The following is a 56,860-nucleotide window of genomic DNA, read 5'->3' on the forward strand; positions in this document are numbered from 1 at the left end:
CCGGGCACGCGGCGAGGTCGGCCGCGGCACGGGCCGCGGCCAGGTCCACCGGGGCGGCGGGGGCGCTGCCCGACGACGGGGCGGCGGCGCTGCCGGACGCGGCCGTGGGTGCGGTGGCGCCGCGCGGCCACAGGGCCACGGCGAGCAGCACCACCACGAGGACCCCGAGCACGTTCCAGCGCAGCGCACGGCCGGGACGCGGCCCGGCGGGAGGGGTGACGCTCACCCGGCCGGCTCCGCGGTGACGTCCGGGGCGGTGGCGTCCGGGGCGTGTGCGTCCGGCTCGGCCAGGGCCAGCAGGTGAGCCGTCTCTGGGCCCCGGACCAGCGCCGCGGCGGCGTCGTGCTCCGTCGGGCCGGTGCCGTACGACGGGCAGTCGCCGGCGAGCACGCACACCCCGCAGGCGGGCTTCTTGGCGTGGCAGACGCGACGGCCGTGGAAGATCACCCGGTGGCTCAGCGTGGTCCACTCCGCGCGGGGCACCAGCTCCCCCACGGCGTGCTCGACCTTGACCGGGTCCTCCTCGGCGGTCCACCCGAAGCGCCTCGACAGCCGGCCGAAGTGGGTGTCCACCGTGATGCCGGGGACGCCGAAGGCGTTGCCCAGCACCACGTTCGCCGTCTTGCGGCCGAACCCGGGCAGGCTCACCAGCTCGGCCAGGGTGCCCGGCACCTCCCCGTCGAACCGCTCGACGAGCTCACGGCCGAGCTTGACCAGCGTCTGCGACTTCGCCCGGTAGAACCCCGTCTGGCGGACGTACTCCTCGAGCTCGGGCAGGGCAGCGCCGGCGTAGGCGGCCGCGTCGGGGTAGGCGCTAAACAGCGCCGGGGTGACCTCGTTGACCTTCTTGTCCGTGCACTGGGCCGAGAGCACGGTGGCCACCGAGAGCTCCAGCGGCGTGGTGAAGTCGAGCTCGCAGTAGACGTGGGGGAACGCGACGCCCAGGTCGCGGTGCATCCGCCGGGCCCGGCGCACGAGGCCCGTCCGCGACTCCCCGGCCAGGGCGCGCGCCCGCGCCCTCGACTGCTGCCCCGCTGCACCCACACCCCCGACAGTACGGGGGGTCACCGACACCCGGCGCGGGCTCGGACCGGCGGCGACCGGGGCGGTGCCCGGGGTGCCATGATGGCGACGTGGAGAGCCTGCTGGTGGTCGTCTTCCCCGTGCTGCTCATGCTCTTCGCCCTGTCCATGGAGCGCGTCGAGTCCCGGCTCAAGCGGCTCTCGGTGGAGGAGGACGAGGTCGAGGAGTTCCTCGACTCGGCCAACCCGGCGGAGGTCAACACCTTCGTCCGCGAGGGCCTGCCCCGGGCGCTGACCATGTTCCGGCTGCGCCGACGCACCGGCCGCCGCCCCGCCCGCAAGCGCCCCGGGCGCCCCTGAGCAGCACCGATCGACGACGCGGGTGCTCCCCGCGGCCCACGGTCCGCGATCGGGCGGGGTTTCGCTCTACACTGCGTGACGGTCAGAGGCGTGTGACGGGCTAGACACCGGTGAGAGTGGGCACAGTGCCCGACGAGCGAGGAGCGGGCGTGGACGAGGTCCTGGCACGGGCAGGCATCTTCCAGGGCGTGGAGCCGGCGGCGATGGAGGCACTGGCGGCGCAGCTGCAGCCGGTGGACTTCCCGCGCGGCCACGTCATCTTCAACGAGGGCGAGCCCGGCGACCGGCTGTACATCATCACGTCCGGCAAGGTGAAGATCGGCCGCAAGTCGGTCGACGGGCGCGAGAACCTGCTGACGATCATGGGGCCGTCGGACATGTTCGGCGAGCTGTCCATCTTCGACCCGGGCCCCCGCACCTCCAGCGCGACGACGGTCACCGAGGTGCGCGCGGTGAGCATGGACCGCGGCGCGCTCAAGGAGTGGATCGGCCGCCGGCCCGAGATCGCCGAGCAGCTGCTGCGCGTGCTGGCCCGCCGGCTGCGCCGCACCAACAACAACCTGGCCGACCTCATCTTCACCGACGTGCCCGGCCGCGTGGCCAAGGAGCTGCTGCGCCTGGCCCAGCGGTTCGGCACGCAGGAGTCCGGTGCGCTGCGGGTCACCCACGACCTGACGCAGGAGGAGATCGCCCAGCTGGTCGGCGCCTCCCGCGAGACCGTGAACAAGGCGCTCGCCGACTTCGCGCACCGCGGCTGGCTGCGCCTCGAGGGCAAGAGCGTGCTCATCTCCGACCCCGAGCGCCTGGCCCGCCGCGCCCGCTGACCCGCCCCGACGCGTTCCGCCCACTTCTCGCGGTCCACGGGCTGCCTGGCGCGCGTTCTGCCCACTTCTCGCACTCCATCGGCTCCCTGGCGCGCGCTTCGCCCACTTCTCGCGCTCCAACGGCTCCTCGACGCGCGATTCGCCCACTTTGCGCGGTCCACGGGCGGCCTGACGCGAGCTGCGCCCACGTGGCGGGGGCACCGACTGGTACGGGCGTCACACTCGTGACACACTGGTACGCGTGTCCCAGTCTGCTCGCCTCGACGACTACCGCCGTGCGCTGACCGCGCCCGGCGCGCGCGGTCCCGTCCTGTTCTCCCTGCTCGCCCGCATGCCGATCGCCATGGTCGGCCTGGCGATGCTGTTCTACGTCCGCGAGACCACCGCGTCGTTCGCCGTCGCGGGCGTCGTCTCCGCGTCCGTCCTCGTCGGGGTCGCGCTCGGCTCCGTCTACCAGGGCCGCGCCATCGACCGCTTCGGGCCGACCCGCCCGCTGCTCGTCGTCACCGCCGCGTTCGCCGTCGCGGTCACCGCGTCCGTCGTGGCCGTCGAGCTGCGGGCACCGGTCGTCGTGCTCGTCGTCCTGGGAGCGCTCACCGGTGTCAGCGAGCCCGCCGTCGGACCGGCGTCGCGGTCGCTGTGGAGCCGGCTGGTGCCCGACGGGCCCGTGCGGCAGGCCGCGCTCGCCTACGAGGCCATCAGCATGGAGGTCTTCTTCATCCTGGGGCCCGCACTGGCCGGGGTCCTGCTCTACGCCCCGTGGTCGGGCACCGGGGTCGTCGTCGGCGGGGTGCTCATGGTCGCCGGCGGGGTCGGCTTCGCGCTCACCGACACGGTGCGGGGCTGGGGCTCGGCCGAGGTCGTCGGCGCCGGCGGGTTCGGCGTGCTGCGCCACCCCGGCATGCAGACCCTCGCCGTCGCCGCGCTCGGCTTCGGGCTGGTCATCGGGTTCGTCGAGGTCGGCGTGCCCGCAGCGGCGACCGAGGTGGGCCGGCCCGCGGTCGGCGGCCTGCTGCTCAGCCTGTGGTCGGTCAGCTCCGTCGTCTTCGGCGTCCTCTACTCGCTGAGCCCCTGGCCGCGGTCGCTGCACCTGCGGCTCCCGGCCCTGCTCGCCGGGTTCGCGCTGCTCGTGCCCGTGCTCGCCGTGCCCACCGGCCTCGCCGGGCTCGCGGTGGCCATGCTGCTGGTCGGCACGCTCATCACCCCGCAGTCGACGGCGCACTCCTCGGCCATCGACATCGCCGTGCCGCGGGCGGGGCACACCGAGGCCTTCGGCTGGATCATCACCGCGGTCACCCTCGGCCTCGCGGCCGGGCAGTCGGTGTCGGGGGTGCTCGTCGAGCAGGTCGGGCACGGGGCGTCGTTCATCGTCGCCGGGGTGGCCGGGCTCGCGGTCGCGGCCGTGGTCGCGGCCCGCCGGTCGACGCTGCTCGAGACGGTGCCCGACGACGTCGCGCCGGCCCTCACCCACGCCTGACCCGGAGGGCGGAAAGCCCGCTATCCGCCCCCGAGGAGGGGTCCCGAAGGGCGACAAGCCCGCGATCTGCCTCGGGGGAGGGGTCCCGGAGGGCGGAAAGCGTGCTACCCGCCCCCCGGGGACGGGTCGGTCAGCCCCAGACCTCGGCGGCCGTCTCCACGATGAGCGCCAGCTTGGCCTTCTCCTCGTCGATGGTGAGCTCGTTGCCCTCGACGGTGGAGGAGAAGCCGCACTGCGGCGAGAGGCAGAGCTGCTCGAGCGGGACGTACTGCGCGGCCTCGTCGATGCGGCGCTTGAGCGCGTCCTTGTCCTCCAGCAGCCCCGTCTTGGTCGTCACCAGGCCGAGCACCACCTGCTTGCCCGGCGGGACGAAGCGCAGCGGGGAGAAGTCGCCGGAGCGGGCGTCGTCGAACTCGAGGAAGAAGCCGTCGACCTCGAGCTGGCCGAAGAGCGCCTCGGCGACGAACTCGTAGCCGCCCTCCGCGGTCCACGAGCTGCGGTAGTTGCCCCGGCACAGGTGCGTCGTCACCCGCAGCCCCTCGGGCCGCTCGGCCAGCGCCGCGTTCATCGTCGCGATGTTGCGCAGGTGCTGGTGCTCGGCGTCATCGCCCTGCGCGGCCAGCTGGGCGCGCTGCGCGGGGTCGTTGAGGTAGGCCAGCGAGGTGTCGTCGAGCTGCAGGTAGGTGCAGCCCAGGTCGGCGACGGCCGCGACCTCGGCCCGGTAGGCGGCGGCCAGGTCGGCCCAGAACTCCTCGACGTCGGGGTAGACGTCGGCCGAGATCGCCGCCCGGCCGCCGCGGTAGTGGACCATGCTCGGCGACGGGATCGTCAGCTTCGGCGTCTGCCCCGGCAGCGCCCGCTCGCGCAGCGCGGTGAACGCCTCGGCGAAGATCGGCTCCTTGAGGCCCACCTTGCCGTCGATGGCCAGGGCGGCGGAGGTGAAGTCGAGGTCGCCGGCGGCGTTGCGGAAGTGGACCTTCATCGTCTCGGCCGCCCGGTGCACGCCCTCGAGCTGGTAGATGAAGTCCATGTGCCAGGACGTGCGGCGGAACTCCCCGTCGGTGACGGTCTGCAGGCCCGCCTCCTGCTGCAGCGCCACCACGCCGTCGACGGCGGTGTCCTCGGCCTCCCGCAGCCCGGCGTCGTCCAGCGACCCCTCGGCGTGCCGGGCGCGGGCGTCGAGCAGCTCCGGCGGGCGCAGCAGGCTGCCGACGTGGTCGGCGCGGAACGGGGGGAGGGTGTTCGCAGGCATGGGACGACGCTACGACGGGGGACGTCGCGGTGCGGGACGGCGGCCCGGGTGACAGGCTCGGGCCATGGCTGAGACCGAGAACCCCGTTCAGAACGTCACCTTCCCGAGCAACGGCGGGACCGCCCACGGCTACCTCGCCGTGCCCGAGTCCGGCAGCGGCCCCGGTGTCATCGTCATCCAGGAGTGGTGGGGCCTGACCACCCACATCAAGGACGTCGCGGACCGCCTGGCCAAGGCCGGCTACGTGGCGCTGGCCCCCGACCTCTACGGCGGCCCGACGACGCACGACTCCGACGAGGCCGGCGAGCTGATGCAGAAGCTGCCCGTCGAGCAGGCGGCCAAGGACCTCTCCGGCGCGGTCGACTACCTGCTGGGCCTGGACTCCACCACCGGCGACAAGGTCGGCAGCCTCGGGTTCTGCATGGGCGGCGGGTTCGTCATCACGATGGCCGCGCAGCTCGGCGACAAGATCGCGGTGGCCGTGCCGTTCTACGGCATCGTCCAGGGCGACCCGGACTACACGAACCTCACCGCGCGGCTGGTCGGCCACTTCGGCTCGCAGGACGAGATGATCCCCGTGGACAACCTCAACCAGCTCGAGCGCAAGATCTCCGAGCAGGCCCCGTCCGGCGACAAGTCGACGTTCTACACCTACGACGCCGGGCACGCGTTCTTCAACGACGAGAACCTGCTGGGCACCTACGACCCCGAGGCCGCGAAGCTCGCGTGGCAGCGGACGATGGACGTGCTCGGCGAGGAGCTCCAGCCCGCCTGAGCCGCAGCTGCCGACGGCCCCCGCCCCCACCCGGGGCGGGGGCCGTCGTGCTGTGTGAGCGGGACCTCGCGTCCTGGGTGCAGTGATCACACACAGGTAACCGGGACCGCGGCCGCCCGTAACACGGGACCGCGACGCTTCTCCCCGACCCGGGCACCGCGCCCGGGGCGTGCCTAGGGTTCCGCGTCGCGAGACGGTCTGGTCCGAGAGGTGCAGGTGCGGCCCACCCAGCGGGGTCGCGCTCCACGGCGGGACAAAAGCCCGGGAGACACGTCGGTAGGCGCACGTGCGCCCGCCCGTCCTCCCGGAGGCACCCCCCGTGGCCGCACCCACCCTGCCCGCACCCGCGGGCGCCGACACCGACGACCTCGCGACGATGGGCTACCCGCAGGAGCTGCACCGGCGGCTCGGCTGGTTCGCCTCCTTCGCCGCCGGCTTCTCCTTCGTCTCCATCCTCACCACCGTCTTCCAGCTGTTCCCGTTCGGCTTCGGCTTCGCCGGGCCCGCCTTCTTCTGGACGTGGCCGGTCGTGTTCGGCGGCCAGCTGTGCGTGGCCCTGGTCTTCGCCGAGCTCTCGGCGCGGTTCCCGATCGCGGGCTGCATCTACCAGTGGTCGCGGCGCACCGGCGGCACCCTGGTGGGCTGGTTCGCCGGGTGGTTCATGGTCATCGGCTACGTCATCAGCGTCGCCGCCATCTCGCTGGCCCTGCAGGCGGTGCTGCCGTCCATCTGGGACGGCTTCCAGGTCGTCGGGGGCGACCCGTCTGTGACCACGCTCAGCGGCGCCACCAACGCGATCATCCTGGGCACCGTCCTCATCGCGGTGTGCACCGTCATCAGCATCGTGGGCGTGCACGTCATGTCGACCATCAACATCGTCGGCGTCACCTGCGAGCTGGTCGGGGTCGTGCTGCTGCTGGCCCTGCTCTTCTCCCACACCGAGCGCGGCCCGCAGGTGGTGCTCGACACCGGCGGCACCGGCTCAGGGCTGGGTTACGTCGGCCCGCTGCTGGTCTCCGCCCTCATGGCCGCCTACGTCATGTACGGCTTCGACTCCGCCGCCGAGCTGTCCGAGGAGACCAAGGACCCGCGAGCCACCGCCCCCAAGGCGATCCTGCGGGCGCTCTGGGTCTCCGCCATCGGCGGTGGGCTCATGCTGCTGGCCGTGCTCATGGCCGCGCCCTCGGTGTCCGACGGCGAGCTGGCCTCCGGCGGCATCCCCTACGTGGTCGAGTCGCAGCTGGGCACCGGGCTGGGCAAGGCGCTGCTCGTCGACGTCGCCGTCGCCATCGTCTCGGCCACGCTGGCCATCCAGAACTCGGCGTCCCGGGTGATGTTCTCCATGGCCCGCGACGGCCGGCTCCCCTTCTCCCACGGCCTGTCCCGGGTCAACCCCCGCACCGGCACCCCCGTCGTCACCGGCGTCGCGGTCAGCGCGCTCGCCGCCGCCGTGCTGCTGGTCAACCTGGGCAACGCGCAGCTGTTCACCGCCGTCACCGGCGTCGCCGTGGTGATCGTCTACCTGGCCTACCTGTTCGTCACCGTGCCCGCGCTCGTCGAGCGGCTGCGCGGCCGGCTGCCCGCGGTCGAGCCGGGCCGGTTCACCCTGGGGCGCTGGGGGATCCCGCTCAACGTCGTCGCCGTCCTCTACGGCGCCTTCATGACGGTGAACCTGGCCTGGCCGCGGGCCGAGGTCTACGACCCCGAGGGCGGGCACTGGTACCTGCAGTGGTTCGCGGTGCTCTTCCTCGTCGTCGCCGGGGTGCTCGGCGCGGTGGCCCACGCCCGGCTGCGCCACGCCGACGCGCCCGCCGTGCGCCGCGCCGCGCTCGCCGACGCCGCGTGAGCGCGGGCGTCCGCCGCGTCGTCCCGCTCACCCTCGGCTGGGAGGACCTGCCGCTGGCGGTGTCCCTGGAGGGGGCGGACCCGGCCGCCCGCGTCGTCGAGCCGGTGCCCGGGGTGCTGCTGGAGTGCGACGGGGGGTGGCTGCTGCTCGACACCGGGTTCAACACCGCCTGGCTGCGCGACCCCTGGCTGGCCGCGCGCTACCACGGCGCCCCGGACCACCGCGCGATCCTGCCCGGACCGGGCGAGCCGGTCGAGGAGGGGCTCGCGACGGTCGGCCTGGCGCTCGACGACGTCGTCGCCGTGGGGCTCTCGCACCTGCACCTCGACCACGCGGGCGGCCTCAAGCTGTTCGCCGGACGGGTGCCGGTGCACGTGCAGCGCGACGAGCTCGCCTTCGTGCTCGACGAGCCGGTGCAGGCCGAGCAGCACGGGCTCTACCGGGCCGACGTCGACGACCCGCGGGTGGACTGGCGCCTCGCCGACGGTGACGTCGAGATCGCGCCCGGCGTCACCGCGCTGGCCACCCCGGGGCACACCCCCGGGCACCAGAGCTTCCTGGTCGACCTCGACGCGTCGGTGGGCGGCGGCGGGCTGGTGCTGGCGTTCGACGCGGCGGACCTGACGGCCAACGTCACCGACGAGGTGTCCGTCGGCGGGCGCGTGCGGGCCACCCCGCAGGACTGCGTCGAGCAGGTGCGCCGGCTGAAGGCGATCGCCGCGGAGCGGGGCTACCCGGTGGTGCCGGGGCACGACCCGCACGCGTGGCCGGCCCTGACCGAGGCGCTCGACGTCCGGTTCGGCACGGTGCGCTCGGCCTGGCCGAGCTGAGCCGGGGGCCGCGGCGGGGGGCCGCCGCGAGGCCCGGCAGCGGTGGACGGGACCTCGCCTCCTGGGTGTCGTGGTCACACACGGCTGATGGTCGGGGCGGGCCTGCCCCAGAAGTAGCCCTGGCCGTGGTCGAAGCCCAGCTCCGCCGCGGTCTCCGCCTCGGTCGCGGTCTCCACGCCCTCGGCCACCGTCTCCACCCCCTGCCGCGCGGCCGTCGCGGCGATCGCCCGCAGCACGGCCCGCCCCGCCGGGCTGGCCATCCGCGCGGTCAACGAGCGGTCGATCTTGATGCCGTCGTGGGGCATCGCGAGCAGCGACTCCACCGTCGACCACCCGGTGCCGAAGTCGTCGAGCAGCACCCGGAACCCGCGCTCGCGCAGGTCGGCCAGGGTGGAGCGGCCGTCGTCGTCGGCGGCCAGCCGGGTCGTCTCGGTGACCTCCACGTCGACGGCGTCCGCCGGGACCCCGGCCGCGGAGGCCAGGTCGGACAGCCGCGCCGGGCAGCGCGCCACCTGGGTGTGGCGGGCGGAGAAGTTCAGGCTCAGCCGCAGGCCCGGGTCGGTGCGCCGGGCCACGGCCAGCGCGGCCAGGGCCTGCCGCCAGATCTCCAGGTCCAGGTCGACGACGAGGTCGCTGCGCTCCGCCACGGCGACGAACTCGAACGGGGTGACCGTCCCCCGCTGCGGGTGGTCCCACCGGGCCAGCGCCTCCACCCCCACCCGTCGGCCCGTGCCCAGGTCGACGATCGGCTGGTACCAGGGCACGAACTGCCCCGCGGCGAGGCCGTCGGCCACCTCGCGGGGGACGACGACGCGCGGGGACCCCACCCGCGGGGTGCGCTGGTCGTCGCGCAGCAGCAGCAGCTCGAGCCGGTCAGCGACCGCGGCGGCCAGGCCCTGCCAGCGCCCCAGCTCCGCCGAGGACACCGGGGCCCCCACCGCGCCCAGCCCGCAGAGCGTGCCCACGGTGCTGCCGTCGGCGCCCAGCACGGGCACGCCGACGTAGGAGTACCCGCGCGGCTCCAGGCCGGGGTGGTCGGCGACGTCGCCCACCACCACCGGCTGGTCGTGGGCCAGGACCAGCTCGCAGGGCGTGCTGCCCCGGGGCAGCCGGGCGGGGACGTCCTCGGCCGGGCCGGAGTGGGCGACGACGTGCTGGGCGTCGCGGGTGAACAGCGACACCCGCACCTCGGTGGCGGCCGTGACCTGGTCGGCCAGGGCGAGCAGCGGGCCGAGCGCCTCGGCCAGGGTGATCTCGCCGAGGGCCAGGTGGTGCTCGGCGCCGGAGTCGAGCCGCTCGCCGCGTGCGCGCACCATCGTCGTCGACCTCCGGCCGGGCAGTCACTGACCGCGACACGGTGACGCGTGCTCGCATGGTCCCCGCTCCCGGCCGTCACCGCGGGATGGACGGGTCACCTGTTCGGGTGACTACGCGCGCAGGTGGGCCAGCTGGGCCTGCACCGAGAACTCCGCGGCGGGCCACAGCGACTCGTCGACGTCGGCGTAGACGTGCTCGACGACCTGCCGCGGCGTGGCGTCCGGGCCCAGCTCGGCCAGCGCCGCGCGCACCTGGTCGAGCCGGGCCTCCCGGTGGGCCAGGTACTCCCGGGCGACCCGGGCGGCGTCGGCCAGCTCGGGGCCGTGCCCGGGCAGGACGGCGGCACGGGGGGCGAGGTCGGCGAGGCGCTCCAGCGAGGCCAGGTAGTCCCCCAGCCGGCCGTCCGGGTGGTCGATGACGGTGGTGCCGCGGCCCAGCACGGTGTCCCCGGTGAGCAGGCTGCCTGCCTCCCCGTCGCCGTGGACCAGCAGGCACACCGAGTCCGAGGTGTGCCCCGGGGTGGCCACCACGCGCAGCTCCAGCCCGGCCACGGCGAGGACGTCGCCGTCGGCCAGGCCCTCGTCGCCCAGCCGCAGCGCCGGGTCGACCGCGCGGACCGGGGCCCCGGTGAGCTCGGCGAAGCGCCGCGCCCCGCCGGAGTGGTCGAGGTGGCGGTGGGTGAGCACGGTGGCCAGCACCGGGCCGCACCCCGCGACGCGGGCCAGGTGGGCCTCGTCGTCGGGCCCGGGGTCGACAACCACGCAGCCCTCCTCGCCCGGGGCGCGTAGCACCCAGGTGTTGGTGCCGTCGAGCGTCATCACCCCGGGGTTCCCGCACAGCAGCACCGAGGCGTGCGGGGTGACCGGGCGCAGCGTCGCGTAGGCGGGGTGGGCGGTCACGCGGGCGCGACGTCGTCGGGGTGCACGGCCGGGTAGTCGTCGTCGCCGGGCATGGCCACCGCGACCTGCCCGTCGCGGCGGACGACCCGGGGGCGCACCGGCACCAGCGGGCGCTCGGCGGCGAGGACGGCCGCGACGTCGGCGTGCGCGGCCACCTCGTCCAGGGTGGTCCAGGTGGGGGTCATGAGCGCCCGGCGACCCTCCCGGGCGTCGGCCTGGGCTTGGGCGGGGGTCTGCCACCCGGCGCCGGTCGCCTCGCTGGTGGCCCCGTCGGCCTGCTGCCCGGCCGGCATCGCGGCGACGAAGAACTTGGTGTCGTAGCGGCGGGGCTCCTCGGGCGGGGTGACCCACGTCGACCAGGGCCGCAGCAGGTCGGCGCGCAGCACCAGGCCCTCCTCGGCGAGGAAGCCCGTCAGCGACACCTCGCGGTCGACCAGGGCGCGGCGCACGGCGTGGTAACGGCTGGAGTCGGGCACCACCGTGTCCGCGGTCGGCCCGGCCAGCAGCACCCCGCACTCCTCGAAGGTCTCCCGCACCGCCGCGCACACCAGGGAGCGGGCCAGCGGCACGTCGCAGCCGAAGCGACCCGCCCACCACGCCGCGTCCGGCCCGGCCCACGCCGGGCCCTCCTCGCCGTCGCGGGCGTCGACCCCGCCGCCGGGGAACACCGTCATCCCGCCCGCGAAGGCCATGCCCCGCACGCGGTGCAGCAGGAAGACCTCGATCCCGCCACCGCCGTCCGCCCCGGCGCCACCGTCGCGCAGCAGGGCCACCGTGGCGGCGTGGCGGGGGGTGGCGGGGGGCTCGCCCTCGTCGGCGAGGACGACGCCCGGCAGTCCGGTCATGCGTCGGACCCTACGACGCGGGAGCGCCGCCGCGGCCCCGGCCGACGGTCACCGCGGGCCACCGCGCCCCGGCCGCGGTGCCACCGCCCACTAGGGTGCACGGCTGTGCGCTTCGGACTCGTCGGCGCGGGTCCCTGGGCCGCGACCACCCACGCGGCGGCGCTGCGCGCCCACCCCGGGGTGGAGCTGGCCGGGGTGTGGGCCCGCCGTCCCGAGCAGGCCGCGTCCCTCGGCGTCCGGGTGCACACCGACCTCGACGCGCTGCTGCGCGACGTCGACGCCGTCGCCCTGGCCGTGCCGCCCGCGGTGCAGGCCGAGCTGGCCCCCCGGGCCGCGGCCGCCGGGTGCCACCTGGTGCTGGAGAAGCCGCTGGCCGACACGGTCGCCGGCGCCCGGGCGGTGGCCGCGGCCGTCGACGCCGCGGGCGTCTCCTCGGTGGTGGTGCTGACCCGGCGCTTCGCCCCCGAGACGCGGGCGTTCCTGGCCGCGGCCCGCGCCGGGTCGTGGTCGGGCGGCTCGGCGTGCTGGCTCTCCGGCGCCCTGCTCGGCGGGCCCTTCGCGGCCTCGCCGTGGCGGCAGGCCGGGGGCGCGCTGGTCGACGTCGGGCCGCACGTGCTGGACCTGCTCGACGCGGCGCTGGGCCCGGTCACCGGGGTGTCCTGGGCGCACCGGGACACCCCCAGCGACACCTGGGCGGTGGCCGTGGCCCACGAGGGCGGGCTGCGCAGCACCGTCGAGCTGTCGCTGCGCACCGCCGCGCGGCCCAGCCGGCTGCGGGTGGAGGTGCACGGCGCGAGCGGGGTGGCCGAGCTGACCAGCCGGGAGACCCCGGCGACCGACTGCTACGCGACGATGCTCGACGAGCTCCTCGAGTGCGTGCGCACGGGCACCCGCCACCCGCTGGACGTCCACCGGGGGCTGCACCTGCAGGAGGTCACCGCGCAGGTGCTCGACGCGCTGACGCCGGTGCCGCAGCTGCGCTGACTCAGGCCACCTCGACGACGAGCTCGACCTCGACGGGCGCGCCCAGGGGCAGCTCGGCCACGCCCACGGCGGAGCGGGCGTGCACCCCGGCCTCGCCGAACACCTCGCCGAGCAGCTCCGAGGCGCCGTTGACCACGCCGGGCTGGCCGGTGAAGCCGGGCGCCGAGGCGACGAAGCCGACGACCTTGACCACCCGCACCACGGCGTCGATGCCGACGAGCGCGTGCACGGCCGCCAGCGCGTTCAGCGCGCACGTCCGGGCCAGCGCCGTCCCCGCCTCGGCGTCGACCTCGGCGCCGAGCTTGCCCGTGGCCGCCAGCGCCCCGTCGACGAAGGGCAGCTGGCCGGAGGTGAGCACCTGCGAGCCCGAGCGGACCGCGGGCACGTACGCGGCGACCGGGGCGGCCACGCCGGGCAGCTCGATCCCGAGCTCGGCCAGCCGCGCGCTCCAGGACGGGCCCGACGACGGTGACGCAGCCACTCCCGCTCAGCCCTTCGGGCGCTTGAGGTAGGCGACGTGCTGCTCGCCTGTCGGCCCGGGCAGCACGGCGACCAGCTCCCAGCCGTCGGACCCCCACTGGTCGAGGATCTGCTTCGTCGCGTGGGTGAGCAGGGGGACGGTCGCGTACTCCCAGGTCGTCATGGTCCCCAGGCTAGCGGTGAGCCGCCCCACGCCGGACCCACCTGCAGCAGCGGCACCCCCTGGCCCCGCCTAGGGTCGACCGGGTGTCCTCCCCCACCACCGACGCCACCACCGTGGCCCCCGGCCACTGGCCGGCCGCCGCCGCGCAGGCACGCCTGCACTGGGTCTCCGGCAAGGGCGGGACGGGCAAGTCGACCGTCGCCGCGTCGCTCGCGCTGGCCCTGGCCGCGGAGGGCAAGCGAGTGCTGCTGGTCGAGGTCGAGGGCCGCCAGGGCATCGCCCAGCTCTTCGACACCCCGCCGCTGCCGCACGAGGAGAAGCGCATCGCGGTGGCCGCGGGCAACGGCGAGCTCCGCGCGCTGGCCATCGACGTCGAGACCGCGCTCATGGAGTACCTGGCCATGTTCTACAACCTCGGCTTCGCGGGCCGGGCGATGCGCCGGGTCGGGGCCGTCGAGTTCGCCACGACCCTCGCGCCGGGCCTGCGTGACGTGCTGCTCACCGGCAAGATCAAGGAGTGCGTGGTGCGCACCGAGGCCGACGGTCGCCACACCTACGACGCCGTCGTCGTCGACGCGCCCCCCACCGGCCGGGTGGTCAGCTTCCTCGACGTGACCCGCGCGATGGCCGACCTGGCCAAGAGCGGGCCCATCCGCTCGCAGAGCGAGTCCGTCATCGACCTGCTGCACTCCCCCGCCTCCGTCGTGCACCTGGTCTGCCTGCTCGAGGAGCTGCCGGTGCAGGAGACGATCGACGCGCTCGACGAGCTGCGGGCCGCGGACCTGAGGGTGGGAGCGGTGGTGGTCAACATGGCCCGGCCGGACCAGCTGCCGCCCGACGCGGTGGACTCGGCCGCCGTCGGTGAGATCGACGCCGCGGCGCTGCGCGCGGGCCTGGCCGCGGCCCACCTGGACGTGGACGACGACGCGCTGGCCGGGCTCGTGGTCGAGTCCGTCGAGCACGCCGCCCGCGTGGCGACGCAGCGCGCGAGCCGGGAGCGGCTGGCGCGCACCGGGGCCGACGTCGTCGAGCTGCCGCTGCTGGCCGACGGGGTGGACCTGGGCGCGCTCTACGAGCTGGCCGAGCGGCTCACCGCGGCGGGCGCGTGATGGCCGGGCGCGGCACCGCCCGGGGCACGACCGACGTCCCCACGACCGACGCGACGGCGACCGCCCGGGCGCCCCGGGCGACCGAGACCGAGGCCGCCGCGCCGACCGTGGACGCCCGCACCCGGGGGCTCAACGTCGGTGCGCTGCTGGGGGACCCGCAGACGCGGGTGGTGGTGTGCTGCGGCTCCGGCGGGGTCGGCAAGACCACGACCGCGGCGGCGCTGGCGCTGCGGTCGGCCGAGCTCGGCCGGCGCACCGTGGTCCTCACCATCGACCCGGCGCGGCGCCTGGCCCAGGCCCTCGGGGTGGCGGAGCTGACCAACACCCCGCAGCGGGTCGAGCTGGCCGACCGGCCGGACGCGGGCGAGCTGTTCGCGATGATGCTCGACATGCGCCGCACCTTCGACGACATGGTGCTGGAGAACTCGAGCCCCGACCGGGCCGAGGTGATCTTCGCGAACCCCTTCTACCAAACCATCGCGACCTCGTTCTCCGGGACGCAGGAGTACATGGCCATGGAGAAGCTGGGCCAGCTCGCGGCGTCCGGTGACTGGGACCTCGTCGTGGTCGACACCCCGCCGTCCCGCTCGGCCCTGGACTTCCTCGACGCCCCGCAGCGGCTGGCCGCGTTCCTCGACGGCCGCATGATCCGGCTGCTCTCCGGGCCCGCCCGCGCCGGTGGCAAGGGGCTGCGCAAGGTGGTCGGCGGCGCGATGGGCCTGGCCGCCCGGGGCGTCTCCGCGATCATCGGCGGGCAGATGCTCAACGACGCGTCCGCGTTCGTGCAGGCCTTCGACACCATGTTCGGCGGCTTCCGGGAGCGGGCGCGGGCCACGTACTCGCTGCTGCGCGACCCGGGCACGGCGTTCCTCGTGGTCGCCTCCCCCGAGCCCGACGCGCTGCGCGAGGCCGCCTACTTCGTCGACCGGCTCTCGGCCGAGGACATGCCGCTGGCGGGCCTGGTGCTCAACCGCACCCACCCGGTGGTCGCGGACGTGCCCGAGAACACCGCAGCCGCCGCGGCCCTCGCCCTGCGCGAGTCCGGGCAGCACGCCCTGGCCGCCGGGGTGCTCGAGGTGCACGCCGAGCGGGCGGGCACGGCCGCGCGGGAGCGGCGGCTGCTGGGCCGCTTCACCTCCGCGCACCCGGACGTGCCGCTGGTGGGCGTGCCCGCGCTGCCGTTCGAGGTGGCCGACCTCGACGCGCTGCGCGCGGTGGGCGACCAGCTCACCGGCGAGGCCTGAGCCTCTCCGGACGGGGCTGTGCCGGGCCGTGCTCGGCTCAGCCGGCGACGGCGGCGGCCCGCTCGTCGCGCACCGCGACCAGGTGCGCCCGCCAGGAGGTGACGTCGGGTCGCTCGCGGAGCAGCGCCCGGCGCTCCCGCTCGGTCAGCCCGCCCCACACGCCGAACTCCACGCCGTGGTCCAGCGCGTCGGCCAGGCACTCCAGCTGCACCGGGCAGCCGCGGCAGATCGCCGTCGCCTCGCGCTGCGCCGCACCGCGGACGAAGAGCCGCTCCGGGTCACCGGACCGGCAGCCCGCCTGCGCGACCCACGCCGTGCGGTCGTCCCCGGCGTCGAGGTCGGCGCGCACCGCCCCGACCTGCCCGCACGCCCGTGACGGCATGCCGCTGACCCTCGCTGCACCCATGGTCGTCCCCCCATCAGGAACGGGCTCCCCGCCCGTACCACCCCCGTGCCTCCCCCGGCACGTCCGTCACTCTAGGAGACGTCCGGGTCACCCGGCAAAGGGGATCGTGATCAACTAGCAGGTCAGGACGGGCTGCGCCGGCCCCGGGCCGGGCGACCTCACAGGAGCCGGGCACGGCGGCCAGTACCCTCGGGGCCGTGGTGGGCAACCAGATAGCGAAGATCCTCGGGTGCTGCGTCGTCGCCGGCGTGCTCCTGGCCGGTGTCATGTTCCCGGTCGTGGGCGGGCTCGGCCTGGCGTCGAACCGGGCCAGCGAGACCGTCGAGAACGTCTCCGACCAGCTCGCGGTCGGCCAGGTGCCGGCGATGACGACGATGACCGACGTCGCGGGCAACCCCATCGCCTTCCTCTACGACCAGCGCCGCACCCCGGTCGCCAGCCAGGACATCTCCGAGGCCATGAAGCTGGCCATCGTCTCCATCGAGGACCGCCGCTTCTACGAGCACCAGGGCGTCGACTGGCGCGGCACCATCCGCGCCTTCCTCACCAACGCCTCGTCCGGGCAGGTCGAGCAGGGCGCGTCCACGCTGACCCAGCAGTACGTGAAGAACTACCTGCTGCTGGTGGTGGCGCAGAACGACGCCGAGCGCCGGCAGGCCACCGAGACCACCCCCGCGCGCAAGCTCCGGGAGATCCGCATCGCCCTGGCGCTGGACCGTGACCTGGGCAAGGACGAGATCCTCACCCGCTACCTGAACCTGGTGCCCTTCGGCAACGGCGCCTACGGCATCGAGCAGGCCGCCCGCACCTACTTCGGCGTGGCCGCGAAGGACCTCACCGCCCCGCAGTCGGCCATGCTCGCCGGGATGGTGCAGTCGTCCTCGGCGCTGAACCCCTACACCAACGCCGATGGCGTGCTCGCCCGCCGCAACACCGTGCTCGACGCGATGCAGTCCACCGGCGTGCTCAACGCGGCGGACACCACCGCGTTCAAGGCCACCGGCCTGGGCGTGCTGCCCGAGCCCAACGCGCCCGCCAACGGCTGCATCGGCGCCGGGGACCGCGGCTTCTTCTGCGACTACGCGCTGCAGTACCTGGCCCAGTCCGGCCTGGACACCGACCAGGTGCTCAAGGGCGGCTACGTCATCAAGACCACCCTCGACCCGGTGGTGCAGGACAACGTCAAGCGCGGGCTCAACGAGCGCACCCCGGCCGACCTCGACGACATCGCGACCGTGATGAACGTGGTGCAGCCCGGGCAGGACGCGCACCGCGTGCTGGCCATGGGCTCGAGCCGCACCTACGGCCTGACGACGCCCTCCACCGTCACCCCGCAGCCGTACTCGCTGGTCAGCTCGGGCGGCGGGTCGACGTTCAAGGTGTTCACCACCGCCGCGGCGATGGAGGCCGGGCTGGGCACCAGCGCCATGCTCGACACCCCGTCGAGCTACGCCGCCACCGGCATCGGCGACTCCGGCGGCACCAACGGCTGCCCCACCGGCAAGTACTGCGTGAAGAACTACTCCGACACCTACCCCAAGTCGATGTCGGTCACCCAGGCGCTGGCCCAGTCGCCGAACACCACGTTCGTCAAGCTCGAGGAGGCCACCGGCGTGCCCGCCGTGGTCGACATGTCTGTCAAGCTGGGCATGCGGTCCTACGCCACCCCGGGCTCGGCCGCGGGCCAGTCCGAGGACCCGAACCAGAGCCTGGCCGACTACTGGAAGTCGATCCCGCTGGGCTCGTTCACCCTCGGCCCGGTCAACCTGGTGCCCCTGGAGCAGGCCAACGTCGGGGCCACGCTGGCCTCCGGCGGCAAGTGGTGCCCGCCGACCCCGATCGACTCCGTCACCGACGGCGCGGGCAACCCCGTCACCATCAACCAGGCGCCGTGCGAGCAGGTCGTCGAGCCCGGGCTGGCCAACACGCTCGCGGTCGCCATGAGCAAGGACGACCAGGCCGGCGGGACGTCGGCCGGTGCCGCCTCGAGGTACGGCTGGAACGAGCCGCTCTCGGCGAAGACGGGCACCACCGAGCAGGAGTACTCGGCGGCGTTCCTCGGCTTCACCAACACGATGGCCGCCTCCACGCTGACCTACGGCGACACCTCGAACCCCGGTGGCATCTGCGTCAACCCGCTGCGCTCCTGCGGCAGCGGCACCATCACCGGCGGCACCGTGCCCGCGGAGACGTTCTACTCGGCGCTGCAGCCGATCATCGGCAACTTCGGCCCGGTGGCGCTGCCGCAGACCGACCCGAAGTACGTGCAGGGCTCGCAGCGGGGTCGCGTCCCGGACTTCACCGGGATGACCGCCAGCCTGGCCCAGCAGCAGGCTCAGAACCTGGGCTTCCAGATCACCCAGCAGAGCCAGAACAGCGCGAGCAGCGCCGGCACGGTCGTCGGCCAGTCGGTGACGGGGACCGCGGTGCCGGGCACCACGGTGGTGCTCTACGTGAGCAACGGCGTCGCGCCGCAGACACGGGCGCCGTCCCCGCAGCCCACGCAGCAGCAGGCGCCCGCGCCGCCCCGGACGACGACGGTGCAGATCCCGGGGCTGCCCCCGATCACGGTGCCCGTCCCGAACTAGCGGACGCGGACCACCACCGCCCCCGGACTCCAGCAGGGTCCGGGGGCGGTGCTCTTCAGGGGTGCTGCTGGTGCCGTGCTGCCGGTGCGGTGCTGCGGCGGTCAGCCCTGCAGTGCGGCGCGCACCGCGGTGGAGAGCCGCTTGCCGTCGGCCCGTCCGGCGGCCTCCGCGGTGGCCCGGGCCATGACCTGGCCCATCTGCCGCATCCCCGGTGCCTCCCCGGTCTCGGCGGCGACCGCGTCGACGCTGCGCCGGGCGAGCGCGGTGACCTCGTCGTCGCTCAGCGGGCTCGGCAGGTACTCGGCCAGGACCTCGCCCTCGGCCCGCTCCGCGGCGGCCAGCTCCTCGCGGCCCGCGCCGGCGTAGGCCTCGGCCGACTCGGCCCGCTTCTTCGCCTCCTTGGCCAGGACGGCGAGCACCTCGTCGTCGGACAGCTCGCGGGCGGTGTCCCCGGCGACGGACTCGGTCTGCACGGCGGCCACGGCCATGCGCAGCGTGCCGAGCCGGACGGTGTCGCGGGCCTTGAGGGCGGCGGTCATGTCGGTGCGCAGGCGCGCGAGCAGCTCAGCCATGGCCCCGACGCTACTGCCCGCCCGCGACCGCTGGAGCAGCGCCGAGGCGGCCGTGGTCCGTACCCTGGGCGGGTGGCCACCCTGCGTTCGCCCCGCCCCTCCCTACCCGGGCGTTCGCCCCGCCCCTCCCTACCCGGGCGCCCGCCCCGCCCCCCCGCCCCCGGTGCGTCGCTCGGCACCGTGCTGGCGCGCACCGCGGTGGCGTCCGCCGGCGCGGCGGCCGTCGGCGTCGGGTACGCCGCCGGGATCGAGCGCAACAACTTCGCGCTGCGCGAGGTGACGATGGCCGTGCTGCCCCCGGGCAGCTCGCCGCTGCGGGTGCTGCACCTGTCGGACCTGCACATGATGCCGGGGCAGAAGCGCAAGCAGGGGTGGTTGCGCGACCTCGCCCGGCTCGAGCCCGACCTGGTGGTCAACACCGGGGACAACCTCTCCCACCTCAAGGCCGTGCCCGCCGTGGTGCAGGCGCTGGGCTCGCTGCTCGAGGTGCCGGGGCTGTTCGTCTTCGGCAGCAACGACTACTTCGCGCCGCGGCCCAAGAACCCGGCGCACTACCTGTTCGCCAAGCACAAGCGCATCCACGGCACCCCGCTGCCGTGGCAGGACCTGCGGGCCGCGTTCAGCGAGCGCGGCTGGCTCGACGTCACCCACGTCCGGCGCACCCTGACCGTGGGGGACCTGACGCTGCAGGTCGCCGGGGTGGACGACCCGCACCTCAAGCGCGACCGGTACGCCACCATCGCCGGGGCGGCCGACAGCGCCGCGGACCTGCGTCTGGGCATCACGCACTCCCCTGAGCCGCGGGTGCTCGACCAGTTCGCGGCCGACGGCTACGACCTCGTGCTGGCCGGGCACACCCACGGCGGCCAGCTCTGCCTGCCGTTCTACGGCGCCGTCGTCACCAACTGCGACCTCGACCGCTCGCGCGCCAAGGGGCCGTCGGTGTGGGGCGAGCACACCCAGCTGCACGTCTCGGCCGGGCTCGGGACCTCGCCGTACGCGCCGGTCCGCTTCTGCTGCCGGCCCGAGGCGACGCTGCTCACCCTGGTCCCCAGCGGCCGCGGCCGGGGCGACCGCTCGCCCGTCCAGGCGGTGGTGAGGACGCCCGCACGGGTGGGCTAGAGTGGCGGAGCCGCACCGGGGTGTGGCGCAGCTTGGTAGCGCGCTTCGTTCGGGACGAAGAGGCCGTGGGTTCGAATCCCGCCACCCCGACCAGCAGCACACGAGAGGCACCACCGGTCACCGCCGGTCGGTGCCTCTCCTGCTTCTGCGGGGGCCGCGGCGGGCTGACAGGGTGACGGCCATGGCGCACTGGACGGTCACCTACCACGACGAGCACGGCACCCAGCAGGTCCGCGAGGTGGACGCGACCGAGAAGGTCACCACCGACGGAGTGGTGGCGTTCGTCGACCAGCCCGAGAGCGACGGCGGGACCACGGTCGTCTGGGAGATCCCCGAGCTCAGCGTCGTGCGGATGGACCCGCCGGACCTGCAGTCCCAGGACCTTCCCGAGGCCGACAACTGACCCGCCGCCCGCGGGTGCATCCCGCGGGCTCGATGCCGTCCCCGGGCCCGTCCCGGTGCATCCCGCGGGCTCGATGCAGTCCCTATTGCGTCGACGCGCATGTAGCGGGCTACGTGTCCCCGGAGGGCGCGATTCCGGGCATGTAGCGGGCTATGTGTGCTCGCCGGGCGCGGTTCGGGGCAGATAGCGGGCTATGTGCCCCTGGAGAGTGCGATCCCGGGCAGATAGCGGGCTATGTGCCCTCGGAGGGCGCGGTTCGGGGCAGATCGCGGGCAGTGTGCCCTGCGGTGGGCGCGGTCCGGGGCAGGTGGCGGGCTGTGTGCCGCCGACGGTGCGGGGGTCAGGGGTGGGCGACGGCGAGGTCGGAGAGCTCGTCGAGGGCGGACACCAGGGACGCCGTGAACGCGGCCACGTCGGGCACGCGGTCGTCGCACACCACCACGCCGACGTCGACGTGCCCGTCGTAGCTCATCACCGTGATGTTCATGGCCCCGCCGACCTCGCTGACCGCGGACACCGGGTGCACCGCCAGCACCCGCGCCCCGGCGCAGTGCAGCGCGTGCTGCGGCCCAGGCACGTTGGAGACGAACAGGGTGAAGATCGGCCGCTGCCCGCCCGCCAGCCGCATCACCAGCCGCGACGCCACCCCGCCCCCGGTCTGCGGCAGCGCGGCCGCCCACTCCCCGAGCAGCTTGGGCGGGACGGCCGCGAACCGCTCCTTGGCCGCCTGCACCGAGTCGTGCAGCACCTGCACGCGCTCCCCGGCGTCGGCCAGGTGCGTCGGCAGCTCCACCAGCATGATCGACACCTGGTTGCCGCCGCGGCCCGCCTCCGCCTCGGTGCGCACGGACACCGGTACCGCGGCCAGCAGGGGCTCCTCGGGCAGCGCGTCGCGCTCGAGCAGCCAGCCGCGCAGCGCCGTCGTCGACACGGCCAGCACCACGTCGTTGACCGTGAGGCCGAGGGCGTCCTTGACCCGCTTGACCTCGGCCAGCGGCACCGAGCCGATGCCCAGGCCGCGCCCGGCCGTGATGGGTCCGTTCAGCGGGGTGTCCGGGGCGGCGGCGGGCACCGCGTCCGTCGGCACGCCCGGCAGGTCGACCCCGACCCGACGCGCCACGGTCGAGACCACCCCGACGACGGGGCCCACCCCGGGCACGCCGACCGCACCGGGCAGGTCCAGCAGGTGGGGCACCAGCCGCGGCGCCGAGCGCACCAGGTCCGCCGAGCGGGCGGCCACGTTCCACGCCGCCCGGCCCAGGGCACCCAGCGCGGACGGCGCCCCGCCGGCGGACTCCCCCGTCATCGACCCGCCGTCGGCGTCCCCGGTCGCGTCGGCGTCCGCGCTCTCGTCGGTCAGCACGCCCAGCACGTCGGCCACCGAGACGCCGTCGACGGCCGAGTGGTGCACCTTGAGGTAGACCGCCTGGCGGCCGTCGGTGAGGTCGTGCAGCAGGGTGACCTGCCACAGCGGCAGCGAGCGGTCCAGCGGCACCGACGCCAGCTCGCCGACCAGCCGGCACAGCGCGTCGTCGTCCCCCGGCCCGGGCACGGACCGCTCGAGCACGTGCACGTCGAGGTCGGGGGTCACCTCCTCCCAGTACGGCAGGTCCAGGCCCAGCGGCACCTCGCTGAGCCGCCACCGGAACGGGCCGAGCGCGTCGAGCCGGGCGGCGACCCGGTCGCGCAGCGCCTCCCGGGTCAGCGCGCCCCCGGGCAGCGCGGACGGGTCGAGCAGCACGAGGCAGCCGACGTGGGCGAACGTGGTCTCGTCCTCGACGTTGAGGAACTGGACGTCGAGGGGGCTCAGCTGGCGCACCCCCGCAGTGTGACCCAGCGCACGGCCGTGCACCCGACGGGGTCGCGGATCAGCGCACCTGCAGCACGTGCTCCCCGGCGGGCACGAGCTCGCCGACGACGGGCGCGCCCGGGACCTCGCCGACCACGAGCAGGCCCCCGGAGGTCTGCGCGTCGGCCAGCAGCAGCAGCTCGTCCTCGCCGACCGTCGCCCCCAGGTGCGGCCGCACCCAGTCCAGGTTGCGCCGGGTGCCGCCGCTGACGTGCCCCGCGGCCAGCGCCTCGCGCGCCCCCGGCAGGTACGGCACGGCGGCGGCGTCGACCACGGCGGAGACGCCGCTGGCCCGGGCCAGCTTGTAGAGGTGGCCGAGCAGGCCGAACCCTGTGACGTCCGTCGCGGCCCGCGCGCCCGCGGCCAGCGCGGCCTCGGAGGCCTCCCGGTTCAGCGTCGTCATGGCCTCGACGGCCTCCGGGGAGGCCACCCCGGTGGCCTTGGTGCGGCTGTTGAGCACGCCGATGCCGAGCGGCTTGGTCAGCGAGATCGGCAGCCCCGCCCGCCCGGCGTCGTTGCGCAGCAACCGCTCCGGGTCGCCGGTGCCGGTGACGGCCATGCCGTACTTGGGCTCCGGGTCGTCGACGGAGTGCCCGCCGGCGACGTGGCAGCCGGCGAGGTCGGCGACGTCGAGCCCGCCGCGCAGCACCTCCGCGGCCATGTCCATCGGCAGCACGTCGCGCGGCCAGCACAGCAGGTTCACCGCCACCAGGGGGGTGCCGCCCATGGCGTAGACGTCGGACAGCGCGTTGGCGGCGGCGATGCGGCCCCAGTCGTAGGGGTCGTCGACGACGGGGGTGAAGAAGTCGGCCGTGACGATGACGGCCAGGCCGTTGCGGACGGTGACCACCGCGGCGTCGTCCCCGTCGTCGAGGCCGACGACGAGCTCCCCGGCGGGGTCGAGCGGCCGGGAGCCGCGCAGCCCGGCGACGACGGCCTCGAGCTCACCGGGCGGGATCTTGCAGGCGCAGCCCCCGCCGTGGGCGTAGGAGGTCAGGGGACGCAGCTCGGTGGTGCTCACGGCGCCCGACGGTAGCCCCGCGGGCCGCGGGCCGTCGCGTGTCGTACCGTCGCCCGCGGAGGCGTGAGGGTGCCTGGTGGCCCCCACGGTCTTCAAAACCGATGTGGCCGAGCAGCTCGGTCAGGCGGGTTCGATTCCCGTCCGCCTCCGCCAAACCACCAGCCCCACCACCAGCGTCGCCCCCGGGAGTCGTCCTGAGCACCCTCGCCGCGCCGGACCGCCGACGCACCCTCGGCCTCGCCGCGGGGTTCGCCGTCGGCGTCGCCGTGCTGCTGACGTGGGCCAAGTGGCAGCCCTACGCGCTCAAGGTGCCCCGCACGGCCTCGACGCACACGCTGGGCACCTCGTTCGTCACCGGCAGCTCGGCCACCGGGAACGCGGTGTCGCTGTCGACGGGCCTGTCCTTCGCCCGCTCCTACTTCCTCGCGATCTGGCCCGCCCTGGTCGCCGCCCTGCTCATCGCCGCCGCGGTGCAGGTGCTGCTGCCGAGCGCGTGGCTGGCCCGGACCCTGGGCCGCGGCCGCGGCGGGGCGCTGCGCGGCGGGGCGCTGGCCACCCCGTCGATGATGTGCACCTGCTGCGCCGCCCCCATCGCGGTGGGCCTGCGGCGACGACGGGCCAGCACGGGAGCCACCCTCGCGTTCTGGCTCGGCAACCCGGCGCTGAACCCGGTGGTGCTGGTGCTGTGCGCGCTCGTCCTGCCGTGGCAGTGGGCGCTGCTGCGCGGCCTCGGCGGGGTGGCCGTGGTCGGCGGGGTCGTCGCGCTCAGCCGCGCCCGCGGGCAGGAGGTGCCCGCCCCGGATGCCGCGGCCCCGGTCGAGGGCCCACTCGGTCGCGCCTTCCTCACCCGCCTCGGCGGGCTCGCGGTGCGGCTGCTGCCGGAGTACCTGGTCCTCGTCGTCGCGCTGGGCGCCTTCTCCGGCGTGCTCGTCTCCGGCACCGTCGCGCTGGGCTCCGGGGTGCTGGCCGCGCTGGTGCTGGCCGTGGCCGGGACGCTGCTGCCCATCCCCACCTCCGCCGAGGTGCCGGCGGTCTCCGCGCTGCTGCTGCTCGGGGTCGGGGCGCCGGTGGCCGCGGCCCTGCTGGTCACGCTGCCGGCGCTGAGCCTGCCGTCGCTGGTGATGGTGCGGCGCGTGTTCCCCGCCCGGGTGCTGGCGGCGACCACCGCGTGGGTGGTCGTGGTGGGCCTGCTGACGTCGGTGGCCGCGCTCGGCCTGGGCCTGTGACCGACGCGGACGGCGCCGGGCCGGACGGCGCCGGGTCGAGCGGCACGGACCCCCGCCGGCGGGTGCCGCGCACCGACACCCTGTTGGCCGACCCGGCGCTGGCCGCCGCGCTGGGCCGGCTGGGCCGCGAGGAGGTCAAGCGGGCCGTGACCGCGGTGCAGCAGCAGGTGCGCGCCGGCGACGTCGAGCCCGACGCCGCGGTGGGTGCGGTGCTGGCCGCGCTGCCCGGTGTGCCCGTCGAGCTCGCGCCCGTCCTCAACGCCACCGGGGTGCTGCTGCACACCAACCTCGGCCGCGCCGCGCTCTCCACCGCTGCCGTCGAGGCCCTGGCCCTGGCCGCCGGGGCCACCGACGTCGAGCTCGACCTCGCCACCGGGGCCCGGGGCCGGCGCGGCCGCGGGGCCATGGCCGCGCTGGCCGCGGCGGTGCCCGCCGCCGGCGGCGTCCACGTGGTCGGCAACGGGGCCGCGGCGCTGGTGCTGGCCGCGACCGCGCTTGCCGGCGGCGGCCGCGAGATGGTCATCGCCCGCGGCGAGATGGTGGAGATCGGCGACGGGTTCCGGCTGCCCGACCTGCTCGAGTCCACCGGGGCCCGGCTCCGCGAGGTCGGCACCACCAACCGGGTGACCCGCGAGGACTACGCCCGCGCCGTGGGGCCGAGCACCGGGATGATCCTCAAGATCCACCCGTCGAACTTCGTCGTCCAGGGGTTCACCTCCTCGGTCGACGTGGGCGAGCTGCGCGGCCTCGGGGTGCCCGTCGTCGCGGACATCGGCTCCGGGCTGCTCGCACCGCACCCCCGGCTGCCCGACGAGCCCGACGCCGCCACGACGCTGACCGCCGGCGCCGACCTCGTCATCTGCAGCGGGGACAAGCTGCTCGGCGGGCCGCAGGCCGGGCTGTTGCTCGGCGACGCGGACCTCGTGCACCGGCTGCGGCGCCACCCCCTGGCCCGGGCGCTGCGGGTGGACAAGCTGACCCTGGCCGCGTTCGAGGCCACCCTGCGCGGGCCCGAGACCCCCACCGCCCGGGGCCTGGCCACCACGCCCGCTGCTCTGCACGCGCGGGCGCACCGCCTGGCCGAGCGGCTCGCCGGGGCCGGCGTCGATGCCCAAGCCGTCGCCTCCGACGCGCAGGTCGGCGGGGGTGGCGCCCCCGGGGTCGTGCTGCCCAGCGCGGCGGTCTCGCTGCCCGAGGAGGCGGCGGTGGCGCTGCGCACCGGTCGGCCCGCCGTGCTCGGCCGGGTGGAGCGCGGCCGCTGCCTGCTCGACCTGCTCGCCGTCGACCCCGCCGAGGACGAGACGCTGCTCGCCGCCGTGCTCGCCCTGGCCTGAGGGGCGCCCGTGCACGTGCTCGCGACCGCCGGTCACGTCGACCACGGCAAGTCCACCCTGGTCCGCGCGCTGACCGGGATGGAGCCCGACCGGTGGGCGGAGGAGAAGCGCCGCGGCATGACCCTCGACCTCGGCTTCGCCTGGACCGAGCTCGGCACCACGGCCGGCGGGACGACGACGGTGGCGTTCGTCGACGTCCCCGGCCACGAGCGCTTCGTCCCCACCATGCTCGCCGGGGTGGGCCCGGTGCCCGCCGCCCTGGTGGTGGTGGCCGCGGACGAGGGGTGGATGCCGCAGTCCGCCGAGCACCTCGACGCCCTGGCCGCGCTCGGCGTCGCCCACGGCCTGCTCGTGGTCACCCGCAGCGACCTCATGGACCCCGAGCTGGCACTGGACGACGCGCGGGACAACCTGGCCGGCACCGCCCTGGCCGACGTCGACGCCGTCGCCGTCTCGGCCGCGACGGGGGCGGGCCTGCCCGAGCTGCGCACCGCCATCGCCGCGCTGGTGGCCGGGCTGCCCGAGCCCGACGCCACCGCCGACGTGCGGCTGTGGGTGGACCGCGCGTTCACCGTCCGCGGCGCGGGGACCGTCGTCACCGGCACCCTCGCGGCCGGCACGCTGCGGGTGGGCGACGAGCTGGAGCTGGCCGGGCCGGGCGGGACCGTGCGGCGGGCCGGGGTGCGCGGGCTGCAGTCCCTGGGCCGCACCGAGACCGCGGTGCCCGCCGTGGCCCGGGTCGCGGTCAACGTGCGCGGCGTCGGCGTCGAGGAGGTGCCCAGGGGCAGCGCGCTGCTCACCCCGGGGCGGTGGCGGCGGACCGACGTGCTCGACGTCCGGGTCCGGCCGGTGCGCGGCGAGGCGGTCGAGCTGCCCACCCACGGGGTGCTGCACGTGGGTGCCGCCGCGGTGCCGGCCCGGGTGCGCCCGCTCGGCCCGGACGACGGGACGGCCCGGCTGACGCTGGACCACCCGCTGCCGCTGCGGATCGGCGACCGCGCCGTGCTGCGTGACGCCGGGGCCCGCCGCGTCGTCGGGGGCGTCGTCGTGCTCGACCCCGCCCCGCCCTCGCTGCGCCGCCGGGGCGCCCCGGTGGCCCGGGCCGCCGCGCTGGCCTGGGTGCACGGCCGCCCGGACGGGGCCGGCGAGCTGGCCCGGCGCGGGGTGGTCCGCGCCGACGACCTGGTCGCCCTCGGCGCGGACCTGCCCGCCGACGTCCCCGGGGAGGCGGGCTGGCTCGTCGACCCCGCCCTGCTGGAGCCGCTGCGGGCGCGGCTGCGCGAGGCCGTCCGCGCCCACGCCCGGCGCAGCCCGCTCGACCCCGGCCTGCCCGTCGAGGCCGCCCGGCGCGCCCTGGACCTGCCCGACGCGCGGCTGCTCGGGCTGCTCGCGCAGGGGTTCGTGGTCCGCGACGGCCGGGTGCACGCGGCCGGCACGACGGCCGGGCTGCCCCCCGCGGTGGAGACGGCCGTGGTGGCGCTGACCGCGGAGCTCGCCGAGCACCCGTTCGCCGCCCCCGGGGCGCCGCGGCTGGCCGAGCTGGGCCTGGGGCCGCGCGAGCTGGCCGCGGCCGGGCGCGCGGGACGGCTGCTCAAGGTGGCCGACGGGGTGTGGCTGGCCCCGGACGCCCTGGAGCGGGCCACCGCGGTGCTGACCGGGCTGCCGCAGCCGTTCACCCCGGCCGACGCGCGCGAGGCGCTGGGCTCGAGCCGCCGCGTGGTGGTCCCCCTGCTCGAGCTGCTGGCCGCGCGGGGTCTCACCCGGCGTGACGAGGACGGCACCCACCGGGTCTCGTGACCCGACGGTCGTGATCGGTGTCGCTCTGAGTTGCGTAGCCTATGCAACAGTCGTACACCGGGAGGTGACGCCGGGACGACAGGCCCCGGCCCCGTCCTGGAGGTCCGACGTGTTCTCGTCCTCGATGTTCCCCCCGGTCGCCCTCGGCCTCTTCGGCCTGGGCACCGGCTACCTGATCTGGGGCCCGATGGAGCTCTTCGGGTTCCCGGCCCGTGACGCCTCGGTGGACCGCTCCGCCGGCTTCTGGGGCATCTGGCTGCCCGGGTTCTGCCAGTTCGTCACCGGCGTGATCCTGTTCGTCGGGCTGACCTGGTTCCAGGTGTTCACCGACGAGCCGGCGCTGTACATGGCCGCGCTCGCGTTCAGCGCGTACGGCATCCACTGGTTCGTGCTGGGCTGGAACCGCTACCGCGGCAACGACGACCGGCCCAACGCGGGCATGTCGATCGCGTTCATGGTGCTCAGCGTGCTCGGCGCGTTCGTGTTCTTCCACGAGGGCACCTGGGCGCTCGGCGTGCTGTTCACCGGGCTGTTCCTGGTCTACCTCTCCGAGTTCTTCGTCGCCCTGCAGGTCGGGCCCGTCGCGGTCAAGGCGATCGGCTTCTTCCACACCATCACCGGCGTCTGGCTGATGTACCTCACCGTCGCGGTCGTGCTCAACACCGCGCTCGGGTATTCCCTGCCCGCCTGACCCGACCGCGCGTGTAGCGGGCTTCCTGCGCGTCGACGGGCGTCGCGCGACGCAGGAAGCCCGCTACCTGCGGAGTGGTCAGCGGGCGGGCTGGGGAGCCGGGTCGTCGGAGCGCACGGGGCGTCCGGCGTCGACCCGGGCCCGCTGCGGCACCACGGTGTACTTCGGGTCCCGCGCGGAGGCCTGCCCGCCGTAGAAGATGCCGAACCGCGTCAGCGCCGAGCCCGCCATGAGCGAGACCCCCGCCGCGGCCGACACGGCGCGGCTGCGCCGGCCCAGCACCGAGAGCACGGCACCGGTGGCGGTGAGCGCCTTGGCGGCCTTGATCATCGTGCCCGGCCTGCCGGTGTGCAGCGGCTCGGCCGAGAGGCCCATCCGCTTCTCCATGTACTCCGACACGGCCAGCTCGACGACGGCACCGCCGACGGCCATGCGCCGGGCCGCGCCCGAGTCGTCGGTGGGCGCGAGCAGCATCCCGGCCCCGCCGGCCGCCGCGCACGCGGAGCCCACGAAGACGAACGGCAGCTCGAGGTGGGCGTCGTGCCACGTCGGGGTCGCGGTGTCCGACAGCAGGACCGCGGTGTAGGACGCCACCGCGGGGCCGGTCACGGCGGCGCCCAGCCCGGCGAGCCGGCCCAGCGTGGGGGCGGCCTTCCCGATCGCACTGCGCCGCAGCGCCCCCGGCAGCACGGGCAGCGTCTCGGACGCCGCGGCGAGGCCGGCCAGCGGGCTGTAGACCGACAGGATCCAGGTGCCGACGCTCATCGGCGAGGTCACCTTGGCCACCCGCAGCATGTGGTGGAAGCGCTCCGGCCGGCCGAGGTCGTGCACCAGCGCCGCGAAGCTGACGGTGATGGCCCCGATCGCGGTCCAGCGCATGGGGACCCGCAGCGCCTCGTTGCCCTGCAGGTCGGCCCCCGCGGCCAGCAGCGACGAGCCGCCCGCCAGCCCGCCGAGGAACAGGTACACCGGGATGTCGACCTCCCACGGGGAGGCCTTGACGATGGGACGTCCGTAGTACGAGGTGAACTCGGCCGGGGGCACCATGAGCTGCTCGCCCCGCCCGCGGCCCTTCCCGCGGCGGCGCTGGCCGTCACGGGCGGGGACCGACGCGTTGGACGCGTTCGCCGTCGGCCCGGTCACCGCCGGCTCCCCAGGAACGCCACGGCCGCTCCGGCCAGCATGGTGCCCGCGGCCATCGCAGCCCGGCCCCACATCGCGGGCAGCGCCTTGGTCGTCACCACCGGGTCCGGCGGCAGGCCGTAGACCTCGGGCTTGTCGAGCAGCAGGAAGAACGCCCCCGCCCCGCCCACGCCGTCGGCCGGGTCGTGACCGTAGAGCTGGGCGTCGGCGACGCCGGCCTCGACGAGCTCGTTGACCCGGACGTCGGCGCGCTGGCGCAGCTCGTCGAGGTCACCGAACTGGATGGACTGGGTGGGGCACGCCTTGGCGCACGCCGGCTCCATGCCCTCGCCGAGCCGGTCGTAGCAGAGGGTGCACTTCTGGGCCACGCCGACGGCGACGTCGGCCACCCCGTGCGAGGTCTGGTCCTTGGGGCCCTCGCGGCGCTCGATGACGCCGTACGGGCAGGCGGGCACGCAGTACCCGCAGCCGTTGCAGATGTCGTCCTGCACCACGACGGTCCCGAACTCGGTGCGGAACAGCGAGCCCGTGGGGCACACGTCGAGGCACGCGGCGTGCGTGCAGTGCTTGCAGACGTCGGACTCCATGAGCCAGCGGAACGGCACGCCCTGGTCCTCGCCGCCCGCCCCGGGCAGCGCCGGCACCGGCATCCCCAGGTCGACCGAGGCCGCCGCGGGCGGCGGGGCGGGCTCGCCCTGGCCCCCGGCGAGGGAGAGCACGTCGAGGCCGGCGTGCGAGTCGTCGTGCACGACCCCGGCCGCCTGCTCGCCGAAGTGCTTGGGCTGCTCGATGAACGCGACGTGGCGCCAGGTGGAGGCACCGAGGCCGATGGAGTTGTCGTAGCTCATGCCGGTCAGCGACATGCCGTCCTCCGGCACCGCGTTCCACTCCTTGCACGCCACCTCGCAGGCCTTGCAGCCGATGCAGATCGAGGTGTCGGTGAAGAAGCCCTTGCGCGGCGGCGGGTCGACCCACCCGGCGTCGCGCGCCGGGTCCACCGGCCCGTAGAAGCTGTTGCGGTCCATCAGATCCCCATCCCGGTCTCGGACGTGATGCCGGCGCGGTCCCGGTAGGCCTGGACGTAGTCGAGCAGGGCGGGCCCGCGGGGGCGCCGACCGGGCTGCACGTCGCAGGCCGTGGACTTCGTGGCGTGGATGTGCACGTTCGGGTCGAGCAGGGCGGGCAGCAGCTCGTTCGCCCCGTCGCCCGTGGAGATGCCGTTCTGGCCCCAGTGGTAGGGCAGGCCCACCTGGTGGAGCACCTTGCCGCCCACCGTCAGCGCGCTCATCCGCTCGGTCACCAGCACCCGCGCCTCGATGGCCGTGCGGGCCGTGGTGATCGTGGCCCAGCCCAGGTGGTCCAGGCCCCGCTCCGCGGCCAGCTCGGGGCTGACCTCGCAGAAGAACTCCGGCTGCAGCTCGGAGAGGTAGGGCAGCGTGCGGCTCATCCCCCCGGCCGTGTGGTGCTCGGTCAGCCGGTAGGTGGTGAACACGAACGGGAAGACCTCGCTGCCCGGCTCGTCCCCGCTGGGCTGGTACAGGTTGTCCGGCCGGCTGAACGCCTGCCGCATCGGGTTGGCCTGCTGGGTGTTCAGCGCGTTCTGCACCGGGGACTCCGGCGGCTCGTAGTGCGTGGGCAGCGGGCCGTCACCGACGCCGCTGGGCACGTAGAGCCACGCCTTGCCGTCCGCCTGCATGATGAACGGCTCGTCGCCGGCGATGGCCGCCTGCGCGGTGGCCCCCGCCGGAGGCCGGTAGTCCGGCCGCTTGGTCGCCTCGAAGTCGGGGACGTCGTGCCCGGTCCAGCGCCCGGCCTCCTCGTCCCACCAGACGTACTTCTTGCGCTCGCTCCACGGCTTGCCGTCCGGGTCGGCCGACGCGCGGTTGTAGAGCGTGCGGCGGTTCGCCGGCCACGCCCAGCCCCACTCGGCGGCCACGTAGTCCTGCTCGGAGCCGGGCTTGCGGCGCGCGGACTGGTTCACCCCGTCGGCGTAGACCCCGGTGTAGATCCAGCAGCCCGCCGTGGTCGAGCCGTCCTCGGCCAGCTCGGTGTACGAGCTGAGCGGCGCGCCGTCGGGGCCGCGGCCGTTGACCTCGGCCAGCACGGCCTCCGCGTCCGGCTCGCCGGTCTCCTCGTCGACCGGGTAGTCCCACACCAGGTCCAGCAGCGGCCGGTCGCGCGGGTCGGTCGAGCCGGCCAGCTTCTCCTTGAGGATCCGGCCGAGGTGGTAGTAGAACCACAGCTCGCTCCTGGCGTCACCCGGCGGCTCGACGGCCTCGTGGTGCCACTGCAGCATCCGCTGGGTGTTGGTGAAGGTGCCCGACTTCTCGGTGTGCGAGGCGGCGGGCAGGAAGAAGATCTCCGTCCCGACGTCCTCGGTGCGCATCTCCCCGGTCTGCACCTCCGGGCCGTCCTGCCAGAACGTGGCCGACTCGATCATCACCAGGTCGCGGACGACCAGCCAGTCGAGGTTGGCCATGCCCTGGCGCTGCATCTTCGCGTTCGCGCTGCCCACCGCCGGGTTCTGCCCGACGAGGAAGTAGCCGCCACCGCCCTCGTCGATCTGGCGCTGCACCGTCTCGTAGGTGCTGTGGTCGGCGTCGATCCGCGGCAGGTAGTCGTAGGCGAAGTCGTTGCCGGCCGTGGCCGCGTCGCCCCACCACGCCTTGAGCAGGCTCGTCATGTAGGCCCGCGAGTTGCCCCAGAACCCGGTGCTGGTCTGCGCGGCGACGAACTCGTCGAGGGTGCGGTGCTGGCTGCGGCTGGGCATCGGCAGGTAGCCGGGCAGCAGGTTGAACAGCGTCGGGATGTCCGTGGAGCCCTGGATGCTGGCGTGCCCGCGCAGCGCGAGGATGCCGCCGCCGGGCCGGCCGATGTTGCCCAGCAGCGTCTGCAGGATCGCCGCGGTGCGGATGTACTGCACGCCCACCGTGTGGTGGGTCCAGCCGACCGCGTAGGCGAAGGCCGTGGTCCGCTCCCGGCCCGAGTTCCGCGTCACCTCGTCGCAGATGCGCGCGAAGTCCTCCGGCGGGGTGCCGCAGACCTCCTGCACCATCTCCGGGGTGTAGCGGGCGAAGTGCCGCTTGAGGATCTGGTAGACGGTCCGCGGGTCGGTCAGCGTCGGGTCCTGCTTGGGCTCGTTCAGCGTGCCCCCGGCGCTGAGCGCGTCGGAGTCGGTGCCCCCCGAGTCGCCGGCCCCGGCGTCCTCCGCGTCGCCCTCCTGGTACTTCCACGACGACGTGTCGTACTTCCGCGTCTCGGGGTCCCAGCCGGAGAACAGCCCGCCGAGGTCCTCGGAGTCGACGTAGTCCTCGCTGACCAGCGACGCGGCGTTGGTGTAGGCGAGCACGTACTCGCGGAAGTCCAGCTCGTTGCTCAGGACGTGGTTGATGATGCCGCCGAGGAACGCGATGTCCGACCCCGCGCGCAGCGGGACGTGGACGTCGGCGACCGCGGAGGTGCGGGTGAACCGCGGGTCCACGTGGATGATCGTGGCGCCCTTGGCCTTCGCCTCCATCACCCACTGGAAGCCAACCGGGTGGGCCTCGGCCATGTTCGAGCCCTGGATGACGATGCAGTCAGCGTTGGCGAGGTCCTGCAGGAAGGAGGTCGCGCCGCCGCGACCGAACGAGGTTCCCAGACCGGGAACGGTGGAGCTGTGTCAAATGCGCGCCTGGTTCTCCACCTCCACCGCGCCGAGCGCGGTGTAGAGCTTCTTCATGAGGTAGTTCTCCTCGTTGTCCAGCGTCGCCCCGCCCAGGCTGGCCAGCCCGTGGGTGCGCCGGACGGGCTCGCCGTCGACCTCGTCGACCCAGAAGTCCTCACGGGCCTTGAGCACGCGGTCCGCGATCATGTCCATGGCGGTGTCGAGCGGCAGGTCGGTCCACTCCGTGGCGTGCGGCGCGCGGTAGCGGACGGTGGTGACACGGCCGGGGGAGGTCACCAGCTGGGTGCTCGCCGAGCCCTTGGGGCAGAGCCGGCCGCGGGAGACGGGGCTGTCGGGGTCGCCCTCGATCTGGACGACCTTCTCGTCCTTGACGTAGACGTTCTGCCCGCAGCCGACGGCGCAGTAGGGGCAGATGCTCTTGACCACGCGGTCCGCGGTGACGGTCCGGTTCGGGCTGGCGCCGGTCTTGGGCGACTTGCTGCCCGCGCCGCGGCCGAGGCCGTCGTTGCCGGTCACCTGCCGGAGGACCGGCCAGTCGAGCATCGTCTTGCGCAGGTCCACGGGGGCTCCTCCGGTGGTGCAGGTGGGACGACGATCACGCTACCGCGCACGCCCGGGCGGGGCTCGCGGGGCGGGGTCCGGACGGGCCGCTGCGGGAGCGCGCGCCGCCACCGCGCGGCGACCCGGCCGGGCGCGTCGCTGCGGTGGGTGACCGGTCGGGCACACCCGGCGGGACGGGGACGACCACTCGTCCCGTCGCGGCGGGCCGTCCTCCGGTCCGGGCCCGCAGGAGTGGGCACAGCGTCCCGGCCCGGGGTCGGTCGGGCGTGCGCGGTCAGCGCCGGGCGGCGACCAGCTCGGCGATCTGCACGGCGTTGAGCGCGGCGCCCTTGCGCAGGTTGTCGTTGGCCACGAACAGGGCCAGCCCACGACCCTGAGGGGCGCCCTCGTCGGCCCGGACGCGGCCGACGAACGACGGGTCCGCGCCGGCGGCGGCGAGCGGGGTCGGCACGTCGGCCAGCTCGACCCCGGGCGCACCGGCGAGCAGCTCGAGCGCCCGCTCCGGGCTGATCGGCCGCGCGAACTCCGCGTTGATGCTCAGGCTGTGCCCGGTGAAGACGGGCACGCGCACGCAGGTGCCCGAGACGAGCAGCTCGGGGATGCCGAGGATCTTGCGGCTCTCGTTGCGGAGCTTCTGCTCCTCGTCGGTCTCGGCCAGGCCGTCGTCGACGATGCTGCCGGCCAGCGGGATGACGTTGAACGCGATGGGGGCGACGTACTTGGCCGGGGCGGGGAAGATGACCGCGCCGCCGTCGTGGGTGAGCTCGCGCAGCTGCCCGGCCGGGGCGGCCGCGACCTGGGAGGCGAGCTCCTCGACGCCGCCGAGCCCGCTGCCGGAGACGGCCTGGTAGGTGCTGACGACGAGGCGGACGAGGCCGGCCTCGGCGTGCAGCGGGGCCAGCACCGGCATGGCGGCCATGGTCGTGCAGTTGGGGTTGGCGATGATGCCCTTGCGGGCGTCGCCGATCGCGTCGGGGTTGACCTCGCTGACCACGAGCGGGACGTCGGGGTCCATGCGCCAGGCCGAGGAGTTGTCGATGACGACCGCACCGGCCTCGGCGTAGCGCGGGGCCAGCGCCTTCGACGTGGACCCGCCGGCGGAGAACAGCGCGAGGTCGAGCCCGGTGAGGTCGGCGGTGGCGGCGTCCTCGACGGTGACCTCGGTGCCGTCCCAGTCCAGCGTCGACCCGGCGGAGCGGGCGCTGGCGAAGTAGCGCATCTCGCTGACGGGGAAGCCCCGCTCGGCGAGCAGCCGGCGCATCACCCCGCCGACCTGGCCGGTGGCCCCGACGACGCCGACCCTCACCGCGACACTCCCCTGTGAACGGAACCTCGCGTCATGGCTGCAGAAATCACACACGGGCTCATCGGCCGGTCCCCCCGTAGACGGTGGCTTCCTCGTCCGCGCCGAGCTCGAAGGCGGCGTGCAGGGCGCGCACCGCGTCGTCGAGCTGGGTGTCGCGGCACAGCACGGAGATGCGGATCTCCGAGGTGGAGATGAGCTCGATGTTGACCCCGGCCTCGGCGAGCGCCTCGCAGAACGTGGCCGTCACCCCGGGGTGGCTGCGCATGCCCGCACCGACGAGGGAGACCTTGCCGACCTGGTCGTCGTAGAGCACCTGGGCGAAGCCGACCTCGGCCTGCATCCCGGACAGCTTCTCCACGGCGGTGTGCCCGTCGGCGCGCGGCAGGGTGAAGGTGAGGTCGGTCAGCCCCGTCGAGGCGGCCGAGACGTTCTGCAGCACCATGTCGATGTTGATCTCGGCGTCGGCGACGGCCCGGAAGATCGCGGCGGCGCGGCCGGGGATGTCCGGCACGCCGACCACGGTCACCTTGGCCTCGGAGCGGTCGTGCGCGACGCCGGTGAGGATGGCCTGTTCCACGGGGATGTCCTCCATCGACCCGGACACCACGGTGCCGGGCCTGGTCGAGTACGACGAGCGCACGTGCACGGGCACGTCGTAGCGGCGGGCGTACTCCACGCAGCGGAGCATGAGCACCTTCGCCCCCGCCGACGCCATCTCCAGCATCTCCTCGTAGGAGACGGTGTCGAGGCGGCGGGCGTCGGGGACGATGCGCGGGTCGGCGGAGAACACCCCGTCGACGTCGGTGTAGATCTCGCACACGTCGGCGTGCAGCGCGGCGGCCAGCGCCACGGCGGTGGTGTCGGAGCCGCCGCGCCCCAGCGTGGTGATGTCCTTGGAGTCCTGGCTGACGCCCTGGAACCCGGCGACGAGGACTATCGCGCCTTCGTCGAGCGCGGTGCGCACCCGGCCGGGCGTCACGTCGATGATCTTGGCCTTGCCGTGCGCGCCGGTGGTGATGACGCCGGCCTGCGAGCCGGTGAAGCTGCGCGCTTCGGCCCCCAGGGAGTGGATGGCCATGGCGACCAGCGCGTTGGAGATGCGCTCGCCCGAGGTCAGCAGCATGTCCATCTCGCGCGGCGGCGGGACGGGCGCGACCTGGCGGGCGAGGTCGAGCAGCTCGTCGGTGGTGTCGCCCATCGCGGAGACCACGACGACGACCTCGTTGCCCTGCTTGCGGGTGGCGACGATGCGCTCGGCCACCCGGCGGATCCGCTCGGCGGTGGCGACCGACGAGCCCCCGTACTTCTGCACGACGAGCGCCACGCTGGTCCCCGCCTCCTCGTCCGCAGGTCGGGTCCGTCCACCGGTCCCGGGTCGGGCACACCCTACCGAGCGTCGCGGGCCGGTTTCCGTCGCAGGCCCGACGGGGCGGCCGATACCCTTGGCGACCGTGCCGACGACAACCCGCACGGCGGGCGCCACCCGCGCACCCGACCGCGACGGGGCCCTGGCCCCCGGGCCCGGCACGGACGAGCCGACCACCCCCGCCGCTGCCCCCACGGCCCCGGCCGCCGGGCCCGCCGAGGCACCGGTCGCGGACGCCCCGCGCACCCGGCGCCGGCTGCGGCCGGCCCGCTGGGCGCTGGCGGCGGCCGCGCTGTACCTCGCCGTCCGCGGCGTCGGGGTGCTGGTGCTCGCGTGGATGGCCGGGCGCAACGGCACCGACCTGTCGGCCGCGCTCACCAAGTGGGACGGGCAGTGGTTCCTCGGCCTGGCCGGGGGCGGGTACGACGGCGTGCCCGCCCGGCTGACCGACGCCTACGGCCTGCGGGACTCGACCACCGCGCTCGCGTTCTTCCCCGGCTACCCCGCGCTGGTCGCCGCCGTGGCCGCCGTGCCCGGGGTCGGCCTGTTCGCCGCCGCGATCGGGCTCAACGTCGTCCTCGGCGTCGTCGCCGCGCTCGGGGTCGCCCGGCTCGGCGCGCTGGCCACCGGCAGCCCGCGGGCCGGCACCCTGCTGGTCCTGCTCTACGCGGCCGCCCCGATGGGGGTCGCGCTGTCGATGGCGTACTCGGAGACCCTGTTCTGCGCGCTCGCCGCCTGGGCGCTGGTCGGGGTGCTGGAGCGGCGCTGGCTGCTGGCCGGCGTCGCGACGCTGCTCGCGGGGCTGGTCCGTCCCACCGCGGCCGCCCTGCTCGTCGCCGTCGGGCTCGCGCTGCTGGTGGCCCTGGTGCGCAGCCACGGCTGGCGGCCCCGGCTGCGGGTGCTGCTGGCCGGCGCACTCGCCCCGCTCGGCCTGCTGGCCTACCTCGGCTGGGTGGGCGCACGAACCGGGTCCTGGGACGGCTGGTTCTCGCTGCAGCGCCGGGGCTGGGCGTCGGGGTTCGACGGCGGCCGCGCCACCTGGGGCTACACCCTCGACGTGCTCAGCCACGGCCGCACCGTGCTCGAGGTCGTCAGCGTGCTGCTGCTCGCGGCGAGCCTGGTGCTGCTCGTGGTCTCGGTGCGCACCCGCGTGCCGTGGCCGGTGTGGGTCTACGGCGCCGGCGTGGTCGTCATGGTCGTCACCTCCAACGGGCTGATGACCTCCAAGGCCCGGCTGCTGCTGCCCGCGTTCGTGCTGCTGGCCCCGGCGGCCCGGGTGCTGGCCCGGCAGAGCGGGCCCGTGCGCTGGTGGGTGGGGACCGGGATCGCCCTGGCCAGCGCCTGGTTCGGCGCCTACACCCTCGCGGTGTACCCGTTCGCGATCTGATGGCCGACCCCGGGGCCGACGGCCCGCACGGCGTGCACCCGCTGCTGGCCGCCCGCTGGAGCCCCCGCGCGCTCGACCCCGCCGCGGTGGTGGCGGACGACGCGGTGCGGGCGGTGCTCGAGGCGGCCCGCTGGGCGGCGTCCTACGGCGACACCCAGCCCTCGCGCTTCGTCGTCACCCGGCGCGGGACCGACGCGTTCGACGCCCTCGTCGCCACCCTGACCGCGCGCAACCGCACCTGGGTGCCGGCCGCCGGGGTGCTGCTGCTGGCCTGCGCGCAGCGGGAGAACCGCAAGGGCCCGCTGAGCCACGCCCGGTTCGACCTCGGGCAGGCCGTGGCCCAGCTGCAGCTGCAGGCGGTGGCGGAGGGGCTCGTCGCGCACGTCGTCGGCGGGTTCGACCCCACCGCCGCCCGCTCGGTCCTCGGCGTGCCCGCGCCGTACGACCCGGTGGTGCTCGTCGCCCTGGGCCACCTCGCGGGGCCAGGCACGGCCGCCCCCGAGCTCGAGGAGCGCGACGCCCGGGAGCGCCGCCGGTTGCCCCTCGACGAGCTCGCGTTCGACGGCCGCTGGGGCGAGCCCCGTGGGTGACGGCTGCACCCAGGACGCGAGGTCGCGTCCACGGTCCCCGGACGCCGCCGAGCTGGACGCGGCCGACCCGCTGGCCCACCTGCGGGACCGGTTCGTGCTGCCCGAGGGCGTGGTCTACCTCGACGGGAACTCCCTGGGCGCCATGCCCGTCGACGCCCCCGCCGCCCTCGCCCACGCCACCGCGACCCAGTGGGGGCAGCGGCTGATCGGCTCGTGGAACGCCACCGGGGACGACCCCGGCTGGGTGGAGCTGCCCGGCCGCGCCGCGGCCGCGCTCGCCCCGCTGCTCGGCGCGGACCCCGACGAGGTGCTCGTCACCGACTCAACCACCCGCAACCTGCAGACGCTGCTGCTCGTGGCGCTGCGGCTGCGGCCCGGGCGCCGCGTCGTGGTCATGGAGCGCCGCACCTTCCCCACCGACGTCTACGCCGCGCAGGGGGTCGTCGACCTCGTCGGGGGCGCGCTGCGGCTCATCGACGGGCCCGACGACCTGCCCGACGCGCTGCGTGACGACGTGGCCGTGCTCGCCGTGACCGAGGTCGACTTCCGCACCGGGTACCGCTGGGACGTCGCCGCGGCGACCCGCGCCGCGCACGACGCCGGGGCGCTCGCGCTGGTCGACCTGTGCCACTCGACCGGGGCGCTGGAGGTGGACCTGCACGCCTGGGGCACCGACCTCGCCGTGGGGTGCGGCTACAAGTTCCTCAACGGCGGGCCGGGCGCGCCCGCGCACCTCTACGTGGCCCGCGCGCTGCACGACGGGCTGCCGGTGCCGCTGCCCGCCTGGTGGGGGCACGACGCGCCGTTCGCCATGTCCGGGCACTTCACCCCCGCGCCGGGGGTGCAGCGCCTGGCGGGGGGCACGCCCCCGGTGCTCTCGCTGGTCGCGCTGCTGGCCGGGCTGCGCAGCCTCGACGGGGTGAGCGGGGCGGCCCTGGGGGCGAAGGCGACGGCGCTCACGGCCCACCTGCTCGACCGCCTGGCCGCGGTCTGCCCCGAGCTGGAGCCCGCCAGCCCGCGCGAGGACGTCCGCCGCGGCGCGCAGGTGAGCGTGCGCCACCCCGCCGCCTGGGGGGTCGTGCGCGCGCTGGCCGAGCGCGGGGTGGTCGGGGACTTCCGCGAGCCCGACGTGGTCCGCCTCGGCCTGGCCCCCGCGTACACCCGCTTCGCCGACGTCGAGGCGGCGGTGGCCGCGCTGCGGGCGGTGCTCGACGCCGGCGAGCAGGACGACCCGCGGTGGGCCACCCGGCCGGCCGTCACCTAGGCACGCTGCTTTTCTCTGCGAGCGTCAGCGCACCACCCCGACGACCGAGGGTCCCCGGGACGGACCTCAGGTGCGGACGAAGGTGGGCTCGTCGGGGGTGGAGCGGTCGGCGTCGTAGCGGTACCCGGCCCCGTCGAAGCCGCGCAGGGCCCGCACCGAGCGCACCCGGTGGAGCACGAGCCACGCCGCCATCTCGCCGCGGGCCCGCTTGAACGGGAACGAGATGACGCGCAGCGTGCCCGACCGGTCGGGGTCGAGGAAGCGCGGCGTCACCACCCGCGCGTCGAGCCGGTCCTGGCGCACCACCGCCGAGTACTCCCGGGAGGCGAGGTCGATCACCACGTCCGGGCCCGGGGACGCCGCGAGGTCCGCGGCCACGAGGTCGGTGACGGTGTCGCCCCAGAAGTCGTAGAGGCCGTCCCCCCGCTCGGTGCGCAGCCGGGTCCCCATCTCCAGGCGGTAGGCCTGGGTGAGGTCGAGCGGGCGCAGCACCCCGTAGAGCCCGGACAGGATGCGCACCGTCTTCTGCGCCTCGGTCCAGTCCCGCTCGGCGAACCGCTCGCGGGCGGCCATGCCGCGGTAGACGTCGCCGTCGAAGAGCAGCGCCGCCGGCCGGGAGTCCCGCGGGGTGTGCTCGGTCGTCCACGCGGCGTAGCGCTCGACGTTGAGCTCGGCGAGCTCGTCGGAGAGGCTCATCAGCTCGGCGACCTCGGACGGCGCCTTGCCCCGCATCACCTCGACGAGCCGCGACGCCTCGTCCAGCAGCCGGGGCTGGGACCGCTTGCGGGTGGGCAGGGCCTTCTCGAGGTCCAGCGACTTGGCCGGGGACAGCAGCGCGAGCACCCCGCGACGATAGCCACGCCCGCCGCGCCCGGCCGGTGCGACGATGCCCGGCAGCCGCGGAGCGCGACCGCGGACCGCTGACGGACGGAGCCCGACGTGACCCGACCCGCCGCCGCGGGGATCACCCCCGGGCACTTCCCCGGCCCGCCCGTCACCACCGGGCACGTCGAGCCCTGCCCCCGGCGCATCCGGGTGCGCCACGGCGGGCGGTGGGTGCTCGACACGCTCGACGCGTTCTACGCCTGGGAGCACCCCCACTACCCGCAGTACGCCGTGCCCGCGGCCGGCCTGCCCGCGGCGCTGGCCGCCGCCGCCCGTCCCGCGCCGGACGACCCCCGGCTGGCGCACCACGTGGTGCTGGGCCTCGACGCCGGGGACGCCTGGTTCGAGGAGGACGAGCAGGTCCACGGCCACCCCCGCAGCCCCTACGTGCGGGTGGACGCGCTGCGGTCGCACCGCCGGGTCCGGGTGAGCCTCGACGGGGCCGTCCTCGCCGACTCCCCGGACGCGGTGGTGGTGTTCGAGACCGGGCTGCCGCCGCGCTTCTACCTCGACCCCACCCGGGTGGACCACGCGCTGCTCACCCCGAGCGGCACCGTCACCCGCTGCCCGTACAAGGGGGTCACCAGCGCGTACTGGCACGCCGGGGAGGTCATGGACGTGGCCTGGAGCTACGGCGCCCCCACCCTCGCGCTGGCGCCCGTCGCCGGCCTGGTCTGCTTCGACGACACCCTCGTCCGGGTCGACGTCGACCCCTCCGCCGGCTGAGCGGCGCAGCGGGCGCGCGGGCACCCGGTGCGCCGACGCTCGCAGAGAAAAGCGGGTATACGGTGGTGCCGTGCTGAGCGTGCGACTCCTCCTTCGTCGCCGCGCCGGGGTCTGACGCCAGACCGGCTCCCCGGCGCGGGGCAGTGCGACGCCGTCGCGCCGGTCGATCCGTCTGACGACCCTCCCGGAGACCCGAGATGACCCCGCCCCCCACCCCCAGCTCGCTCGGCCTGCACACCCCGGCCCGGCCCGCCCCCGCCGGCCAGCCGTCGTGGAACACCCAGCGCGGCTCCACGATGCCGACCCACCGCTACCGCAGCTTCGCCGACGAGGTCGAGCCGGTGAGCCTGCCCGACCGGACGTGGCCCGACGTCGTCATCGACCGGGCGCCGCTGTGGGGCGCGGTGGACCTGCGCGACGGCAACCAGGCCCTGATCGACCCGATGAGCCCGGCCCGCAAGCGCCGCATGTTCGACCTGCTGGTCCGCATGGGCTACAAGGAGATCGAGGTCGGCTTCCCCGCCGCAAGCCAGACCGACTTCGACTTCGTCCGCGAGATCATCACCGACGACGCGATCCCCGACGACGTGCACATCCAGGTGCTCACCCAGTGCCGGCCCGAGCTCATCGAGCGCACGTTCGAGGCCTGCGAGGGCGCCGACCGCGCCATCGTCCACGTGTACAACTCGACCTCGATCCTGCAGCGCCGCGTGGTGTTCCGCTCCGACCGCGAGCAGATCCGCCGCATCGCCACCGACGCGGGCGAGGAGACGCTGCGCTGGGCGGACAAGTACCCGGACACCGCGTGGCGCTGGGAGTACTCCCCGGAGAGCTACACCGGCACCGAGCTGGGCTACGCCGTCGAGGTGGCCAACGCGATGACCGAGCTGTGGCAGCCGACCCCGGACCGGCCGGTGATCGTCAACCTGCCCGCCACCGTGGAGATGGCCACCCCGAACGTCTACGCCGACTCCATCGAGTGGATGCACCGCCACCTGGAGCGGCGCGACTCGGTGGTGCTGAGCCTGCACCCGCACAACGACCGCGGCACGGCCGTGGCCGCGGCCGAGCTCGGCTTCCAGGCCGGCGCCGACCGCATCGAGGGCTGCCTGTTCGGCAACGGCGAGCGCACCGGCAACGTGTGCCTGGTGACGCTGGGCATGAACCTGTTCAGCCGCGGGGTGGACCCGCAGATCGACTTCTCCGACATCGACGAGGTCCGCCGCACCGTCGAGTACTGCAACCAGCTGCCGGTGCCCGAGCGCCACCCCTACGGCGGCGACCTCGTCTACACGGCGTTCTCCGGCAGCCACCAGGACGCGATCAACAAGGGCCTCGACGCCATGGCCGTCACCGCCGCGCAGCAGGGCGTGCCGGTCGAGGAGGTCGTCTGGGAGGTGCCCTACCTGCCCATCGACCCCAAGGACGTGGGCCGCACCTACGAGGCCGTCATCCGGGTGAACTCGCAGTCCGGCAAGGGCGGCGTGGCCTACCTGATGAAGGCCGACCACCAGCTCTCCCTGCCGCGCCGGCTGCAGATCGAGTTCTCCCAGGTGGTGCAGCAGGTCACCGACGCCGAGGGCGGCGAGGTCAGCTCGCAGGCCATGTGGGAGGTCTTCAGCCGCGAGTACCTCGAGCCGGTCACCCCGCTGGAGCGCATCCGGCAGAAGGTGACGGCGTCGGAGACCGACGGCGGGCTCGACGCGCTGACCGCCGTGGTCAAGGTCGACGGCGTCGAGAAGGAGGTCGACGGCACCGGCAACGGCCCGCTCGCCGCGTTCGTCGACGCCCTGGCCGAGCTCGACCTCGACGTGCGGGTGCTGGACTACTCCGAGCACGCCATGTCCGGCGGCGAGGACGCCACCGCCGCGGCCTACGTGGAGGCCGCGGTCGGCGGGGTCGTCGTGTGGGGCGTGGGCATCGCCCCGTCGATCACCACGGCGTCGCTGCGCGCGGTGGTCTCCGCGGTGAACCGGGCGGCCGCCCGGCGCTGAGCCCCGCAGGGCCGGGGGCCGGGCGTCAGTGACCGCGGTTGCGGCGCTCGGCCTCCTGGGCGTTCATCTCCCGGTCGGCCTTGCGCCGCTGCTCCTCGGCGAACGCCGCCTTGTCCACGGGGGCCGCGGCGTCGACGTGGTGCCCGACGAGGTGGTGCTCGTCCCCGGGGCTGGCGGGCTCGAGGTCGACCTCGGCCAGCGCGGCGGCCGCGTCCGCGCGGGCCTGCTCGGCCTCGACGGCGTCGGCCAGGTCGACCGGCTCAGGAGCGGGCTCGGGGGTGGGCGCGGGGGTCGTGGCCCCGGGAGAGGTCGGCTCGGGGGTCACCGCGCCGGTCTCGGCGCCGACCTCCGGCTCCCCGGCAGCCGCGGTGCCGGTCTCGGCCCCGCGGAACGGCGGCGCCGGGTCCGCGGGGGGCGGGCCCGCCGGGGAGGCGGAGCTGGACCACGCGTCGGGCCGGCGCGAGCTGTCGGCCGACTCCCGCAGCCGAGCGCCGCGCTGCACCAGCGCGTCGTCCTCCAGCACCATCCCGACGAGCTGGTCGGCCGTGCCGAGCACGCGGCTCAGCGTGGCGCGGGGCTCGTCGCCCGCGGCGACGACCGAGCCGAGCGCGCGCTCCACCGTGTGGAACGGGATGCGCGCGACGGTGTAGGCGGGTCGCAGCGCCGAGCGGGCGAGGGTCGACAGGTCCACGGGTGATCAGCTCCAGGGCGTGGTGGGGTGAGGGCCCCAGCCTGCGCGAGCGGGCTCCGGGCCGCCAACCCGCCCCCACCGCGGGCCACCGGGGTCGTCGCGCGAGCCCCCCGACGACGGCTACAGTCCTGCCCGGCCCGTCGAGACACCGTGCTGGCCGCACCTGACCGCCGACCCGCGCCACCCACCACCGGGTGTGCCCGCGACCGTGCGACGCGTGACCGAGCGAGGCCCGACCCGAGCGGTGGGCCCCCGGCACGAGCGTCTCGTACCGCCCGTGAAAGGCCTCGTGACCGACACCGCCAGCTCACCCGCCCAGCAGCAGTCCCCCACCCCCGAGCACGACCACTGGTTCGGCGGCGCGTCCGGCGGCCGCGTCGTCATGACCGGTCTCGTCGGCACCAGCTCCGCGGTGGCCTGGTTCGCCAGCGCCTCCGTCCTCGTCGCGGTCCTCGCGGCCGCGCTGGTCCTCGTCGCCGCCGTGGTGGTCGTGCTCAGCCTCTGAGGGACCCCGGCTACGTCGTCGCCAGGTCGACGACGGGGTGCTGGGCCGGGTCGAGGAACTGCAGCAGCGCCACCACGTCGGCCGCGGGCACGGCGACGCACCCCGCGGTCGGCGCTCCGTTCGTGACGTGGATGAAGAACGCCGAGCCGGCGCCCGGCACCCGCGCGGTGTTGTAGTCCATGACCACCGCGTAGCCGTAGACCGCGCCGGAGAGGTAGAGGTTCTCCGACGCCCCGCCCGGGCTCGCCACCTGCCGCACGTGCGTGTTGTAGGTGGGGCTGGCGGGGTTCTCGTCCCACCAGTCGAGGGCGTCGGTGCGGAAGTAGGGCAGCGCGGTGCCCGTCGGCGCCGGCTGGCGGCCGAACGCCTGGCTCAGCCCGTACACCCCGGCCGGGGTGGTGGGCACCGACTCGCTGGCCTGCCCGATGCCGGTCGGACCCACCTGCGCGGCCACCGGGCCGATCACCGACACCCAGCCGGGCCCGTCGCGGCGGAACGCCTGCAGCGTCGCGGCCGAGGAGCCCGGCGCCGCGGTGACGGTGACGACCTGACCGGCGTCGCCGGAGTAGGGCACGGGCAGGCCCACGACGACCTGGCCGTCCGGGGCCAGGGTGCTGACCCGGCCCGTCGCGTCGTCCACCACGAGGGTGCCGTGCTCGAAGTCCTGCGCGCGGCCCCCGGCGACGGGGTGCTCGTCGTCCGTCGCGTAGCCCAGCGGGCCGGTGCCGGGGCCCTGCTGCACCCAGGCCAGCAGGATCGCGCCCTGCGCGGTGTGCGCCCCGGTGGCGGCCGACCACGTGATCGCGTGGACCCCGTCGAGGGAGAAGCCGCTGAGGTACACCGCCCCGCTGCCCCCGGCCAGCGGCAGCTCGGGCAGCACCTGGAACCCCAGCGGACCGCCCGGACCGCCCAGCTCGGCGTAGCGGGTGGCGATGGGGCTGCCGGCGGCCGCGGCGGCGCCGGGCGCGGCGAGCAGCAGCCCCAGCAGCGCCGCGACGGCGGCCAGCACGGCGGTCCGCACGGTGGTGCGCGACGCCCGCGCGCGGGCCTGGACGGTCGACGGCACGGCTCTCCCCCGGTCTGCGGACCGGTGCACCGCGCACCGGTCGCCGGGGAGAGGGAACCACGCCGGGCCGCGCGGGTCGAGGGCCGTGACCGACCCCGCACCCCGTGGGTGGCCGGGTCGGCGGCACCGGGGTGGGAGACTGGGGCCATGGCCAGGATCAGCGCGCGGGGCCGTGCCGCGCTCGCCGTCGGCTCCGCCGCCGCGTGGGCGTCGCAGCGGGCGGGCCGTGGCAAGGGCGGGATGATCGGCGGGCTCGCCGCGATGACGCTGGACCGCTCGATCATGGGCCAGCTCGCGGCCGGGCGGCGCACCGTGCTGGTCACCGGCACCAACGGCAAGTCCACCACCACCCGGATGACGGCCGCGGCGCTGCGCACCGTCGACACCGTCGCCAGCAACGTCGACGGCGCGAACATGGACGCGGGCCTCGTGGCCGCGCTCGCCGAGGACCGCCGCGCCCCGCTGGCGGCGCTCGAGGTCGACGAGCTGCACCTGCCCCACGTCTCGGACTTCGTCGACCCCGCCGTGGTGGTGCTGCTCAACCTCAGCCGCGACCAGCTCGACCGGGTCGGGGAGATCATGATGATCGAGCGGCGGCTGCGCGCCGGCCTGCTGCGCCACCCCGACGCGATCGTCGTCGCCAACTGCGACGACGTGCTGGTCACCTCGATCGCCTACGACAGCCCCCACGTGGTGTGGGTGGCGGCGGGCGGCGGCTGGGCCGGGGACTCCGTCGGCTGCCCCCGCTCCGACGGCCAGATCGTCTGGGAGGGCACCCACTGGCGCTCCACCGGCGACGAGTCCTTCGTCCGGCCGGAGCCCGACTGGTGGCTCGACGACGACGTGCTGCACGGCCCCGTCGGGGTCGAGCTGCCGATGCACCTCGCGCTGCCCGGCCGGGCCAACCGCGGCAACGCCGCGCAGGCGGTGGCCGCGGCGGTGGCGATGGGCGCGGAGCCCGGGGCCGCGGTGCGGGCGGCCGAGGGCGTCGAGGAGGTGGCCGGGCGCTACCGCACCGTGCAGGTCGGGCCCCACGAGGTGCGGATGCTGCTGGCCAAGAACCCCGCCGGGTGGCAGGAGGCGCTGTCCATGGTGGACCGTGACGCCCCCGGGCTGGTGGTCTCGGTCAACGGGCAGGTGCCCGACGGGACGGACCTGTCGTGGCTGTGGGACGTCCGCTTCGAGGACTTCGAGGGGGTGCGCGTGGTGGCCGCCGGGGAGCGGGCCGCCGACCTCGGGGTGCGGCTGACCTACGGCGGCGTCGAGCACGGGCTCGTCCCGGACACCCTGCGCGCCATCGCGTCCTGCCCACCGGGCCGGGTCGAGGTGCTGGCCAACTACACCGCGTTCCGCGACCTGAACCGCGCCATCGCCAAGGGGAGCAGCCATGTCTAGGCACGGGGTCGTCCTCAGGCACCGCGTCGTCCGGATCGGGGGGCACCGTGGCTGAGTCGACCCTGCGCATCGGCCTGCTGCTGCCCGACGTGATGGGCACCTACGGCGACGGCGGCAACGCCCTGGTGCTGCGCGGCCGCGCCCGGCTGCGCGGCACCGACGCCGAAATCGTCCCCATCACCCTCGACGGCGGCGTGCCCGCCGACTGCGACGTCTACACCCTGGGCGGCGGGGAGGACGTCGCGCAGACGCTGGCCACCCGCCACCTCGCACGCCACCGCGGGCTGCACGAGGCCGTGGAGCGCGGCACGCCCGTGCTCGCGGTGTGCGCGGGCCTGCAGGTGCTGGGCCACTTCTACGTCGGCTCCGACGGCGCGCGCGTCGACGGCCTGGGCCTGCTCGACGTCACCACCGCCCCGCAGGAGACGCGCGCCATCGGCGAGCTGCTGGTCGAGCCCACCGCCGAGGGGCTGACCGAGAAGCTCACCGGGTTCGAGAACCACCGCGGCGGCACCACGCTCGGCGCCGACGCCCGGCCGCTGGGCCGCGTGGTGCACGGGGTGGGCAACGGCACCGGCGACGGCCGGGAGGGCATGGTGCACGGCAGCATCGTGGCCACCTACCTGCACGGCCCCGTGCTGGCCCGCAACCCCGAGCTGGCCGACCTGCTGCTGGCCCGCGCGCAGGGCCTGGCGAGCCCGGCCGAGCTCGCCCCGCTCGACCTCGAGGAGGTCACCCTGCTGCGCCGCGAGCGCCTGGCGCACTCCCCCGCGCGCGCGGCCCGGCGGGGCTGGCGCGCCCGGCTGGCCCGGCGCGCCTGAGGTGGCCGCCCCCACCCGCGCCGACGCCTGGACCCGGTCCGGCAACCCGATGGCGCTGTTCCGGGTCACCCGGCCCGTCCACGTCGACGGCGGCTCGTCCACCGTCACCGAGATGGCCGTGGGGCCCTGGCTGACCGACGCCACGGGCCGGCCCACCCCGGCCGCCCTGGGCGTGCTGCTCGACGAGGCGCTCGGCTACAGCGTGTTCGCCGCCCGGCCGGCCGACACCGTCTCGGTGACCTCCGAGCTGGGCGTCGACCTGGCCCACGAGGTGCCGCCGGACGCGACCCGGCTCGTGGCCCGGACCGACGTGGTTGCGGTGCACCCCGACTGCGGGATGGCCGCGTGCCGCGTCGAGACCGACACCGGCGTCCTCGTCGCGCTCGGCACCACGTGGTGCCGCTTCCTGCCCGCCGCCGGGGCCCGGGTCGACGAGACCTACTTCGCCGACGGCCCCGTCCCCGACGACGACGTCCGCGCCCCCGCCCTGCTGGGCACCGACCCGGCGGCCGGGGTGCTGCAGCCGGTGGGCAGCCACGCCAACGGGCTGGGCAACGTCCACGGCGGGATCGTGCTCGGCGCCGCCACCCTCGCCGGCCGGGCCGCGCTGCCCGCCACGGCCACCACCACCTCGGTCCGCACCAGCTACCTGCGCCCCACCCTCCTCACCGGGCCGGTCGACCTCGCCGTCGAGGTGGTGCGGGCCGGGCGCACCGTCGGCGTGGCCCGGGTCGCCACGGTGGGGGCGGACGGGCGCACCACCACGGTCAGCACCGTCACCGGCCGTGCCTGAGGGCGGGCGCGCGTGACGGGCACCGCGGGCACGGCCGGCGTCGTCGCCCTCTACACGGTCATCCTGGCCCGGTTCCTGGTGCCGCTGGCCATCCCCCGCTTCCCGGTGCCGGGGCTGCTGGCCGCGCTGGTGCTCGACGCCGTCGACCAGACGGTCTTCCAGCAGTTCCCCGGCCTCGACATCGCCGGGTACCAGCAGTACGACAAGGCGCTCGACATCTACTACCTCACCATCGCCTACGCCTCGACGCTGCGGAACTGGACCGACCCGTTCGCGTTCCAGGTCTCCCGGTTCCTGTTCTACTACCGCCTCGTCGGCACGCTGGTCTTCGAGCTCGCGGACCAGCAGTGGCTGCTGCTGGTCTTCCCCAACACCTTCGAGTACTTCTTCCTCGCCTACGAGCTGGTCCGCACCCGGTGGGCCCCCGTGCGGCTCGGCCACCGGGCCCTGCTCGGGCTGGCCGCGGGCATCTGGGTGGTGGTCAAGCTGCCACAGGAGTGGTGGCTGCACGTGGCCGAGCTCGACGTCACCGACGAGGTGAAGACCCGGGTCATGGGCGTGGCGGTCGACGACGGCTGGGGGGCGGCGGTCGCGAACCGGCCGTGGGTGCTGGTGGTGGCCGCCGCGGTCGCGGCCGCGCTGTGGCTGGGGTGGCGCCGCGGCGTCGCGCCCCGGCTGCCCGCGGAGGACTGGCCCTTCGGGTTCGACGTCGACGAGCGTGCCCGCGGCGGGGAGATCCGCACCGTGCCCGCCTCGGTGCGCGCCCGGCAGAGCGCGTTCCTGCGCGGGCCGCTGCTGGAGAAGATCGTGCTCGTCTCGATCGTGTCGGTCGTGTTCGCGCAGATCGTGCCCGGGGTGCGGGCCACGAACACCCAGGTCGTCGCGACCGTCGCCGTGGTGGTCGTGCTGAACTCGGTGGCCAGCCACTGGGTCGCCGGGCAGGGCGCGCAGTGGCGCTCGACGGTCGCGCAGTTCCTCGGCGTGCTGGTCATCAACGCCGGCATCGTGCTGGCGCTGGTGGTGCTGCCCACCCCGGGCGGGGCGCGGGTGGACGTGGTCTCCGCGCTGTTCTTCCTGCTGCTGCTCTCGCTGCTGGTGACCCTCTACGACCGGTACCGGATGCTGCGGCTGCTGCGGCGCCGCCGCGGCCGGCTGCCGCTGCAGTGGCGCCGCGCCCACGCCCGGCTGCGCGACCGGGTCGGCGGGTGAGCGGCCCGTCGGTCACCTGGTGGGGCCACGCGGCGGTGACGGTGCAGGACAGCGGGGTGCGGATACTGGCCGACCCGGTCCTCAGCGCGGGGCTGGCCCACCTGCGCCGGCGCCGCGGGCCCGTCCCGGCTCCCGACGCCCGCCGCGCCGACCTCGTCGTGGTCTCGCACCTGCACCTCGACCACCTGCACGTGCCGTCGCTGCGCGCCCTGCCGGCCGCCGCGCCCGTCCTGCTGCCCCGCGGGGCGCTGCGGGCGGTGCCGGGGCTGCGCGCGCTGGCCGACCGCGAGCTCGTCGAGGTGGGCCCGGGTGACGAGTTGGTGGTGGGCCCGGTGACGGTCCGGGCGGTGCCTGCCGAGCACGACGGCCGCCGCTGGCCGTGGTCGTCGCCCGGGCCCGCGGCGCTGGGCCACGTCGTCACCGGGGCGGCCCGGACCTACCTGGCCGGGGACACCGACCTCAGCGAGGACGTGGTCGCCGCGGTGGGCGCGGTCGACGTGGCCGTGCTGCCAGTGGGCGGCTGGGGCCCGGGGCTGGGGCCGGGCCACCTCGACGCCCGCCGCGCCGCCGAGCTGCTCGCCCGGGTGGGGGCCCGCGACGCCGTGCCGGTGCACTGGGGGACGTTCTGGCCGGTGGGGATGGCCCGGGTGCGCCGCCACGAGCTCGACGGGCCCGGGCCCACCTTCGCCGCCCACGCGGCCCGGACCGCCCCGGACGCACGGGTGCACGTGCTGCGGCCCGGGCAGACGGTGCGGACGGGGCACGAACCCGGCTGAACCGCGCCCCGCGGGCGGGTCGGTGGGGCAGGATGCGCAGCGCCACCCCGTGATCACCCCGCGTCGCAGCTCCTCCGCGGCCGTCGTCGAACCCTGGAGAGACCCGTGCCGCTGCTCCGCCCCACCCGGGCCGCCCGCCCGGCCGCCCTGCTGCTGGGGCTCGCCACCGCGCTGGTGCTGCCGGTGCCCGCCGCGGTCGCCGCCCCCGCGGCTCCCGAGCCGACCGTTCCTGCGGCGCCCGCGCCCGTCCGGGCCACCGGCAGCGACACCGTGCCCCTCGCCGACGTCGCGGTCGTCGCCCCCGCCGGGGAGCAGCGCGGGGCCAGCACGTCCACGGTGCGCGAGCTCGACCGGGCCGCGTCGTTCTCCATGGCCGCGCTGACCTGGACGGGCGCCGCCCCCACGGGTGCGGCCGTGCGCGCCCGGCAGGACGACGGCTCCTGGAGCGCGTGGTTCACCCTCGACCCGGTGGACGGGGGCCAGGACGGCCCGGCCGCCGTGTCGGCGAGCGAGCCCGTCTACGTCGGCCGCACCACGGCGGTGCAGGTGCGCAGCGACGCGCCCGACCCCGCCGCCACCTCGCTCGTCGTCCTCGACCCGGACGACACCGCGACCCCCGCCGTGGTGGGGGCGAGCGCGGTGGGCCGGCCGGCCATCATCAGCCGCACGGCGTGGGGAGCCGACGAGTCGCTGCACTGCCAGGACCCGGAGTACGCCGACGCGGTCCGCGCCGCGGTCGTCCACCACACCGCCGACGGGCAGGTCTACACCGCCGCGCAGTCGGCCTCGATCATCCGCGGGATCTACTACTACCACGCGAAGACGTTGGGCTGGTGCGACATCGGCTACCACGCGATCGTCGACGAGTTCGGCCAGATCTTCGAGGGCGCGGCTGGCGGGATGGACCGGCCCCTCATCGGCGCGCACGCCGGGGGGTTCAACACCGGCACCGTCGGGGTGGTCATGCTCGGCGACTACCAGGTGTACCGGCCCACCGACGCCGAGCTCGACGGGGTGGCGCGCTACCTCGCCTGGCAGGCGTCGCTGTGGTCGCTGGACCCCTACGGCTCGGTCCCACTGACCTCCGGCGGCGGCGTGTACACCCCCTACCCCGCGGGGCAGGTCGTCGCGAAGCCGCAGATCATGGGGCACCGCGACGTCGACTCCACCGCCTGCCCCGGCAACGTCGGCTACTCGTTCCTGCCGGACATCCGGGACCGCACCGCCGCGCTGCTGGCCCGCTACGGCGACCCGGTCGCCACCACCACCACGGTGAGCACCACCCCGACCCTGGCCGTGGGCAGCTCGGTGGCCGTGCTGGTCGGCGTCGGACCGGGGGGACCGTCGGGCACGGCTGCGGTCTCCGTCGACGGGGCGCCCGTCCCGGGCTGCGAGGCGCGTCCGGTGGCCGGCGGGGCGGCGGCGTGCCTGGTGCGATTCGCCGCGGCCGGACCGCACACCGTCACGGTGGACTACTCGGGCGGCGACGGCGCCCTGCCCTCGGCGGGCACCCTGGCCGCCGACGTCGCTCCGAGCCCGTCGCTGTTCCAGCTGCTGCTGGGCGGGCTGGTCGACCTGGCGGCGCTGTTCCACCTGTTCGGCCTCTGACCTGCAGGTTCGCTGAGGACCGCCCCGGGCGCCGGCACCGTTGCCCCGCTGCTTTTCTCTGCGAGCGTCGGCGCACCAGGGCGCCGCTGCCGCTTTTCTCTGCGAGCGCCGGCGCACCAGGGCGCCGCGGGGTCGGCCTCGGCGCACGCACGCCGGCCGGGTGGTGCGCCGACGCGTGCAGAGAAAAGCGGCGGGTAAGCGGGGTCGGCTCGGGCGCAGGTGTTACTGTCCGTGACGGAGGTCGCTGTCGGTGACAGCCGCGCCGCTCGCGAGCGGGGGGTCAGACCGCGCGGCGGCCGGACAGCGCCCGGCCGAGGGTGACCTCGTCGGCGAACTCGAGGTCCCCGCCCATCGGCAGGCCCGAGGCGAGCCGGGTGATGGACAGCCCGGGGAAGTCGCGCATCACCCGGGCCAGGTAGGTGGCCGTGGCCTCGCCCTCGGTGTTGGGGTCGGTGGCGATGATGACCTCGGCGACGTCGATGCCGTCGTCCTGGTTGCCGAGACGGCGCAGCAGCTCGCGGACCCGCAGCTGCTCGGGCCCGATGCCGTTCAACGGGTCCAGCGACCCGCCGAGCACGTGGTAGCGCCCGGCGTACTCCCGGGTCCGCTCGACGGCCTGCACGTCCTTCGGCTCCTCGACGACGCAGATCAGGGAGCGGTCGCGGCGCAGGTCGGAGCAGATGCGGCACGTCTCGTGCTCGGAGACGTCCCCGCACACGACGCAGAACTGCACCCCGTCGCGCACCTTCTGCAGCGCGGCCTGCAGCCGGCCGATGTCCGCCGGCTCCACCGTGAGCAGGTGGAACGCGATGCGCTGCGCGCTCTTGGGCCCGACGCCAGGCAGCCGACCGAGCTCGTCGATGAGGTCTTGGACCGGCCCCTCGTACACCGCCTACATCCCCGGCAGGCCCAGCCCGCCGCCGCCCAGCCCGCCCGCGAGCGGACCCATCTTCTCCGCGGCGAGCTCCTGCACGGCGCGGTTGGCGTCGGCGACGGCGCCGATGACCAGGTCCTGCAACGTCTCGACGTCGGAGGGGTCGACGACCGTGGGGTCGATGACCAGCCCCGTCAGCTCGCCCGCCCCGGTCACCGTCGCGGTGACGAGGCCGCCGCCGGCCTGCCCCTGCACGGTGGCGGCGGCCAGCTCGGCCTGCGCGGCCATCAGCTGCTGCTGCATCTGCTGGGCCTGCGCGAGGATCTGGCCCATGTCGGGGGCCTCACCGGGTTGCACGTGGACGTCTCCCGACTGCTCCGCGACCAGGGCTGTCCCGGTCAGCTCCGCGCCAGCCTAACCGGGCGGAGCAGCGACGACGCTCAGGCGAGCTCCTGCGCCAGGTTCGACAGCACCCCGGCGAGGATCCGCTCGAGGCCCTTGGGCGCGAAGAGGCCCTCGAAGAAGCCGCCGACCCCACCGGCGCCCTGCCAGGAGGTGGTCACGGTGACCCGCGACCCGGTGCCCTCCGGCTCCACCTTCCAGTGGGTCACCATCGTGGAGTTCGCGTCGGTCTCGGTGACCGTGTCGCCGTCGACGCCCACGGTGGCCGCCACGTCGCGCGACCGCTTCTTCGTCGCCTGCAGCGTCCAGGACGCCACCGTCCCGTCCCCGTGCCCGCCGGAGACGAGCCGGTAGTCGCGGTAGGCGTCGGTGAGGATCCGGGGCCGGACGTCCCGGTAGTCGGCCACCGCGGCGAGGGCCTGCTCGGGCGGCACCGCCACCGACGTCGACCTGCTGGCCACGACCTGTGCCACGTGTCCTCCTGGGTGCGCTCCGCGCCGGTCGGGCCCCGGCGTCCTGGGCCCCGAGGGTAGCCAGGACCGGGGGTGGGAGTGACGTGGTCGATCACGGGTGCGAGCAGGCACGACGGGCGACTACGGTGATCGCGTGGCCGTATCCTTTCCCGACGCAACAGTTGAGCGCTCCAGCACCTGGGCGCGCCACGCGGCCGGGGTCGAGCGGCTCGTCGCCAGCTACCGCGCCATCCCCGCCGACGCCACCGTCCGGCTCGCCAAGAAGACCTCGAACCTCTTCCGCGCCCGCGCCGCCAGCACCGCCCCGGGCCTGGACGTCTCCGGCCTGGGCGAGGTCATCGCCGTGGACGTCGCGAACCGCACCGCCGACGTCGGCGGCACGTGCACCTACGAGGACCTGGTCGCCGCGACCGTCCCGCTGGGGCTGAGCCCGCTGGTGGTGCCGCAGCTCAAGACCATCACCCTCGGCGGGGCCGTGACCGGCCTCGGCATCGAGTCGACCAGCTTCCGCAACGGCCTGCCCCACGAGTCCGTGCTCGAGCTCGACGTCCTGACCGGGGCCGGTGAGGTGGTCACCGCGACCCGGGACAACGAGCACGCCGACCTGTTCCGGGGCTTTCCCAACTCCTACGGCACCCTCGGCTACGCCACCCGGCTGCGCATCGAGCTGGAGCCCGTCGACCCCTACGTCGCGCTGCGCCACCTGCGCTTCTCCGACCTCGATGCGCTGCAGGCCACGATGGGCCGCATCGTCGAGACCCACGAGCACGACGGCGAGGCCGTGGACTACCTCGACGGCGTGGTGTTCTCCGCCGACGAGTCGTACCTGACGCTCGGCCGCCGCACCGCCGAGCCCGGCCCGGTCAGCGACTACACCGGCCGCGACGTCTACTACCGCTCGCTGCAGCGCCGCAGCCGCGACCGCCTCACCACCGCGGACTACCTGTGGCGCTGGGACACCGACTGGTTCTGGTGCTCGCGGGCCTTCGGCGCCCAGCACCCCGTGGTGCGCCGGCTGTGGCCGAAGCGGCTGCTGCGCAGCTCGTTCTACTGGAAGCTCATCGCGCTGGACCACCGCTTCGACGTGGCCGACCGGCTCGAGGCGCGCAAGGGCAACCCCCCGCGCGAGCGCGTCGTCCAGGACGTCGAGGTGCCGCTGGACCGCACCGCGGACTTCGTGCGCTGGTTCCTCGACACCGTGCCCATCGAGCCGGTCTGGCTGTGCCCGCTGCAGCTGCGCGACGAGACCGGCGCGCTCACCCCGGACGGGGAGCGACCCTGGCCGCTGTACCCTCTCCAGGCCCGGCGCGCGTACGTCAACGTCGGCTTCTGGTCCTCGGTGCCCCGCGTCCCCGGGCAGGCCGAGGGCGCGACGAACCGTCTCGTCGAGGAGACGGTCACCCGCTTCGAGGGGCACAAGTCCCTCTACTCCGACGCGTTCTACTCCCCCGAGGAGTTCGCCGAGCTCTACGGCGGCGAGCGCCTCGACACCCTGAAGCGGCGCTACGACCCCCGGTCGCGGCTCCTCGATCTCTACAGCAAGGCGGTGCGCAACCGATGACGACCTTCCGGACCCCGGGCCCCCGTGGCACCACCACCCGGCCCGCCCCCCGCAAGCTCACCCTCGCCGAGATCCTCGGGGTGCTGACCGACGGCAAGGTGCCGCTGCGGTTCACGGCCTACGACGGCTCGGCCATCGGGCCCGAGGACTCCCCGCTCGGCCTGGAGCTCGTCGCCCCGCGCGGCGCGACCTACCTGGCCACCGCCCCGGGCGACCTCGGCCTGGCCCGTGCCTACATCGCCGGGGACCTCCGGGCCACCGGCGTCCACCCGGGCGACCCGTACGACATCCTGCGCACGATGGCCGACGAGCTGCAGTTCCGCCGCCCGCCGGCCGCCACCCTGGCCACCATCGGCCGCTCCCTGGGCCTGGAGCACCTGCGCCCGGTGGCCCCGCCGCCCCAGGAGGCCAAGCCGCGCTGGCGCCGCGTCGCCGACGGGGTGCGCCACTCCAAGGCCCGCGACGCCGAGGCCATCTCCAGCCACTACGACGTGTCCAACCGCTTCTACGAGCTGGTGCTGGGCGAGTCGATGACCTACACCTGTGCGGCCTACCCCAGCGCGGACGCGACCCTGGAGCAGGCGCAGGAGGCCAAGTACCAGCTGGTGTTCGACAAGCTGGGGCTCCAGGCCGGGGACCGGCTGCTCGACATCGGCTGCGGCTGGGGCGGCATGGTCCGCTTCGCCGCCCGCCGCGGGGTCCACGCGATCGGCGCCACGCTCTCCGCCGAGCAGGCGCAGTGGGCGCAGGCCGCCATCGCCGAGGAGGGCCTGGGCGAGCTCGCCGAGGTGCGCTTCAGCGACTACCGCGACATCACCGACACCGGCTTCGACGCCATCTCCTCCATCGGGCTCACCGAGCACATCGGGGTGCACAACTACCCGGCGTACTTCGCCTCGCTGCTGGCCAAGCTGCGCCCCGAGGGCCGGCTGCTCAACCACTGCATCACCCGGCCGGAGAACCGCTCGTCGACCAAGGCGGGCGCGTTCATCGACCGCTACGTCTTCCCCGACGGGGAGCTCACCGGCTCCGGCCGCATCATCACCGAGGCCCAGGACGCCGGGTTCGAGGTGCGCCACGAGGAGAACCTGCGCGAGCACTACGCGCTGACCCTGCGGGACTGGAACGCCAACCTCGTCGAGCACTGGGACGAGGCCGTGGCCGAGGTCGGCGAGGCCACCGCGCGGCTCTGGGGGCTCTACATGGCCGCCTGCCGGCTCGGCTTCGAGCGCAACGTGGTCCAGCTCCACCAGGTGCTCTGCGTCAAGCTCGGCCCGCAGGGCTCGGCCGGGGTCCCGCTGCGCCCCTGGTGGTCGGGCTAGCACCGGAGCCAGCAGACTGGCGGGGTGGACCTCACCGAG

General features: G+C 75.3%; 53 protein-coding genes, 2 tRNA genes, 1 pseudogene and 1 riboswitch (1 of these 57 cut by a window edge). Of the genes and pseudogenes, 33 read left to right on the plus strand and 23 right to left on the minus strand.

The features are described 5' to 3' along the window. Window positions 1-226: pseudogene (locus ACYVOF_RS13100) on the minus strand (TlpA family protein disulfide reductase); the annotation flags it as partial. Continuing rightward, on the minus strand, window positions 223-957 hold the full coding sequence (gene nth / locus ACYVOF_RS13105; protein ID WP_460867227.1) for an endonuclease III: 735 nt from the start codon (window positions 955-957) through the stop codon (window positions 223-225). The pseudogene ACYVOF_RS13100 and the gene nth, both read right to left, overlap by 4 nt. A gap of 176 nt (window positions 958-1,133) precedes the next feature. Here nth and ACYVOF_RS13110 point away from each other — a divergent pair, with 176 nt between their 5' ends. The 3 genes from ACYVOF_RS13110 (at window position 1,134) to ACYVOF_RS13120 (ending at window position 3,683) form a co-directional block, all read left to right on the plus strand. Beyond that, window positions 1,134-1,382, plus strand: a complete 249-nt coding sequence (locus ACYVOF_RS13110; RefSeq protein WP_460867138.1) for a hypothetical protein — start codon at window positions 1,134-1,136, stop codon at window positions 1,380-1,382. A gap of 149 nt (window positions 1,383-1,531) precedes the next feature. Beyond that, entirely contained in the window at window positions 1,532-2,206 is a 675-nt protein-coding gene (locus ACYVOF_RS13115) for a Crp/Fnr family transcriptional regulator (RefSeq protein WP_460867139.1), read from the plus strand. A 241-nt stretch (window positions 2,207-2,447) separates the two neighbouring features. After that, window positions 2,448-3,683, plus strand: a complete 1,236-nt coding sequence (locus ACYVOF_RS13120; protein WP_460867141.1) for an MFS transporter — start codon at window positions 2,448-2,450, stop codon at window positions 3,681-3,683. A gap of 130 nt (window positions 3,684-3,813) precedes the next feature. On the opposite strand, the gene ACYVOF_RS13125 is transcribed toward ACYVOF_RS13120, so the two are convergent. Further along, window positions 3,814-4,935 (minus strand): 5-methyltetrahydropteroyltriglutamate--homocysteine S-methyltransferase, encoded by a 1,122-nt coding sequence (locus ACYVOF_RS13125; protein ID WP_460867142.1) that lies wholly within the window; start codon window positions 4,933-4,935, stop codon window positions 3,814-3,816. A gap of 64 nt (window positions 4,936-4,999) precedes the next feature. On the opposite strand from ACYVOF_RS13125, the gene ACYVOF_RS13130 reads away from it, so the two are divergent. The 3 genes from ACYVOF_RS13130 (at window position 5,000) to ACYVOF_RS13140 (ending at window position 8,386) form a co-directional block, all read left to right on the plus strand. Then, the gene (locus ACYVOF_RS13130; protein ID WP_460867144.1) at window positions 5,000-5,710 is read left to right on the plus strand and encodes a dienelactone hydrolase family protein; all 711 of its coding nucleotides are present in this window, start codon (window positions 5,000-5,002) and stop codon (window positions 5,708-5,710) included. A gap of 162 nt (window positions 5,711-5,872) precedes the next feature. Then, window positions 5,873-5,980, plus strand: a riboswitch (guanidine-I (ykkC/yxkD leader). A 49-nt stretch (window positions 5,981-6,029) separates the two neighbouring features. Further along, a complete protein-coding gene (locus ACYVOF_RS13135) occupies window positions 6,030-7,556 on the plus strand; it encodes an amino acid permease (protein WP_460867145.1) in 1,527 nt (508 codons plus the stop codon). Next, window positions 7,553-8,386 carry an N-acyl homoserine lactonase family protein gene (locus ACYVOF_RS13140; RefSeq protein WP_460867147.1) on the plus strand — a complete coding sequence of 278 codons (834 nt, stop codon included), beginning with the start codon at window positions 7,553-7,555 and terminating at the stop codon, window positions 8,384-8,386. The genes ACYVOF_RS13135 and ACYVOF_RS13140 overlap by 4 nt, the downstream gene beginning before the upstream one ends. A 74-nt stretch (window positions 8,387-8,460) precedes the next feature. On the opposite strand, the gene ACYVOF_RS13145 is transcribed toward ACYVOF_RS13140, so the two are convergent. From ACYVOF_RS13145 to ACYVOF_RS13155, 3 genes are all read right to left on the minus strand, one after another. Beyond that, on the minus strand, window positions 8,461-9,702 hold the full coding sequence (locus ACYVOF_RS13145; protein WP_460867148.1) for a sensor domain-containing phosphodiesterase: 1,242 nt from the start codon (window positions 9,700-9,702) through the stop codon (window positions 8,461-8,463). A 111-nt stretch (window positions 9,703-9,813) separates the two neighbouring features. Next, window positions 9,814-10,602, minus strand: coding sequence for an MBL fold metallo-hydrolase (locus tag ACYVOF_RS13150; RefSeq protein ID WP_460867150.1), 789 nt, complete (start codon window positions 10,600-10,602; stop codon window positions 9,814-9,816). After that, window positions 10,599-11,447, minus strand: a complete 849-nt coding sequence (locus ACYVOF_RS13155) for an NUDIX hydrolase (RefSeq protein WP_460867152.1) — start codon at window positions 11,445-11,447, stop codon at window positions 10,599-10,601. Before ACYVOF_RS13155 ends, ACYVOF_RS13150 begins: the two co-directional genes overlap by 4 nt. 105 nt (window positions 11,448-11,552) lie before the next feature. Between ACYVOF_RS13155 and ACYVOF_RS13160 the strand changes: the two genes are divergently transcribed. Next, window positions 11,553-12,431 (plus strand): Gfo/Idh/MocA family protein, encoded by an 879-nt coding sequence (locus ACYVOF_RS13160; RefSeq protein ID WP_460867154.1) that lies wholly within the window; start codon window positions 11,553-11,555, stop codon window positions 12,429-12,431. Window position 12,432: 1 nt separating this feature from the next. On the opposite strand, the gene ACYVOF_RS13165 is transcribed toward ACYVOF_RS13160, so the two are convergent. Continuing rightward, window positions 12,433-12,912, minus strand: coding sequence for a RidA family protein (locus tag ACYVOF_RS13165; RefSeq protein WP_460867156.1), 480 nt, complete (start codon window positions 12,910-12,912; stop codon window positions 12,433-12,435). 6 nt (window positions 12,913-12,918) lie between these two features. Beyond that, window positions 12,919-13,074, minus strand: a complete 156-nt coding sequence (locus ACYVOF_RS13170) for a DUF4177 domain-containing protein (RefSeq protein WP_460867158.1) — start codon at window positions 13,072-13,074, stop codon at window positions 12,919-12,921. A gap of 83 nt (window positions 13,075-13,157) precedes the next feature. On the opposite strand from ACYVOF_RS13170, the gene ACYVOF_RS13175 reads away from it, so the two are divergent. After that, window positions 13,158-14,183 (plus strand): ArsA family ATPase, encoded by a 1,026-nt coding sequence (locus ACYVOF_RS13175; RefSeq protein ID WP_460867160.1) that lies wholly within the window; start codon window positions 13,158-13,160, stop codon window positions 14,181-14,183. Further along, the gene (locus ACYVOF_RS13180; protein ID WP_460867162.1) at window positions 14,180-15,427 is read left to right on the plus strand and encodes an ArsA family ATPase; all 1,248 of its coding nucleotides are present in this window, start codon (window positions 14,180-14,182) and stop codon (window positions 15,425-15,427) included. Before ACYVOF_RS13175 ends, ACYVOF_RS13180 begins: the two co-directional genes overlap by 4 nt. Before the next feature lie 37 nt (window positions 15,428-15,464). Here ACYVOF_RS13180 and ACYVOF_RS13185 read toward each other — a convergent pair whose 3' ends face one another. After that, entirely contained in the window at window positions 15,465-15,809 is a 345-nt protein-coding gene (locus ACYVOF_RS13185) for a WhiB family transcriptional regulator (protein ID WP_460867164.1), read from the minus strand. 236 nt (window positions 15,810-16,045) lie between these two features. Here ACYVOF_RS13185 and ACYVOF_RS13190 point away from each other — a divergent pair, with 236 nt between their 5' ends. Next, on the plus strand, window positions 16,046-18,421 hold the full coding sequence (locus ACYVOF_RS13190) for a transglycosylase domain-containing protein (protein WP_460867229.1): 2,376 nt from the start codon (window positions 16,046-16,048) through the stop codon (window positions 18,419-18,421). 101 nt (window positions 18,422-18,522) lie between these two features. Here ACYVOF_RS13190 and ACYVOF_RS13195 read toward each other — a convergent pair whose 3' ends face one another. After that, window positions 18,523-18,993: a GatB/YqeY domain-containing protein gene (locus tag ACYVOF_RS13195; protein WP_460867166.1), complete on the minus strand. Its 471-nt coding sequence runs from the start codon at window positions 18,991-18,993 to the stop codon at window positions 18,523-18,525. 180 nt (window positions 18,994-19,173) lie between these two features. On the opposite strand from ACYVOF_RS13195, the gene ACYVOF_RS13200 reads away from it, so the two are divergent. The 3 genes from ACYVOF_RS13200 to ACYVOF_RS13210 all read left to right on the plus strand — a co-directional run bounded on the left by ACYVOF_RS13200 (window position 19,174) and on the right by ACYVOF_RS13210 (window position 20,518). After that, complete coding sequence (locus ACYVOF_RS13200) at window positions 19,174-20,115, plus strand: metallophosphoesterase (protein WP_460867168.1); 942 nt, start codon at window positions 19,174-19,176, stop codon at window positions 20,113-20,115. Window positions 20,116-20,131: 16 nt separating this feature from the next. After that, window positions 20,132-20,208 (plus strand) — tRNA-Pro (locus ACYVOF_RS13205). An 88-nt stretch (window positions 20,209-20,296) separates the two neighbouring features. After that, window positions 20,297-20,518, plus strand: a complete 222-nt coding sequence (locus tag ACYVOF_RS13210; RefSeq protein ID WP_460867170.1) for a hypothetical protein — start codon at window positions 20,297-20,299, stop codon at window positions 20,516-20,518. Window positions 20,519-20,858: 340 nt separating this feature from the next. Here the strand turns inward: ACYVOF_RS13210 and ACYVOF_RS13215 are convergent, their stop codons facing one another. After that, complete coding sequence (locus ACYVOF_RS13215; RefSeq protein WP_460867172.1) at window positions 20,859-22,337, minus strand: wax ester/triacylglycerol synthase family O-acyltransferase; 1,479 nt, start codon at window positions 22,335-22,337, stop codon at window positions 20,859-20,861. A gap of 49 nt (window positions 22,338-22,386) precedes the next feature. Beyond that, window positions 22,387-23,388, minus strand: coding sequence for a selenide, water dikinase SelD (selD, locus tag ACYVOF_RS13220; protein WP_460867173.1), 1,002 nt, complete (start codon window positions 23,386-23,388; stop codon window positions 22,387-22,389). 57 nt (window positions 23,389-23,445) lie between these two features. Between selD and ACYVOF_RS13225 the strand changes: the two genes are divergently transcribed. The 5 genes from ACYVOF_RS13225 (at window position 23,446) to ACYVOF_RS13245 (ending at window position 28,436) form a co-directional block, all read left to right on the plus strand. Further along, window positions 23,446-23,541 (plus strand) — tRNA-Sec (locus ACYVOF_RS13225). Between the two features lie 113 nt (window positions 23,542-23,654). After that, complete coding sequence (locus ACYVOF_RS13230) at window positions 23,655-24,614, plus strand: permease (protein ID WP_460867175.1); 960 nt, start codon at window positions 23,655-23,657, stop codon at window positions 24,612-24,614. After that, entirely contained in the window at window positions 24,611-25,948 is a 1,338-nt protein-coding gene (gene selA / locus ACYVOF_RS13235; RefSeq protein WP_460867177.1) for an L-seryl-tRNA(Sec) selenium transferase, read from the plus strand. Before ACYVOF_RS13230 ends, selA begins: the two co-directional genes overlap by 4 nt. A gap of 9 nt (window positions 25,949-25,957) precedes the next feature. Continuing rightward, window positions 25,958-27,745, plus strand: a complete 1,788-nt coding sequence (locus ACYVOF_RS13240) for a SelB domain-containing protein (RefSeq protein WP_460867179.1) — start codon at window positions 25,958-25,960, stop codon at window positions 27,743-27,745. Between the two features lie 109 nt (window positions 27,746-27,854). Then, window positions 27,855-28,436, plus strand: a complete 582-nt coding sequence (locus ACYVOF_RS13245) for a hypothetical protein (RefSeq protein WP_460867181.1) — start codon at window positions 27,855-27,857, stop codon at window positions 28,434-28,436. A gap of 78 nt (window positions 28,437-28,514) precedes the next feature. Here the strand turns inward: ACYVOF_RS13245 and nrfD are convergent, their stop codons facing one another. The 5 genes from nrfD to ACYVOF_RS13270 all read right to left on the minus strand — a co-directional run bounded on the left by nrfD (window position 28,515) and on the right by ACYVOF_RS13270 (window position 36,437). Next, a complete protein-coding gene (nrfD, locus tag ACYVOF_RS13250; RefSeq protein WP_460867231.1) occupies window positions 28,515-29,483 on the minus strand; it encodes an NrfD/PsrC family molybdoenzyme membrane anchor subunit in 969 nt (322 codons plus the stop codon). Between the two features lie 92 nt (window positions 29,484-29,575). Further along, window positions 29,576-30,604 (minus strand): 4Fe-4S dicluster domain-containing protein, encoded by a 1,029-nt coding sequence (locus ACYVOF_RS13255; RefSeq protein ID WP_460867183.1) that lies wholly within the window; start codon window positions 30,602-30,604, stop codon window positions 29,576-29,578. Beyond that, the gene (gene fdh / locus ACYVOF_RS13260; protein WP_460867185.1) at window positions 30,604-33,807 is read right to left on the minus strand and encodes a formate dehydrogenase; all 3,204 of its coding nucleotides are present in this window, start codon (window positions 33,805-33,807) and stop codon (window positions 30,604-30,606) included. Before fdh ends, ACYVOF_RS13255 begins: the two co-directional genes overlap by 1 nt. 274 nt (window positions 33,808-34,081) lie before the next feature. Further along, window positions 34,082-35,113 (minus strand): aspartate-semialdehyde dehydrogenase, encoded by a 1,032-nt coding sequence (locus ACYVOF_RS13265; protein ID WP_460867186.1) that lies wholly within the window; start codon window positions 35,111-35,113, stop codon window positions 34,082-34,084. A gap of 58 nt (window positions 35,114-35,171) precedes the next feature. Then, window positions 35,172-36,437 carry an aspartate kinase gene (locus tag ACYVOF_RS13270; protein ID WP_460867188.1) on the minus strand — a complete coding sequence of 422 codons (1,266 nt, stop codon included), beginning with the start codon at window positions 36,435-36,437 and terminating at the stop codon, window positions 35,172-35,174. Window positions 36,438-36,564: 127 nt separating this feature from the next. Between ACYVOF_RS13270 and ACYVOF_RS13275 the strand changes: the two genes are divergently transcribed. From ACYVOF_RS13275 to kynU, 3 genes are read left to right on the plus strand one after another with little or no spacing between them, the layout of a single operon-like run. Next, entirely contained in the window at window positions 36,565-37,866 is a 1,302-nt protein-coding gene (locus ACYVOF_RS13275; protein ID WP_460867189.1) for a hypothetical protein, read from the plus strand. Beyond that, the gene (locus ACYVOF_RS13280; protein ID WP_460867191.1) at window positions 37,866-38,456 is read left to right on the plus strand and encodes a nitroreductase family protein; all 591 of its coding nucleotides are present in this window, start codon (window positions 37,866-37,868) and stop codon (window positions 38,454-38,456) included. The genes ACYVOF_RS13275 and ACYVOF_RS13280 overlap by 1 nt, the downstream gene beginning before the upstream one ends. Further along, window positions 38,449-39,720: a kynureninase gene (kynU, locus tag ACYVOF_RS13285; RefSeq protein WP_460867193.1), complete on the plus strand. Its 1,272-nt coding sequence runs from the start codon at window positions 38,449-38,451 to the stop codon at window positions 39,718-39,720. Before ACYVOF_RS13280 ends, kynU begins: the two co-directional genes overlap by 8 nt. Window positions 39,721-39,786: 66 nt before the next feature. Here kynU and yaaA read toward each other — a convergent pair whose 3' ends face one another. Next, the gene (gene yaaA, locus ACYVOF_RS13290) at window positions 39,787-40,563 is read right to left on the minus strand and encodes a peroxide stress protein YaaA (RefSeq protein ID WP_460867194.1); all 777 of its coding nucleotides are present in this window, start codon (window positions 40,561-40,563) and stop codon (window positions 39,787-39,789) included. Window positions 40,564-40,659: 96 nt separating this feature from the next. Here yaaA and ACYVOF_RS13295 point away from each other — a divergent pair, with 96 nt between their 5' ends. Then, window positions 40,660-41,331, plus strand: coding sequence for a DUF427 domain-containing protein (locus ACYVOF_RS13295; RefSeq protein ID WP_460867196.1), 672 nt, complete (start codon window positions 40,660-40,662; stop codon window positions 41,329-41,331). Between the two features lie 197 nt (window positions 41,332-41,528). Further along, entirely contained in the window at window positions 41,529-43,325 is a 1,797-nt protein-coding gene (leuA, locus tag ACYVOF_RS13300; protein WP_460867198.1) for a 2-isopropylmalate synthase, read from the plus strand. A 25-nt stretch (window positions 43,326-43,350) separates the two neighbouring features. On the opposite strand, the gene ACYVOF_RS13305 is transcribed toward leuA, so the two are convergent. Further along, window positions 43,351-44,016: a hypothetical protein gene (locus tag ACYVOF_RS13305; protein WP_460867200.1), complete on the minus strand. Its 666-nt coding sequence runs from the start codon at window positions 44,014-44,016 to the stop codon at window positions 43,351-43,353. 289 nt (window positions 44,017-44,305) lie between these two features. Here ACYVOF_RS13305 and ACYVOF_RS13310 point away from each other — a divergent pair, with 289 nt between their 5' ends. Then, on the plus strand, window positions 44,306-44,521 hold the full coding sequence (locus ACYVOF_RS13310) for a hypothetical protein (RefSeq protein ID WP_460867202.1): 216 nt from the start codon (window positions 44,306-44,308) through the stop codon (window positions 44,519-44,521). 10 nt (window positions 44,522-44,531) lie between these two features. Here the strand turns inward: ACYVOF_RS13310 and ACYVOF_RS13315 are convergent, their stop codons facing one another. Then, window positions 44,532-45,587 (minus strand): L,D-transpeptidase family protein, encoded by a 1,056-nt coding sequence (locus ACYVOF_RS13315; RefSeq protein ID WP_460867203.1) that lies wholly within the window; start codon window positions 45,585-45,587, stop codon window positions 44,532-44,534. Window positions 45,588-45,734: 147 nt separating this feature from the next. Between ACYVOF_RS13315 and ACYVOF_RS13320 the strand changes: the two genes are divergently transcribed. The 6 genes from ACYVOF_RS13320 (at window position 45,735) to ACYVOF_RS13345 (ending at window position 52,189) form a co-directional block, all read left to right on the plus strand. Then, window positions 45,735-46,982, plus strand: coding sequence for a MurT ligase domain-containing protein (locus ACYVOF_RS13320; RefSeq protein WP_460867205.1), 1,248 nt, complete (start codon window positions 45,735-45,737; stop codon window positions 46,980-46,982). A gap of 47 nt (window positions 46,983-47,029) precedes the next feature. Then, window positions 47,030-47,803, plus strand: a complete 774-nt coding sequence (locus tag ACYVOF_RS13325; protein ID WP_460867207.1) for a type 1 glutamine amidotransferase — start codon at window positions 47,030-47,032, stop codon at window positions 47,801-47,803. 1 nt (window position 47,804) lies between these two features. Beyond that, window positions 47,805-48,596 carry an acyl-CoA thioesterase domain-containing protein gene (locus ACYVOF_RS13330; protein WP_460867209.1) on the plus strand — a complete coding sequence of 264 codons (792 nt, stop codon included), beginning with the start codon at window positions 47,805-47,807 and terminating at the stop codon, window positions 48,594-48,596. 12 nt (window positions 48,597-48,608) lie between these two features. Continuing rightward, the gene (locus tag ACYVOF_RS13335) at window positions 48,609-49,805 is read left to right on the plus strand and encodes a hypothetical protein (RefSeq protein WP_460867210.1); all 1,197 of its coding nucleotides are present in this window, start codon (window positions 48,609-48,611) and stop codon (window positions 49,803-49,805) included. Beyond that, the gene (locus ACYVOF_RS13340) at window positions 49,802-50,581 is read left to right on the plus strand and encodes an MBL fold metallo-hydrolase (protein WP_460867212.1); all 780 of its coding nucleotides are present in this window, start codon (window positions 49,802-49,804) and stop codon (window positions 50,579-50,581) included. Before ACYVOF_RS13335 ends, ACYVOF_RS13340 begins: the two co-directional genes overlap by 4 nt. A 105-nt stretch (window positions 50,582-50,686) precedes the next feature. Further along, on the plus strand, window positions 50,687-52,189 hold the full coding sequence (locus tag ACYVOF_RS13345; RefSeq protein ID WP_460867214.1) for an N-acetylmuramoyl-L-alanine amidase: 1,503 nt from the start codon (window positions 50,687-50,689) through the stop codon (window positions 52,187-52,189). Window positions 52,190-52,469: 280 nt separating this feature from the next. Here ACYVOF_RS13345 and recR read toward each other — a convergent pair whose 3' ends face one another. From recR to ACYVOF_RS13360, 3 genes are all read right to left on the minus strand, one after another. Further along, on the minus strand, window positions 52,470-53,078 hold the full coding sequence (gene recR / locus ACYVOF_RS13350) for a recombination mediator RecR (RefSeq protein ID WP_460867216.1): 609 nt from the start codon (window positions 53,076-53,078) through the stop codon (window positions 52,470-52,472). Window positions 53,079-53,081: 3 nt separating this feature from the next. Further along, complete coding sequence (locus ACYVOF_RS13355; protein WP_460867218.1) at window positions 53,082-53,420, minus strand: YbaB/EbfC family nucleoid-associated protein; 339 nt, start codon at window positions 53,418-53,420, stop codon at window positions 53,082-53,084. 83 nt (window positions 53,421-53,503) lie between these two features. Continuing rightward, entirely contained in the window at window positions 53,504-53,938 is a 435-nt protein-coding gene (locus tag ACYVOF_RS13360; RefSeq protein WP_460867219.1) for an SRPBCC family protein, read from the minus strand. 133 nt (window positions 53,939-54,071) lie between these two features. Between ACYVOF_RS13360 and ACYVOF_RS13365 the strand changes: the two genes are divergently transcribed. The 3 genes in view from ACYVOF_RS13365 to ACYVOF_RS13375 are tightly spaced (at most 24 nt apart) and all read left to right on the plus strand, a layout consistent with a single transcriptional unit that may run on beyond the window. Beyond that, complete coding sequence (locus tag ACYVOF_RS13365; protein ID WP_460867220.1) at window positions 54,072-55,499, plus strand: FAD-binding oxidoreductase; 1,428 nt, start codon at window positions 54,072-54,074, stop codon at window positions 55,497-55,499. Further along, window positions 55,496-56,821, plus strand: coding sequence for a class I SAM-dependent methyltransferase (locus ACYVOF_RS13370; RefSeq protein ID WP_460867221.1), 1,326 nt, complete (start codon window positions 55,496-55,498; stop codon window positions 56,819-56,821). Before ACYVOF_RS13365 ends, ACYVOF_RS13370 begins: the two co-directional genes overlap by 4 nt. Before the next feature lie 24 nt (window positions 56,822-56,845). Next, window positions 56,846-56,860, plus strand: the beginning of a protein-coding gene (locus ACYVOF_RS13375) for a S9 family peptidase (RefSeq protein ID WP_460867222.1). The gene runs 1,785 nt beyond the window's last position; 15 of the gene's 1,800 nt are visible here — the first part of the coding sequence; its start codon is at window positions 56,846-56,848; its stop codon lies off the right edge, out of view.

This window comes from Rhodococcus aerolatus (assembly GCF_054783215.1).

Coding starts and splice junctions, on each gene's coding strand:
- nth (WP_460867227.1), bottom strand. CDS start 957: ATGCACCGCGACCTGGGCGTCGCGTTCCCCCACGTCTACTGCGAGCTC.
- ACYVOF_RS13125 (WP_460867142.1), bottom strand. CDS start 4,935: ATGCCTGCGAACACCCTCCCCCCGTTCCGCGCCGACCACGTCGGCAGC.
- ACYVOF_RS13130 (WP_460867144.1), top strand. CDS start 5,000: ATGGCTGAGACCGAGAACCCCGTTCAGAACGTCACCTTCCCGAGCAAC.
- ACYVOF_RS13145 (WP_460867148.1), bottom strand. CDS start 9,702: ATGGTGCGCGCACGCGGCGAGCGGCTCGACTCCGGCGCCGAGCACCAC.
- ACYVOF_RS13155 (WP_460867152.1), bottom strand. CDS start 11,447: ATGACCGGACTGCCGGGCGTCGTCCTCGCCGACGAGGGCGAGCCCCCC.
- ACYVOF_RS13170 (WP_460867158.1), bottom strand. CDS start 13,074: ATGACGACCTGGGAGTACGCGACCGTCCCCCTGCTCACCCACGCGACG.
- ACYVOF_RS13185 (WP_460867164.1), bottom strand. CDS start 15,809: ATGCCGTCACGGGCGTGCGGGCAGGTCGGGGCGGTGCGCGCCGACCTC.
- ACYVOF_RS13195 (WP_460867166.1), bottom strand. CDS start 18,993: ATGGCTGAGCTGCTCGCGCGCCTGCGCACCGACATGACCGCCGCCCTC.
- ACYVOF_RS13210 (WP_460867170.1), top strand. CDS start 20,297: ATGGCGCACTGGACGGTCACCTACCACGACGAGCACGGCACCCAGCAG.
- nrfD (WP_460867231.1), bottom strand. CDS start 29,483: ATGGTGCCCCCGGCCGAGTTCACCTCGTACTACGGACGTCCCATCGTC.
- ACYVOF_RS13255 (WP_460867183.1), bottom strand. CDS start 30,604: ATGGACCGCAACAGCTTCTACGGGCCGGTGGACCCGGCGCGCGACGCC.
- ACYVOF_RS13280 (WP_460867191.1), top strand. CDS start 37,866: ATGGCCGACCCCGGGGCCGACGGCCCGCACGGCGTGCACCCGCTGCTG.
- leuA (WP_460867198.1), top strand. CDS start 41,529: ATGACCCCGCCCCCCACCCCCAGCTCGCTCGGCCTGCACACCCCGGCC.
- ACYVOF_RS13320 (WP_460867205.1), top strand. CDS start 45,735: ATGGCCAGGATCAGCGCGCGGGGCCGTGCCGCGCTCGCCGTCGGCTCC.
- ACYVOF_RS13370 (WP_460867221.1), top strand. CDS start 55,496: ATGACGACCTTCCGGACCCCGGGCCCCCGTGGCACCACCACCCGGCCC.